This window comes from Methanomassiliicoccales archaeon (genome assembly GCA_014361295.1).
In the GTDB taxonomy this organism is placed as follows: domain Archaea; phylum Thermoplasmatota; class Thermoplasmata; order Methanomassiliicoccales; family JACIVX01; genus JACIVX01.
This window is the reverse complement of sequence record JACIVX010000001.1, coordinates 1325186-1382856: the sequence shown is the minus strand read 5'-3', so window position 1 is coordinate 1382856 and position 57671 is coordinate 1325186. Positions and strand designations below refer to the sequence as shown.

General features: G+C 45.5%; 56 protein-coding genes and 3 tRNA genes (2 of these 59 running past the window's edge). 29 read left to right on the top strand and 30 right to left on the bottom strand.

Annotated elements, in window-relative coordinates; all coding sequences use genetic code 11:
- A protein-coding gene (locus H5T41_06840) for a RimK-like ATPgrasp N-terminal domain-containing protein (protein MBC7108484.1) crosses the window boundary here: on the bottom strand, positions 1–13 show its beginning. It extends 593 nt beyond the left edge of the window; 13 of the gene's 606 nt are visible here — the first part of the coding sequence; it begins with the start codon at positions 11–13; its stop codon lies off the left edge, out of view.
- 362 nt (positions 14–375) lie between these two features.
- Between H5T41_06840 and H5T41_06835 the strand changes: the two genes are divergently transcribed.
- Positions 376–615 (top strand): PRC-barrel domain-containing protein, encoded by a 240-nt coding sequence (locus H5T41_06835; GenBank protein ID MBC7108483.1) that lies wholly within the window; start codon positions 376–378, stop codon positions 613–615.
- Between the two features lie 26 nt (positions 616–641).
- Here H5T41_06835 and H5T41_06830 read toward each other — a convergent pair whose 3' ends face one another.
- The 5 genes from H5T41_06830 to H5T41_06810 form a co-directional block, all read right to left on the bottom strand.
- Positions 642–2858, bottom strand: a complete 2217-nt coding sequence (locus tag H5T41_06830) for a tetratricopeptide repeat protein (protein ID MBC7108482.1) — start codon at positions 2856–2858, stop codon at positions 642–644.
- Positions 2855–3661 carry a hypothetical protein gene (locus H5T41_06825; GenBank protein MBC7108481.1) on the bottom strand — a complete coding sequence of 269 codons (807 nt, stop codon included), beginning with the start codon at positions 3659–3661 and terminating at the stop codon, positions 2855–2857. The genes H5T41_06830 and H5T41_06825 overlap by 4 nt, the downstream gene beginning before the upstream one ends.
- Positions 3662–3724: 63 nt before the next feature.
- Positions 3725–5320, bottom strand: coding sequence for a tRNA uridine(34) 5-carboxymethylaminomethyl modification radical SAM/GNAT enzyme Elp3 (locus tag H5T41_06820; protein MBC7108480.1), 1596 nt, complete (start codon positions 5318–5320; stop codon positions 3725–3727).
- Between the two features lie 13 nt (positions 5321–5333).
- Positions 5334–5618 (bottom strand): hypothetical protein, encoded by a 285-nt coding sequence (locus tag H5T41_06815; protein MBC7108479.1) that lies wholly within the window; start codon positions 5616–5618, stop codon positions 5334–5336.
- A complete protein-coding gene (locus H5T41_06810) occupies positions 5619–6071 on the bottom strand; it encodes a helix-turn-helix transcriptional regulator (GenBank protein MBC7108478.1) in 453 nt (150 codons plus the stop codon).
- Positions 6072–6415: 344 nt separating this feature from the next.
- Between H5T41_06810 and H5T41_06805 the strand changes: the two genes are divergently transcribed.
- The 3 genes from H5T41_06805 to H5T41_06795 are packed head-to-tail and all read left to right on the top strand — an operon-like array spanning position 6416 to position 9132.
- The gene (locus H5T41_06805) at positions 6416–7501 is read left to right on the top strand and encodes an ABC transporter substrate-binding protein (protein MBC7108477.1); all 1086 of its coding nucleotides are present in this window, start codon (positions 6416–6418) and stop codon (positions 7499–7501) included.
- Between the two features lie 45 nt (positions 7502–7546).
- Positions 7547–8368: an ABC transporter permease gene (locus H5T41_06800; GenBank protein ID MBC7108476.1), complete on the top strand. Its 822-nt coding sequence runs from the start codon at positions 7547–7549 to the stop codon at positions 8366–8368.
- Positions 8365–9132, top strand: a complete 768-nt coding sequence (locus H5T41_06795; protein MBC7108475.1) for an ABC transporter ATP-binding protein — start codon at positions 8365–8367, stop codon at positions 9130–9132. Before H5T41_06800 ends, H5T41_06795 begins: the two co-directional genes overlap by 4 nt.
- Position 9133: 1 nt before the next feature.
- Here H5T41_06795 and H5T41_06790 read toward each other — a convergent pair whose 3' ends face one another.
- The 4 genes from H5T41_06790 to trxA all read right to left on the bottom strand — a co-directional run bounded on the left by H5T41_06790 (position 9134) and on the right by trxA (position 11228).
- Positions 9134–9655: a transcriptional regulator gene (locus tag H5T41_06790; protein ID MBC7108474.1), complete on the bottom strand. Its 522-nt coding sequence runs from the start codon at positions 9653–9655 to the stop codon at positions 9134–9136.
- Between the two features lie 9 nt (positions 9656–9664).
- The gene (locus H5T41_06785) at positions 9665–10564 is read right to left on the bottom strand and encodes an FAD-dependent oxidoreductase (protein ID MBC7108473.1); all 900 of its coding nucleotides are present in this window, start codon (positions 10562–10564) and stop codon (positions 9665–9667) included.
- 87 nt (positions 10565–10651) lie between these two features.
- Positions 10652–10816: a histidine kinase gene (locus H5T41_06780; protein ID MBC7108472.1), complete on the bottom strand. Its 165-nt coding sequence runs from the start codon at positions 10814–10816 to the stop codon at positions 10652–10654.
- Positions 10817–10826: 10 nt separating this feature from the next.
- On the bottom strand, positions 10827–11228 hold the full coding sequence (gene trxA / locus H5T41_06775) for a thioredoxin (GenBank protein ID MBC7108471.1): 402 nt from the start codon (positions 11226–11228) through the stop codon (positions 10827–10829).
- Positions 11229–11506: 278 nt separating this feature from the next.
- On the opposite strand from trxA, the gene H5T41_06770 reads away from it, so the two are divergent.
- Together H5T41_06770 and H5T41_06765 are read left to right on the top strand one after the other, a co-directional pair.
- Positions 11507–11770 carry a PRC-barrel domain-containing protein gene (locus H5T41_06770; GenBank protein ID MBC7108470.1) on the top strand — a complete coding sequence of 88 codons (264 nt, stop codon included), beginning with the start codon at positions 11507–11509 and terminating at the stop codon, positions 11768–11770.
- Positions 11771–11825: 55 nt separating this feature from the next.
- Positions 11826–12335: a gamma carbonic anhydrase family protein gene (locus H5T41_06765; protein MBC7108469.1), complete on the top strand. Its 510-nt coding sequence runs from the start codon at positions 11826–11828 to the stop codon at positions 12333–12335.
- On the opposite strand, the gene H5T41_06760 is transcribed toward H5T41_06765, so the two are convergent.
- From H5T41_06760 to H5T41_06745, 4 genes are all read right to left on the bottom strand, one after another.
- Positions 12286–12882 (bottom strand): HDIG domain-containing protein, encoded by a 597-nt coding sequence (locus tag H5T41_06760; GenBank protein ID MBC7108468.1) that lies wholly within the window; start codon positions 12880–12882, stop codon positions 12286–12288. The two genes, H5T41_06765 and H5T41_06760, sit on opposite strands and share 50 nt — an antisense overlap.
- Positions 12863–13381, bottom strand: a complete 519-nt coding sequence (locus tag H5T41_06755; GenBank protein ID MBC7108467.1) for a tRNA (cytidine(56)-2'-O)-methyltransferase — start codon at positions 13379–13381, stop codon at positions 12863–12865. Before H5T41_06755 ends, H5T41_06760 begins: the two co-directional genes overlap by 20 nt.
- 17 nt (positions 13382–13398) lie before the next feature.
- Positions 13399–13896 (bottom strand): ArsR family transcriptional regulator, encoded by a 498-nt coding sequence (locus H5T41_06750; protein MBC7108466.1) that lies wholly within the window; start codon positions 13894–13896, stop codon positions 13399–13401.
- Between the two features lie 296 nt (positions 13897–14192).
- Positions 14193–14759, bottom strand: a complete 567-nt coding sequence (locus H5T41_06745; protein MBC7108465.1) for a hypothetical protein — start codon at positions 14757–14759, stop codon at positions 14193–14195.
- Positions 14760–15163: 404 nt separating this feature from the next.
- Here H5T41_06745 and H5T41_06740 point away from each other — a divergent pair, with 404 nt between their 5' ends.
- Both H5T41_06740 and H5T41_06735 read left to right on the top strand, forming a co-directional pair.
- Positions 15164–19303, top strand: a complete 4140-nt coding sequence (locus tag H5T41_06740) for a VCBS repeat-containing protein (protein MBC7108464.1) — start codon at positions 15164–15166, stop codon at positions 19301–19303.
- A 10-nt stretch (positions 19304–19313) separates the two neighbouring features.
- Positions 19314–20585, top strand: a complete 1272-nt coding sequence (locus H5T41_06735; GenBank protein MBC7108463.1) for an NAD(P)/FAD-dependent oxidoreductase — start codon at positions 19314–19316, stop codon at positions 20583–20585.
- On the opposite strand, the gene H5T41_06730 is transcribed toward H5T41_06735, so the two are convergent.
- Positions 20563–22251, bottom strand: a complete 1689-nt coding sequence (locus H5T41_06730; GenBank protein MBC7108462.1) for a UbiA family prenyltransferase — start codon at positions 22249–22251, stop codon at positions 20563–20565. The genes H5T41_06735 and H5T41_06730 overlap by 23 nt on opposite strands.
- Before the next feature lie 324 nt (positions 22252–22575).
- Here H5T41_06730 and H5T41_06725 point away from each other — a divergent pair, with 324 nt between their 5' ends.
- Together H5T41_06725 and H5T41_06720 are read left to right on the top strand one after the other, a co-directional pair.
- Positions 22576–22884, top strand: a complete 309-nt coding sequence (locus H5T41_06725) for a hypothetical protein (protein MBC7108461.1) — start codon at positions 22576–22578, stop codon at positions 22882–22884.
- A gap of 159 nt (positions 22885–23043) precedes the next feature.
- Positions 23044–23136: transfer RNA gene (locus H5T41_06720), tRNA-Asn, on the top strand.
- Between the two features lie 126 nt (positions 23137–23262).
- Here H5T41_06720 and H5T41_06715 read toward each other — a convergent pair.
- Together H5T41_06715 and H5T41_06710 are read right to left on the bottom strand one after the other, a co-directional pair.
- A complete protein-coding gene (locus tag H5T41_06715) occupies positions 23263–24012 on the bottom strand; it encodes a DUF2284 domain-containing protein (GenBank protein MBC7108460.1) in 750 nt (249 codons plus the stop codon).
- The gene (locus H5T41_06710) at positions 23915–24481 is read right to left on the bottom strand and encodes a molybdopterin-dependent oxidoreductase (GenBank protein ID MBC7108459.1); all 567 of its coding nucleotides are present in this window, start codon (positions 24479–24481) and stop codon (positions 23915–23917) included. The genes H5T41_06715 and H5T41_06710 overlap by 98 nt, the downstream gene beginning before the upstream one ends.
- A gap of 147 nt (positions 24482–24628) precedes the next feature.
- Here H5T41_06710 and H5T41_06705 point away from each other — a divergent pair.
- A tRNA-Ile gene (locus H5T41_06705) sits at positions 24629–24717 on the top strand.
- A 352-nt stretch (positions 24718–25069) separates the two neighbouring features.
- A complete protein-coding gene (locus H5T41_06700) occupies positions 25070–25897 on the top strand; it encodes a DUF1638 domain-containing protein (protein ID MBC7108458.1) in 828 nt (275 codons plus the stop codon).
- A gap of 541 nt (positions 25898–26438) precedes the next feature.
- On the opposite strand, the gene H5T41_06695 is transcribed toward H5T41_06700, so the two are convergent.
- Positions 26439–27059, bottom strand: coding sequence for a LysE family transporter (locus H5T41_06695; GenBank protein MBC7108457.1), 621 nt, complete (start codon positions 27057–27059; stop codon positions 26439–26441).
- Between the two features lie 512 nt (positions 27060–27571).
- Between H5T41_06695 and H5T41_06690 the strand changes: the two genes are divergently transcribed.
- From H5T41_06690 to H5T41_06675, 4 genes are all read left to right on the top strand, one after another.
- Positions 27572–27838 carry a SemiSWEET transporter gene (locus H5T41_06690; protein MBC7108456.1) on the top strand — a complete coding sequence of 89 codons (267 nt, stop codon included), beginning with the start codon at positions 27572–27574 and terminating at the stop codon, positions 27836–27838.
- A 220-nt stretch (positions 27839–28058) separates the two neighbouring features.
- Positions 28059–28805 (top strand): DUF72 domain-containing protein, encoded by a 747-nt coding sequence (locus H5T41_06685; protein ID MBC7108455.1) that lies wholly within the window; start codon positions 28059–28061, stop codon positions 28803–28805.
- 67 nt (positions 28806–28872) lie between these two features.
- The gene (locus H5T41_06680) at positions 28873–29595 is read left to right on the top strand and encodes an ABC transporter ATP-binding protein (protein ID MBC7108454.1); all 723 of its coding nucleotides are present in this window, start codon (positions 28873–28875) and stop codon (positions 29593–29595) included.
- Positions 29592–30893 (top strand): ABC transporter permease, encoded by a 1302-nt coding sequence (locus H5T41_06675; protein MBC7108453.1) that lies wholly within the window; start codon positions 29592–29594, stop codon positions 30891–30893. Before H5T41_06680 ends, H5T41_06675 begins: the two co-directional genes overlap by 4 nt.
- A gap of 17 nt (positions 30894–30910) precedes the next feature.
- Here H5T41_06675 and xth read toward each other — a convergent pair whose 3' ends face one another.
- Positions 30911–31684: an exodeoxyribonuclease III gene (gene xth / locus H5T41_06670; GenBank protein ID MBC7108452.1), complete on the bottom strand. Its 774-nt coding sequence runs from the start codon at positions 31682–31684 to the stop codon at positions 30911–30913.
- A gap of 88 nt (positions 31685–31772) precedes the next feature.
- On the opposite strand from xth, the gene H5T41_06665 reads away from it, so the two are divergent.
- The 3 genes from H5T41_06665 to H5T41_06655 are packed head-to-tail and all read left to right on the top strand — an operon-like array spanning position 31773 to position 32586.
- A complete protein-coding gene (locus H5T41_06665) occupies positions 31773–32030 on the top strand; it encodes a DUF3795 domain-containing protein (GenBank protein ID MBC7108451.1) in 258 nt (85 codons plus the stop codon).
- A gap of 47 nt (positions 32031–32077) precedes the next feature.
- Complete coding sequence (locus H5T41_06660) at positions 32078–32266, top strand: pyridoxamine 5'-phosphate oxidase family protein (GenBank protein ID MBC7108450.1); 189 nt, start codon at positions 32078–32080, stop codon at positions 32264–32266.
- Positions 32263–32586, top strand: a complete 324-nt coding sequence (locus H5T41_06655) for a pyridoxamine 5'-phosphate oxidase family protein (protein MBC7108449.1) — start codon at positions 32263–32265, stop codon at positions 32584–32586. Before H5T41_06660 ends, H5T41_06655 begins: the two co-directional genes overlap by 4 nt.
- Before the next feature lie 73 nt (positions 32587–32659).
- Here the strand turns inward: H5T41_06655 and H5T41_06650 are convergent, their stop codons facing one another.
- Positions 32660–34528 (bottom strand): aldehyde ferredoxin oxidoreductase family protein, encoded by a 1869-nt coding sequence (locus tag H5T41_06650; protein ID MBC7108448.1) that lies wholly within the window; start codon positions 34526–34528, stop codon positions 32660–32662.
- 406 nt (positions 34529–34934) lie between these two features.
- Between H5T41_06650 and H5T41_06645 the strand changes: the two genes are divergently transcribed.
- Together H5T41_06645 and H5T41_06640 are read left to right on the top strand one after the other, a co-directional pair.
- Positions 34935–35447 (top strand): ferritin family protein, encoded by a 513-nt coding sequence (locus H5T41_06645; GenBank protein MBC7108447.1) that lies wholly within the window; start codon positions 34935–34937, stop codon positions 35445–35447.
- Positions 35448–35674: 227 nt separating this feature from the next.
- A complete protein-coding gene (locus H5T41_06640) occupies positions 35675–36847 on the top strand; it encodes a (Fe-S)-binding protein (GenBank protein ID MBC7108446.1) in 1173 nt (390 codons plus the stop codon).
- A gap of 124 nt (positions 36848–36971) precedes the next feature.
- Here the strand turns inward: H5T41_06640 and H5T41_06635 are convergent, their stop codons facing one another.
- Positions 36972–37634, bottom strand: coding sequence for a hypothetical protein (locus H5T41_06635; GenBank protein MBC7108445.1), 663 nt, complete (start codon positions 37632–37634; stop codon positions 36972–36974).
- Between the two features lie 150 nt (positions 37635–37784).
- Here H5T41_06635 and H5T41_06630 point away from each other — a divergent pair, with 150 nt between their 5' ends.
- The gene (locus H5T41_06630) at positions 37785–40526 is read left to right on the top strand and encodes a DEAD/DEAH box helicase (protein MBC7108444.1); all 2742 of its coding nucleotides are present in this window, start codon (positions 37785–37787) and stop codon (positions 40524–40526) included.
- Here the strand turns inward: H5T41_06630 and H5T41_06625 are convergent.
- The 3 genes from H5T41_06625 to H5T41_06615 are packed head-to-tail and all read right to left on the bottom strand — an operon-like array spanning position 40523 to position 42122.
- The gene (locus tag H5T41_06625) at positions 40523–41194 is read right to left on the bottom strand and encodes a fumarylacetoacetate hydrolase family protein (protein MBC7108443.1); all 672 of its coding nucleotides are present in this window, start codon (positions 41192–41194) and stop codon (positions 40523–40525) included. The two genes, H5T41_06630 and H5T41_06625, sit on opposite strands and share 4 nt — an antisense overlap.
- A complete protein-coding gene (locus H5T41_06620) occupies positions 41184–41417 on the bottom strand; it encodes a hypothetical protein (protein ID MBC7108442.1) in 234 nt (77 codons plus the stop codon). The genes H5T41_06625 and H5T41_06620 overlap by 11 nt, the downstream gene beginning before the upstream one ends.
- A 60-nt stretch (positions 41418–41477) precedes the next feature.
- Positions 41478–42122, bottom strand: a complete 645-nt coding sequence (locus tag H5T41_06615; protein MBC7108441.1) for an RlmE family RNA methyltransferase — start codon at positions 42120–42122, stop codon at positions 41478–41480.
- Between the two features lie 119 nt (positions 42123–42241).
- Between H5T41_06615 and H5T41_06610 the strand changes: the two genes are divergently transcribed.
- A complete protein-coding gene (locus H5T41_06610) occupies positions 42242–43267 on the top strand; it encodes a phosphoribosylformylglycinamidine cyclo-ligase (protein MBC7108440.1) in 1026 nt (341 codons plus the stop codon).
- Positions 43268–43331: 64 nt separating this feature from the next.
- Here the strand turns inward: H5T41_06610 and H5T41_06605 are convergent, their stop codons facing one another.
- The 3 genes from H5T41_06605 to H5T41_06595 form a co-directional block, all read right to left on the bottom strand.
- Positions 43332–43898 carry a DUF531 family protein gene (locus H5T41_06605; GenBank protein MBC7108439.1) on the bottom strand — a complete coding sequence of 189 codons (567 nt, stop codon included), beginning with the start codon at positions 43896–43898 and terminating at the stop codon, positions 43332–43334.
- 68 nt (positions 43899–43966) lie between these two features.
- A complete protein-coding gene (locus H5T41_06600) occupies positions 43967–45028 on the bottom strand; it encodes a deoxyhypusine synthase family protein (protein ID MBC7108438.1) in 1062 nt (353 codons plus the stop codon).
- A 49-nt stretch (positions 45029–45077) separates the two neighbouring features.
- A complete protein-coding gene (locus tag H5T41_06595; protein ID MBC7108437.1) occupies positions 45078–45248 on the bottom strand; it encodes a hypothetical protein in 171 nt (56 codons plus the stop codon).
- A gap of 419 nt (positions 45249–45667) precedes the next feature.
- Here H5T41_06595 and H5T41_06590 point away from each other — a divergent pair, with 419 nt between their 5' ends.
- A complete protein-coding gene (locus H5T41_06590) occupies positions 45668–47608 on the top strand; it encodes a recombinase RecA (protein ID MBC7108436.1) in 1941 nt (646 codons plus the stop codon).
- Positions 47609–47640: 32 nt separating this feature from the next.
- On the opposite strand, the gene H5T41_06585 is transcribed toward H5T41_06590, so the two are convergent.
- Together H5T41_06585 and H5T41_06580 are read right to left on the bottom strand one after the other, a co-directional pair.
- Entirely contained in the window at positions 47641–48072 is a 432-nt protein-coding gene (locus H5T41_06585) for a hypothetical protein (GenBank protein ID MBC7108435.1), read from the bottom strand.
- A gap of 98 nt (positions 48073–48170) precedes the next feature.
- Positions 48171–48264 (bottom strand) — tRNA-Phe (locus tag H5T41_06580).
- Between the two features lie 359 nt (positions 48265–48623).
- Here H5T41_06580 and H5T41_06575 point away from each other — a divergent pair.
- The 5 genes from H5T41_06575 to H5T41_06555 are packed head-to-tail and all read left to right on the top strand — an operon-like array spanning position 48624 to position 55023.
- Entirely contained in the window at positions 48624–49559 is a 936-nt protein-coding gene (locus H5T41_06575; GenBank protein ID MBC7108434.1) for a hypothetical protein, read from the top strand.
- Positions 49560–49618: 59 nt separating this feature from the next.
- Positions 49619–51361 carry a type II/IV secretion system ATPase subunit gene (locus H5T41_06570; GenBank protein MBC7108433.1) on the top strand — a complete coding sequence of 581 codons (1743 nt, stop codon included), beginning with the start codon at positions 49619–49621 and terminating at the stop codon, positions 51359–51361.
- 22 nt (positions 51362–51383) lie between these two features.
- Entirely contained in the window at positions 51384–52382 is a 999-nt protein-coding gene (locus tag H5T41_06565) for a type II secretion system F family protein (protein MBC7108432.1), read from the top strand.
- Between the two features lie 12 nt (positions 52383–52394).
- On the top strand, positions 52395–53309 hold the full coding sequence (locus H5T41_06560) for a type II secretion system F family protein (GenBank protein ID MBC7108431.1): 915 nt from the start codon (positions 52395–52397) through the stop codon (positions 53307–53309).
- 52 nt (positions 53310–53361) lie between these two features.
- Positions 53362–55023: a type II/IV secretion system ATPase subunit gene (locus H5T41_06555; protein ID MBC7108430.1), complete on the top strand. Its 1662-nt coding sequence runs from the start codon at positions 53362–53364 to the stop codon at positions 55021–55023.
- A gap of 88 nt (positions 55024–55111) precedes the next feature.
- Here the strand turns inward: H5T41_06555 and H5T41_06550 are convergent, their stop codons facing one another.
- Positions 55112–57671, bottom strand: partial view of a hypothetical protein gene (locus H5T41_06550; protein ID MBC7108429.1) — the end only. 3662 nt of this gene lie beyond the right edge of the window; the window shows 2560 of its 6222 coding nt (coding positions 3663–6222); the start codon falls outside the window, past its right edge; the stop codon is at positions 55112–55114.

Genomic DNA, 57671 nt, shown 5'->3' with positions numbered 1-57671 from the left:
GGCTTAAACCCATGGGTAACGACCCGTTTCGTGAGACTTATTTGATCTCCTTCGGGAGAAGCTTAAGAAGAAGCTCAGCTAATAAATCTTTCCGTTCTATCGTCCAGCATTCACTCATCCGTATCGTTTATGTCGAATGTAAGCTACCAGTTAAGATTATTTCATGGTTCGACGACTAGGGTATTGAGGGATACCCACAACGAGAGAACCTCGAACACCACCACAAAATGATTTGAATTTTTTTAAAAAAGCGATACCACCACATGTCACATCCAGATATGCTGAGTTACCCAGATACCATGAGATAAAGCTAAATATGGACAATATCATTCATATTACCAGCTATCAAAAAAATCATTATAGAAGGTGCTTGTAATGAGAAAGTTCATCACGGAATTGAAGGGTAAAACCGTAATGACAAACGACGGACAGATCTTGGGGATGATTGATAACTTTGTCATCGAGACGACGACAGGGGAAATTCAACATGTACTTGTAGTGCCGGCGGAAGAGATTGAAACACGATTGTACAAGACTGATGCACAAGGCAGACTCATCCTACCCTTCAGCGAAATGCGGGCTGTGCGCGATGTCGTCGTGATGAACATTAGCTGAAATGGTTTTTGACGAACTTGAGAACTTTATCTTTTGCCCTCTTTGACAAGACCTAGCACACGATCGCGATTCACAATCGCATCGTGAAATTTTGGATTCTTTTCAAGCGCCGCGTTGTAAAACTCAAGAGCCCTAATAAACTCCTTTTTCCTCTCCGCCACAATTCCGAGGCAATTGAGCACGTCGGGACTCTGCTCAAGACGCAACGCGGAAATAAAAGAATCGTTTGCCCCTTCGAGATCGTCGATTGCGAGCTGGCACATCCCTTTGTTAAGAAGGAATGAAGGGCGCTTCTCGAGCAACAGCGCTTCTTCAAAGCATTTTAACGCTTGCTTATAATCCGCTTGCAGATAATTAACACATCCAAGGTTGTTCCACGCATCGGCATACGCCGGAGCGAGCGATATCGCATCTCTGAACGCCTTTGCAGATCGCTCGAAATCTCCCAGAAGGCGATAGCATACGCCAAGATTATTCATCAACTCAGGCGTGATCTCCCCCTTAGCTATGATCTTCTCGATTTCCTCGGCGGCCTCCCTGTATTTTCCAGAGGCAATCAGCAGAAGAATGCGCAGCTCACGCATAATCCATGTTTCATCTTTCACAAGAGAGAAATCAAGGCGCTCGAGGCGATTCATTTCAAATAAGAGAAGCGATCGCCTGGCATCAGATTCAACGGAGTCGCGAAGACCGTCTAGGATTTTTAGACACTCCTCTTTTCTCCCAAGGCGATAGATAATTGCCTCGAGATCAAGAAGATTGAAAATATCTCCTGGAATCTCTCTGACGCTCTCTTTGATAGAGACGAGCGCTTCCTCGAGTCGCCCGAGATCGAGAAGCAACTCGCCGCGCAGTCGATGCGCCTCTGGCGTCAAAGGTTCGATCTTGAGACATTTTTCGATCTCGACCAGTGCCTGCTCTGGCTTTCCCATCGCTCGAAGCAGGATCGCTGCGTTCAAAAACTCTCTAGCTATGCCCATCTCTCTTTTCTTTTCAGGTGGAACAATCGTATCCGCCGCCGCTAGCGCCTCATCACGCTCGCTAACCGCTTCAGAAAGATTTGGATTCAGATCAAGGGCAACGCCGAACGACTTGGCGGCATCTTCGAAAAGACCTGCCGCCTTCTGCGCCCTCCCAAGATTTAGCCAAAACTCCGCCTTACCACCCTCGACCCTAACGACTTCCTGCCAGGCATCGACAGCTTCGCTGACCATGCCGAGTTCTAATAGAAGAGATGCGCGATTGATCAACGCCTCGAGATTCTTCGGATCATTCTTGATCGCGAGCTCGAAGGACTGAAGCGCGTCATTCAATCGACCAAGGGCTTTGAGAGCGAGGCCGCGATTGTTGAGGGCTTGAGCATGCCCCGGGTATGATTTGAGCATCGTTTCATATACACTGAGAGCTTCGTCAAACATGCCGAGCTGGTAGAGTGCGGCGCCTTTGTTAAGAAGTGCTGAATGCATCCGAGGTGACAATTTCAACGCGTTATCGTATGCATTTAATTCGCCCTTAAAATCACCAAACCTGCTGAGGATAACTCCAAGCAGATACCACGAATATGCGTCATCTGGCTTCAGCTCTACCGCTTTCCTGCAGGCCTCTAATGCCTTTTCATTCCTTCCCACTTCTACCAGAACGATCGCTTTCTTTTGCCAGGCAACGAAATGATCTGGCTTTAATCGCAGTGCGTCTTCTAAGTATACGAGCGCTTTCTCGTAATTCTTCTGCCTAATTGCCTCTTCCGCCGCACCGAACGCCATGTCAAATCTCCCGATACTCGGAAGATACCTCACGCCTTCCCGCTCGAGTATGCGACGGTCAATTTCTTTGAGTAATTTCTCCCCAATTCCAAATTTTTTTAACAATAAGAGAAAACGCGGCCGATCTGCGTATGCGATCTCATTAGCGGCTGCAAATTGCTGCGCATCTTCATCAAAATCACCCAAAACGATCAGAGCAGGGCGTCTTCCCTCAAGCTCTGCCTTTTCCTTGATCTTCTTGAGTCCTTCCGTAGACGCATCGCTAGCACGTTTGGAAACCATGACAAGATATTTTCCTTCCTTGCCTTCGCCTTCGACAAACACAGTATTGTCAGAAGAAATCGCTCCAGTAATCCTGAGTTCCATAAGGGTGAGTAATTCGACGACGATATCCTTGAATTCCTCATCATTTAATGTCCTCAGCGCATCGGAGATTCTCGCGTCAAGCCGTTCCTCGAGGATTTCTTCCATTTCTTTCATTTCAATCCGCCCAAGAGCAAACGGAGTTTCTCAACTCTCTTTTCATGAAACTCCTTCGGCAATTCTCCGATGACTTTGATCGCTTCCGCATCCCTACCCAAATCTAAGAAAATGTTGGCCTTCCATATCAGGATATGATTCTTCTCATCGACAAAATCCTCAGAATCGAGGAATTGATCGAGCCTTTTGATCGCATCATCGCTTGATCCGATAAAATGAAGAATGATCGCTTTATTCACCTCAGTTATTTTTTTGAGAGAGGAAGAAAGCGCACCGCGCTCATAGCGTTTCATTGCATTTTCCGCCATCGATTTCGCATAAGGGATCGAAACCGATGGTTCAATTGGCAGTTTCATCATCTCTCTGGCTGTAAGTGCCTCAATATTGCCCAATCGGATCGAAGCACGTGCCCATGATTCACCGGAAAAAGCCAAATCTGAAGTCACATCAACGATCTGACGCAAGATACCTCTTCGCGGCAAACGTTCGTCACCACTTAATCTGAGATCAATACCGAGCATCGAGAGATATCGATCAATGAGAATTGGCAACTGATCTTTATGATTTGACATCAGAAGCTCTCTCAACCTTGTGATCATCTCGAGGCCTTTGCCGAAGGTAATGTCAGAATTGGAGAAAGGGCCGATCCTCATCGATACGCTGCAAAAATGATTTAACCTTATATCCGCGGTCGGATCGAGAAGCGACGGCAAAAGAGAAAAGGGGTCCTTCAGTCGTTCAGAACATGCTCTGCATAATAATACATTCTCGCCCGTTTTCTCGCCGCAGCTGATACACCCCAATAAAACACCAAATTAAGTATCAGCACTATGAAATAAAAATATTGGTTTTTGAGTCGCAAGTGATCAGAGCTTTTTTGCCATATATACGCCATCCCGCACGTATCCGAGTGAGGAATAGTATCGCCTGACGCCGACACCACTTGTAACCTTGATTTCCTCGCAACCTCTTTCGCGCGCGATTCGCTCCGCCTCGGCCATCAGCTGTCTGCCAAAACCCCGATGTTGCCAGGATTCTCCGCTTTGACCGACGGGCAACATCTGGCCGAAAACCTTTAATTCTCTCAGAGACGCGAACTTGTTCAATGGCGAATCATTGAGTCTTAGCCTTGCATAGCCGACAACTGCGTTCCGATCTGGAATTTCATAGGAAATGAAATACTCGTCACCGCCTGAAGCCCGGTATTTGATGATCTCGAGTTCTGCATGCAATTGTTCGTTAAGCTCAACGCCGAGTAATCCTACTTCTCTGCATCTGATGCACCGACAACTCGCTCCATCTTTCTTCATTTTCTCTCTGACAAGTTCCCTCAAGTGCCCCTTGTCGACCCCTGCCTCGATCAGCGGCACAGGTATATCTCTCTGAATCCTCTGGATGCGGACATATGGTGGCACAATTTTTTTCATTTCAGCAATGACTTCCACCGCTTCTTCGGTGGAATAGGGCCTGTATTTTCCATCTTTCCATAGATCGTAAAGCGGTGTCCCCTTAACCACAAGCGTCGGATAGATCTTCAGCATATCAGGCCGAAATCTTTCATCCTCGAACATCATCGAAAAACTCGCGATGTCCTTTTCTCTTGTCGAGCCAGGCAGACCAGGCATGATATGGTAACAGACCTTGAGCCCCAGTTCCTTTGCGATGCGTGTTGCTTTCACGACCTCCGAAACACCGTGTCCTCTTTTCACCGCGCTTAGGATCTCGTCATCAAGTATCTGTACGCCAAACTCAACCCTCGTGGCACCAAGATACATCGAGAATTCCGCTTTCTCTCGATCAAATGAATCTGGCCTTGTCTCGACGGTCATTCCGATACATCGATGATCAGCCGTTTCATTGATCTCATGCGCTTCCTCGAGCGACTCACTGCTTTTCGAATTCAAGGCATCAAAACATCCTTTCACAAATGACATTTGGTATTCCCTAGGGCGCGTTGTAAATGTCCCGCCCATGATAATTAGATCGATCTTGTCGGTTGGATGGCCGATAGCCTCGAGCTGTGCGATTCTGCTTCTCACCTGTCGAAATGCATCAAAATCGTTGGCAGAGGCTCTCCTTGCCGCTGGTTCCTTTCCCGTGTAGGATTGCGGGGATCCGTATTCGACCCCGCCAGGGCAGTAGATACATTTACCATGCGGACACGGCGCGGGTGAAGTCATTACAGCGACGACCGCCACGCCGCTCAGAGTTCTCATAGGCTTCCTTCGCAATAACCTCAAAACCAATGGATATTCGTCCTCGTCCGCAACTGCCAGAGTTTCCGAGTTAGGCGGTATTTCGCTGAGGTTGAATTGCCTTGCAAGCACAATCTTCGCGGTCTGGAGACTCTTTCTATCCTTGATTACACCCTCGACGATCTGCCTGATCAGGGCTTCATGGTAACTCGACCGATTTTGATCTACCTGATTAATTCCTGAATCATCCCGCCTATAAGGATTCATCATTTGACCGCATTTACCTGAAGTAAACCTCTCTCTCCTCGCTTTCCTTTTTCTCTTCCTCTCTTTTCAACTGCAACAGATCAATCGAAAGAACCGCAATGCAGGGAATCAATCTGATTCTCCCCGCTTCTTCTCCATGAGAATCATCCAGTTCAATACTGATGGCCGTATCATGTCCGAATGCAACGTACCCTTTGAATTCACCAGTTGTCAATAACGGCTGCCCTTCGCCGCCCCTGCTGATCACCCTGCACTTCGAACCCTTTGTGAGATTTGGTTCGATCTCTTTGCCCGACATCTACCTCGCCTCCTCGATCAATTTCTGGAGATGATCGACCGTCTTGCGGTAATTTTCCATCGCCATTTGTACATTTGCCTCGGTGAAGCTCCATGCCTTTCGCAGATCGCCATATCGAATGCGGTATCCCTTCTTTGTCTGCCCATCGCGCACAGTCTCAACTTCTTCAATCAAATCCATCGATTTTAATTTATTGAGATGTCTGTAGACTGTGGGTTTTGTCGTTTTGAGATAAATTGCCAGCTCTTCAACAAGCCAAACACGTTTCATATTTTTCATGAAACACTCTACAAAGAGCTTATAGGGAATTCCTTCTGTTGAATTTCCCCTTTTCTTCTTGGGATCGAAATTCATTGGCAGATAACCTATCTGCTTGAGGAATTCTGTGGCAACTTCATCGACATCATTAATCGGCGTTAGTGGTGTGTTGCTTACGACGTTGAGCTGGAACATAATATCGGATAACTCGAGATTATTAAAGCTTATTAATTTTTTTCTTTCGGCAATGTGATTCTTTTTTTAAAAGACATCAAAAAAATCCAAAAATGCGCCGTTGATAAATGAAATGGATTTGAAATGTAGATAAACATCGCGATCTTAATCTCAATTAAGAATCAGTAACCAGCCGGTCCAAGAGTGAAGCCTCAGCACTACAGCCGTTGTTGGTCCTTCGAGATCAGCCTGTCGAATACCATTATGTAGAATTGTGAAGAAAAAAATGTACAAATAGGCCAATTTTTATCCTTCTAGGGAGAAACCATTTATAGACCCGTTAAAGTATTGAAATCGGTGAACTTATGAAGCGATCGGCAATCTATGCAGTTATTATTGCGATTATTGCAATTCTCGCCGTTGTATCCGCGGCTGTTTTGTACAAGCCAGCCGCGGAGGAAAAAGTCGTATATTGGAGTGCCATCGCACCAGCGAACCAGCGTGCTGCGCTGCAGACCAACACCGTCCAAGGAGCTGTCAGCTGGGAACCTTATGTTTCTGATTCCTTAGTTGACGGTACCGCCACCGTTATCGCCTGGTCTAACGACATATGGCCGCATCATCCCTGCTGCGTCATCGCCGTGAAGAAGAGTTTTGCTGATTCGGAAGTTGCGAAGAATAACGATCTCGTTGCAAGAGTTATCAGGGCGCACATCGATGCGACGAACTGGATCATCGAAACGATTGAAAATGGCGGTGATAATTACACGAAACTTTTGGAGATCGGTGCACAGTTCAGTGACAGAAATACAACGGTCGTCGAGTCGGCGATTGAACACATCGAATTCAACTATGAGATTACAGAACAAGTGAAGAAATGGTTTGAAAACTATACTTCAATGTTCGCCGATCTAGGGCAAATTACTTCCCTCGGCGGATACCCGAATGTGACGGCTTTTGTCAATTCGATCGTCAACACGAGTTATTTGGAAAAAGCGATGGCCGTTGAGCCGAGCGACACGATTCTCGGCACCGTGAAACTGGGATACCTGATGGGCGATCTCCATCAGTTCGCGAGAGCTGTGGCAATGAACGAAACGCTCTGGGGCGGGAAGACGTTGTTTGAAAAGTATGGTGTCGAGATTCAATCGCCTCTGCCTTATGCAAACGGTGCGTTCCTGATGGACGGTTTCGCTCGAGATGAAATCGACATGGGATATCTCGGAAGCCCGCCAGCACTCCTGAAACGCATCAATGCGAACATCCAGATCGAAATCGTTTCACTGGTCAACAGCGGTGGTTCGGCGATCATCGCCAAAGCTGGGATCGCGAGCTTCGACGAACTCGACGGTCAGACGATCGCGACACCGGGACCTGGCTCGATACAGCATCTGTTGTTGATGTTCTACGCAAACGAGCACGGCTACAAGCTCAAACTCAAGGGGACGTAGCGTCCCTACAAACCTTTTTCTTTTTTGATTCAATAAGGGATGCAGATGAGCTCACCCTGGGAAAGGCTGAAAAAGAAATGGAGGAAGATCTCTGAGACCGGGACTTTTCGGATTTTATGGATCACACCCCTTTCCCTGGCTGGATTCCTGATTGTGTGGTGGCTTTTTTCAATAATTATCAACCGTGCATACTTGCCTGGACCCTATGAAGTCTTCCAGGCGTTTGTCGATTCATTTCGTACGCCAGCTCCATCCCTTGGCATCACGATGGGCGATAACATCGCATCAAGCCTCCAGCGGTTTCTCCTCGGTTTTGTCCTCGCATTTTGTGTTGCAGTCCCACTGGGTTTGATGATGGGATTCTTCAGGACAGCAGAAACTGTCGCAAAGCCAGTGATCGAGGTTTTCAGACCTATACCCCCGATTGCATGGGTGCCGGTATTTCTCCTCATCTTCAAGCTCTTTTGGGGTCCGGTTATGGTCATCTTCATTGGCGTCTTCTTCCCTCTTCTCTCGAACGTCATCTTTGGCGTGAAATCGGTCGATCCAACACTTATAGATGCGGCGCGTACGCTTGGTGCCGATCGGATAAGACTATTTACAAAAGTGATTTTTCCATCAACCGTTCCTTTTCTCATGACCGGCATCACGATCGGTTTAGGTATTGGCTGGATGTGTATCGTGGCTGCGGAAATGATCGGCGCTGTAGGAGGTGGAGTTGGTTATTATATCTACTTCATGGAGCAGCTTGGTAAATACGAATACATGTATGCTGGAATGGTCGTTATCGCAATTCTCGGGATTTTGACGGTGGGTATCAGCAGGTATATTGAGCAGTATTTGTCGCGATTGATGGGGATGAAATGACGCTGACCATCGAGAAACTTGAAAAAAGATTTCCCAAGGATGATGAGGAACTCGTTGCGATCACCGATTTCACCCTCGAGGTTAAGGATCACGAATTTGTCTGCGTTCTCGGCCCTTCCGGCTGCGGTAAGACGACGCTCCTACGCATCGTGGCCGGACTCGAAACAAAGACGTCTGGCTCTGTGAAACTTGATGGCGTCGAGATTGCTGGACCAGGTTCCGATCGCGGTATGGTGTTTCAAGAGTTCGCTCTGTTTCCGTGGCGAACGGTCAGGAAAAACATTGAGTTTGGACTTGAAATCAAGAAAGTGCCGAAAGAAGAGCGAAAAGCGATTTCCGATAAATACATCGAACTCGTCGGCTTGAAAGGTTTCGAGGATTCGCATCCATACGAACTCTCCGGTGGTATGAAACAGCGGGTGGGGATCGCGCGCGCACTTGCCAATGATCCAAAAATTCTTCTGATGGATGAACCGTTTGGGGCGCTTGATGCGCAGACACGAAACATGATGCAGAAAGAGCTCCTGCGCATATGGTCTGAGACAAAGAAAACCGTGCTTTTCGTGACGCATTCGGTCGATGAGGCGGTCTATTTGGCTGATCGCATCGTCGTCATGACGGCACGTCCGGGAACGATTAAAGAGATCTTCGATATCACGATGCCTCGTCCTAGAGACAGAGCGAGCGTCGAATTTGCATCGCTCAGAAAACACATTCTGGCAGAACTAGAAAGAGAGGTTGTCAGGCCAGCACCATCGACCTGACTCAATAAACCTTTTTCGCCGCTATCTCAATTGCCCTCAACACAGAGTCGTGCGGAATCACAACTGTCACGGGCACTGAGAGGATCTTTTCGACCGTTGGAGCGACGATGGGCGCGCAGACAACGGCGAGGGCGCCGTCTTTCTCGGCCCTTACAGCAGAGATGATCGCTTCCTCCATCGTCGCTGCAGGATATTCTTTAACCCTGATGTTTTTATCGCCGATTTTAATCGTACGTTCCTCAATTTTTTCAAGAACTGGCCTACTTGCGATGACAGCGATGAAATTGCCTGTCGGATGTTTCTCAAGTTTGCGAACTGCCAGAATAATACTCCTCACAGTTCGCAGATTTGGCTCTCTCCTCTCCTGCATGATCTTGTAAATTGTGCTCATCGAGAGTCCCGTCTTCGCGCAGAACTCAGGGACGCTCATCTGGAGGTCTTCTTCAAGCACCTTCTTCAAAGCCTCTCTAAATCCGCCTTCACCGCGAAGTATCCCCGCGATCAATTCGTTTTCAAGGGCCATATCGAAACGTTAACCCTCCTGGTTCTTGACGAACTCCGCTGCCTTAAGACCTGCAATGCAGCCTTGTCCGACTGCCTTTGCCAGCTGCCATGGTTGGCCAGTCACGTCGCCACAAGCGAAAACGCCGTCGACCTCCGTTTTACAATCATTATCGACGGAAATCAGTCCACTTGGCTCTGGTATGATTCCGATTTCGAGCGCAAGTTCGATCGACCCCATTGCACCGAGCTCGATGAAAACGCCGTCAAGATCGAGCTTCCGACCGTCATTCAGTTCGAGACCAGTGACAACCTCGTCACCGTAGATTCTAACGGGCATTGCAGGCGAGATGATCTCGATCGTCGTCGATTTGATCTTATCGAGCAACGGTTTCGCAACTTTCATTTCTTTTGATATCCAGAAGACCTTGCTAGCGTAATCTTTTAAAAGAAGCGCCGATGATGCGGCAACGCTCTCATCACCTATGACCGCAACCCTCTTGCCCTTGAAGAAATTGCAGTCGCACGATGCGCAGTAACTGACACCCCGACCAAGGAATTCCTTTTCGCCCTTGATACCAAGTTTCACTCTCGAAATGCCAGGTGCCAGAATGAGCGCCTTGGCGATGATTTTTCTTTCATGGTCGGTCTCGATCAAAAAGCGCCTTTCATCCTTACTCAGCTTGATCACATCTTCCTCCAGAATTTGTGCGCCAAATTTTTTTGCCTGATTTACCCCCATTTTCAAGATTTCTTCGCCTTCCGCCGATTCGATCCCGAGGTAATTCTCAACTCTTGACTTCACCAGCGCGCTTCTCTCTGGATGGCCAATGATCACAACCTTCACTTTGCTCCTCGCGGCATGAATAGCAGCCTGCAGTCCAGCGGGTCCGCATCCTACGATCCCAACATCCGTTTCCAAATCCTTCATCAAATGAAAATGATGTTGCGCCGTTATAACAGTTGTTCCATGCAATACGAGAATTTGATCAAACCCAAAAAGTCTGGAGGATCGGCCCTATTTTTTCTCTAGCTTCTTTTTCAGGATGGCTATTTCATCGCGCAATTCATCAATTCTTATCTCGAGAGACGGCTTGGGGGAATGGGCGGGCCGATTTGCCTCCAGTTCAGCAAGTTCCTCTTCAAGTTTCTCGAGCCTTATTCGATGCTCCTCATCCTTCATTTCTACGCCACTACATGAATTTCTGGATTCTTTTCATAATCTGGTCTTTTGGAATAGCGCCAACGATTCTGTCGACGAGCTTCCCATTCTTGAAAACGAGGAGCGTTGGGATGGCCTGTATTCGATACTGCAAGGCGGTCCTTTGATTTTCATCGGTGTTCAGTTTTCCGAACGCAACACGCCCTTGAAGCTCTCTGGCCAAGCTATCTATGATAGGCGCAATCATCCGGCATGGGCCGCACCATGGAGCCCAGCAATCCACCACAACCACGTCGTATTTTTTTGTAAAGCTATCAAATTCAGTGTCGCTGATCTCGACAGGTTCTGGAGGCCATTGAGAGGCTGTGTGCTTTTCCGCCGCTTCCATTAATTCCTTAAGTTTTCTCCTTCGAATCTCTTCCAGTTCGTCCATAATGTGATCACCTATCGGTTGTGTTCGATTTAGACAAAACCGATAATATTATGTCGTTTATTAAAGTTTCTGCCTAACGGTTCGAGGATTTGAATGATCAATCCTCATAAGCTGAAGAAAGTAGGGATAATTGTAGTTGGCTGAGCCCAAAGATTGTATCGATTGCAGTTTTCTCCCTTATTGACTTCAACAATCGATTAATGGGGATTTGTCTAACTCATATATCAGAATCCGAAGGCTTTTTAAGAAGCAACAGACATATGGAAAAGGGATAGCTGATGTTGGAGGAAGCTTCGGAACTCATCGGGTTGCAGGTCTACACCCCGAACGGAATCTTCGTCGGGAATGTCAATAACCTTGTCATCGAGCTGGAAAAGAAATGCATTGATGGCCTTTTCATTAGCGAGACGAATCCGCTACTCGTCGAAGATTCGAAAGCTATTAACATTCCTTACCGATGGATCCAGGCCGTCGGCGATGTGATCATCCTCAAGTATTTCCCAAAGAGGGTGACAACCAAGAAACCGCCTGTGAAATTATAGAGAGTAAAAAGACAGAAGGAGAAGTTTTTTCTTTTCTACTTCATTCGGGGCGTTCATGGCAATCAATATCAAAGGAAAAGTCTTCATTGATCCTACGGCGGTCATTATCGGCAACGTCACCATCGAAGAGGGTGTCAGTATCTGGCCATATGCTGTTTTAAGAGGAGATCTTAATGCGATAACAGTTGGCGAGGGTTCGAATATCCAAGAACACGTGACGATTCACGGCGATGAAGATTCACCGAATATCATAGGGAAAGATGTGTCGATTGGTCATGGTGCTGTCATTCACGGCGCGACGATCGGTGATTACTGTATCATCGGTATGCACTCGACGATTCTGAACGGCGCGATCATCGGCGATGAGTGCATTATCGGTGCTGGTGCTTTGATCACTGCAGGGACAAAAATACCGCCGAAATCGATCGTGGTCGGCGTCCCAGGAAAAATCGTCAAACAAGATGATCCAGGCATAAGAGAACGTGCCGCCAGAAATGCAGAAGAATATCACAAACTCAGGGATTCGTACCTTGCGGGGAAGTATACTCGGTACACGACCCGCTGAGCTTCATGCGTCTCCTCAGAGGAAAAAGCAATTCGTCGATATCCTTGCCGCACATTCGAGAGAGTTCTTCGTGCATCAGTCGCATTCTTTTCGCGGCGTCGAGGAAACCGCGCCTCTCGAAATCCGCAGAAGCGTCCCAAACCGTCCTCACACCTTTCTCATCAACGAGATTATCAGCGTGCGTGACGATCTTTTCCTCGAGCGTTTCTGGCATGTAGATACCCGGCGGAAAACCGAGAAGCTCCGCTTCTTTCTCGGTCAACCCCGCGCCGAGATGTCTCTGAATGATTCTCACGATTTCAATAGGCAAATTCTTTTCCATGGCGATTTTCATACCCTCGATTACATGGTCAACGCCATGCGTTCGCGTTCTTCCAATATCATGAAGGAGCGCACCGGCAATCACAAGTTTGATGTTAGCGCCGCAACACTCTGCAATTCTCTTAGCCACCTCTTTGACCACACAACAATGTTCGACGACATTGGAATCCGCTCCCTCTTCGATCAGAATTCGAAGACATTCTTCTTCAGTCGGAATCGCTAACAACTTTCTTCCCTCTCTCGCACGGGATGATTTTCATTCGCCCCTTGAAGTCCTTTCTGAGTCCTTCACCTTTAAGAAATCTGTCAAGAAATACTGCTAAGGCTGCTACTTCGGAATGTGGCTGATTTCCTACCGCGACGTTGAAGGTTGCGAGCTCATACATTTCCGCGGGGACCTTTTCAGCACCGACGACAATGAGCAACTTTTCCGACTTTATTTTGGGGAGCGCATCGTCGATGTGAATTCCGTACATCGTCAGATGGACGACATCCCCCTCAAATTTCTTTATAAATTCTTTCCAGTTGCTGACCCCCGTCCTTATTTCAAAGTCTCCTCCGAATCGCTCATTAACGCCTCGGATTCCTCCTTCTAATCTTTCATCCTTTGTTGTGACGATGATTCCCTTCGCACCGAAAGCTCGCGCTGTCAGAGCTACATGGGTTGTCATCCTTTTATCTCTCTCGGGGCGATGACCGAGTCTCAACACCCAAATCTCTGTCATCCAAAAACTTCCAAAATTCAGTCTTTGATGCGTTCAATCCTATGGCCACGGTAATCGAGTTTGACCGAGCGCTTGACAAGACTTTTCAACATCGTCGACGTGATACCAAGGGCTTCGGCAACGTCACCAGCGAATTTACCCTCTGACCCCACAAGGTCCAGAATTTTTCTCTCGATTTCTTGAAATTCTTCTTCAGACATCATGGCGGCTGCTAGGACATCGCTGATTTCGTACACTGGCCAAGATGCGTTGATATGGAATGAAGTATAATAGGTATGGTAGGCTTTGTCTGGATGAGATCCAGCGATTGATTGCCACTTCGTTTCAACGAGCTTCATTTTCTCAAAGAATTTCAGCGCCTCTTTACCTTCTGGACCGAATTTTTCTTCAATCTCCTTCGAAGTGCGCCACTCAAGCGTCACTTCTTTGAGTACTTCCCTTTTCACCTTGGTATCAACCGCCCTCAACATCGGTACGAGATCAGAGGGGTCGTTGATAACCTTGATCCTGTTCATACGGTACCTTATTGAATTGTGAAAATATAAAAGGATAGCATGCATAAGAAAGGCCAGAAGCCAAGAAATAATGTGAGGCTGGCATCGCTGCATCCTGCAAATGTATTATAAACCTCTTTGGAGTTTCCGGAAAGGGATGAAAGTGGTCTATCAGTGTCTCGTTTGCGATAAGGTGCACGATAGGATTGAGGACGCTCAGAATTGCCACAATGGCCCTATTCAAATCATTCAGAGGGGAATAACGAGATACCCAAAGAAATCGTTTTTCGGGCGGTGATAATCCTCATATTTCATATTTATTTGACAAGAGCGAATGTCATAGCGATTCCGATCAGTGGTACAATGATCATAAGAAAATCATCGTCGACGAATCTTGATTTAATTCTTTCAATACCAACAGCAAGGAATGTTGCAACAACCGCCGCGATGAAAACCGAGGGGGTCATCCCGATCAAATAAATCATTGAAGAAAAAGCAATTGCAAAATAGACAATGAGGGGGGCCAGTGGATAGAAATAACTTTTTCTCTTTCTTAGCTCTCCAATGAGCGGATCAACCCAGCCCATTCCCATGAGAACTGGCGCCGAGTATTCGAGAGGGAAGAAAAGAAAGGCAAGGGCCATGCCAACAGCTGCCCAAACTGCCGCACATATCTGGTATTGCTCATATTCTCTTAAACCGATGATGCGTGGTTTAAAGATTAAGCGTAGAGCCTCAGCAACGAGGATGATTGAAAGAAGAAGGAGCAACGCAGATTCTCTTTCAAGACCTCCAACCCAAAGAGGGTCAGGTAAAAAATAGTAAACGAGAAAAGCCGGTGTAAACATGTGAACTACTCGCCTCAACACGCTTCCTCGATCCATTTTTCAAAACCTCCGACTTAACGAGATCAACAGTTCCCAGTTTTTATTAAGGTAGTCGTTCAATGGTTTGGTAACGTACATATTACGGCCGTATGATTTTATTCATTAGCAAACGAAAATTGAAAAGACAACTAAAATCCACAAATGATGAATATGGTGATAGAAAGATCTACAAAAGTCATCGATGATCATTGATGACTTGCCTACTGCTCGAAACTATGTAAGGAAAAACTCGTTTGGTTCAACTGTTCCCTCTTGAAATCGTGAGGTTTGGTAGTAAACATATGACGTATGATAATTACCACACAATATTTATATACAATCAATCTATAAAATATATGAGAGTTGTGTCATCAGGTATCAAGAGAGAACCTTTTTATTAATCAAAAGGTTGGTATAGTATCATGATGAGTAAGCGCATTTCAAGGATTCGGGAGCGGAGTGGGGTTTCCGAGATCGTTGGCAACATTATGATACTTGCTATAACGGTGACTTTGTTTTCTGGGGTATTTTGGTATGTTGGCACGATGCCGCCACCTGCAAAAGAGGTTAATGCCGATTTTTTGACAGAAACTCGGATCTCATCAGACGGCACGTGCTGGATCAATATAACTCATCGCGGGGGACAACCTCTCGCGGAGTTTAAAACAAAGATCTACTTATCTGTGAACGATGACATTAAAACTCTTAATATATCCGATAGCCTGAACAACATTGGAACATACTGGGAGACAGGTGAGACATGGTCGTATAAATTAACAGGTATCACTTCGTCAACACGACTTAGTATTATGATAATTGACTATGTCGAAAACTCAGTCGTATGGAGTTCAGTTCTCGCAGGCGAAACCGAGAAATTCCCACCGATTATCGGTGAGAGAGGTACGACTCCGAGTCCATCATATCACACTGACCCTATCAGATTTTACGCTTTTGTTACTGACCCTGATGGGGACCTCGATAGAAGTAGTGTCATTTTGAATGCGACTTCGATTGGTCTGCCGGCATCCATTCCCCTTGAAGATTCTGATAACGATGGAATTTTCCTTTCCCAAGAGTTCACTGCAGATATCAGTTGGAACGGGAAGATTGTCTTTGTTAGCGCATCCGACCTCTCTGGACATTCCGCAATTGCCAGGATTACATTGAATGTCCAACTTAAGCCGTCTGGGGGAACGACGACTTATGGCCCATATTATAATTACAGTCATTATTTCGTAAATGGGACGTATCCGCCTGATGCGAGTGGTGGTGAAAGCGGTTCAGAAACGGGTCGAGTCGGAACCACTTTTTACTATATAAGAAGGGCATCAGACTATTCAATCACTCGGAACTTCAATCCAAACGAGAGAGTCCTGGTTGAATTGTATAGCGATGCGCTGGCAAATCTAGCATTGCAGAACAGCTTCTTCCTGTATCACCCGATCACGGGCGAGCCGATGACTCCTCAATCTTCTTTGGAGGCATTTGAATACGGAGGGATCTATGGTACATTCCATCGATATGTGTATTATTTCGATGCACCGTCATCTGCCTATATTTATCCAATTCAGTTTATATTAAAAGACAATCGAGGAACGGTTATTAACATCGCGGATTCAATTCAGGTCTCGTCAGTAAATTATCCGAAAATATTGACTTACAAACTGGTTGGCAACTCTTTGATTCAAACATCAGATTTCAATCACACTGACACCATGTATGTGAGAGTTGTAACAAAGGACGTCGATCTTCTATCTAGTACTGTTTACATGAGCGATATTGAGATCAGCGATTACTCTGGCAGATATATCATTAAGAAAATACCGCCCTCTTATACATCGCCACCTACTTATTCTGCTCCTCTGAGCAGCATATTCAAAACAGCCGGCACAAACCCGACACCATCGTATGAGGGGTCAAATAACGGAATTTACACTTTCTATGTCGGGCTAAAAGACGCTTATCAGGGTTGGTGGCTACCTAAGAAAAATGCATATAATCTTAAGATCCTGCAATTTTCAGATACTGGTAGCGGCTCCACAACCGGTGAGGTTTATTACAGTCTGTGCATCCAGATAAACGTCACAGCTCCGTTAACAACGATGGATATTCTCGCCAGCGTGGGTTCTGGTTCATTTACATGGAGCGATTCTGGGGCTTACTGGGAAGATAACAAGATTGCCTGGTATAAAGGTGGAGAACAATGGGATGAAACGATAATAGACAACAGCCCTAACAAAGGACCAATCGGCATGGCGCTAGCTGACATCAATGGGGACGGACGCCTCGATGTTGTTGTTGGGTGTCAGGACCCCGATTATGCCAATATCGTATGGTACGAGAATTTAGATCCAGATGGAAAGAGTTGGTCCTCCGCGAGACCTGTAACGATGCCGTTTGACGCATATTCGGGCACTCAGACCGCCTACAACAGCGATCTTGGAAATGCCAACGAAGATGCAACGGTTTGGAGCACAAGACTAGGAAGATTTGCAACTGGTTATTCTTCAATTTACGAATTATGTGGTGCAATTGCAGTGGGCGACTTTGATAGTGATGGTGATGGCGATATTGTTGCTAGCTTCATTCATGTCGTTGTCTATACAACCGCATTAGGATCAAGCGATGCAGATTATACGAATACATGGGGAATGTATTTCAATCGCGGTATCTACGTTTTCTGGAATGACGGTACCTGGAGAAAAACGGCTTTATACAGCACATTGGATTGGATAAGTTCCAATGCTGCTAATAAGAATACAAATCCTGCCGCGATGGACATTGCGACTGGCGATTTCAATAGAGATGGTTACGATGATATTGTCGCAGTATACGAAACCGGCGACACAAAAGTTTGGCTAAATCAATGGGGTAGATCATCGGGTGATGCTCAACAGCGCCAGAATGCCGCGTTCGGTTCTGCTTCATCATTGAGAAGCTTACCTTCAGTAGCTGGGAAGAATCCGTGGGATCACGTACAATATATCCCACGTGTGAGGGTTGCAGATGTGAATTTAGATCAGTATCCAGACATCATCAGAACAAGCACAGCTGATAAAAGTGTAACAATTTTTTACACACAGGCTTCCACATCAGAGATTATTGATCGATATCCTGTCGTCGAGTATCAACTCGATCCAAACGGAAGCGCGTCAAGGAGTGGCAGCAAGTCTGATTTAACCGCAAGCGACGATATTTACGAATCTTTGACAGAAGTTTATGATAATTATCCGCCGTACACCTCGTTGCCGACGTCCAAAGGAGTCTACGATACAACGCATGAGATACTCCAAAATTTGACAGCTGATGACGGTGTCTATTATAATGTCGACGCAGGAGAACAGCTGTTCATATCACAGTTTAATCTTGATACCAGTTACCAAAACTGCATCCCCTCAAGGGTTGTCCTAAAGGTCAAATATTCTGTTGACACTAATTACAATGCCAATGATTATGTGATGTGGGGATATGCAGGAGGGCAGTTCCAGAATACGACAATAAAGCCCATGGCAGGACAATCGAACACTGTCAGCGAATTCGATCTTCTAGCAAATGGGGTCAACACTTGGAACAAGATTAACAGTCTCAACATTCGCTTCAAGAATAACGACACAGGTGGGAATTCTGTCAGATTCGATTATATGTGGATTGAAGTGACATTTGTCAAGACACGCTGGTTGGGCTGGCAATGGGAAATACAGAACGAGAATAGAGAATATCATAACCTTACGATTGAGATCAGAAAGGGCCTCGAGAGTTCCGAAGAGTTCATGCTTCAATATTCACCAGACAACAGCACATTCTTTAACTTGACTAAGATCACAGTGACTGCAGATACAGAATTGAATTTTGACTTGCCCTACACACCCAATGCCTACTATTACATAAGAATCATCGACATGAACCGGCTCGTCTCCGACTCTGTGAATGATACAATCTACGTTGATCGGCTTCTCATCAGACATTATGCAAGAGCCGTGTATTGGGATGCGCAACATACATACAAAATACCATGGACAGCCCCTGATTACATCACGGCAATCGCGGTTGGCGATCTTGGACGTCAGCTAGCCGATTATGAACCAGATGGATGGCCAGATATCGCTGTCGCTACAGCAAGAGTTGGTGGCGGCGACGATCGAAATACACTTTTTATCCTCACACAAACAACAGGCGGCAGCTTTGATCCCAGACCGGTCTATACGACAACCCTAGCTATCATGTGCCCAGATAATGGGGTTTACGACGTAAAGGATATCGAACTCGGTGATACAGATGGAGATTATGATCTAGACATTGTATTGGTCGTTGGGGCAGCACCTGGTCGTACGCCGGGAACAGGTCCGACACTGTGGCATTACGAAAACAATCAATTGTTTGCTACAGTCGGTGGCGCGTGGCAATATGGAGAGAGTTATTTGAACGTTCTCGCCAGCAAGGGTGAATCTGCCATCAATGTCGAAGTTGGAAACATTGACCTCACAGTGCTATTGCCATTTCTGAGCATAATGGGAGTCATCATCGCTGAGGCGTTTGTAGAGAGGTTCAGAAAGAGTCGGTAGTCTTACATGCGTGAATTCAATTCGCGAAGAGGTGGCTTCACTGAGTCTCCACTATGACGTTATCATCAGTGGTGCCGGTCCTTCAGGAGCTTATTCAGCGATCCAATGCGCAAGAAAAGGATTGAGAACGCTGCTGCTCGAAAAAGAGAAGATGCCTCGAGACAAATGTTGTGGGGGCGGCATATTAGAAAGGGCCTTGAAGTACCTTGATGTAAGAATTCCAGATTCCATTATCGAAAAGGAGATCTACGGTGTAAGATTATTTGGAGACTCCTCACACAATGAAATTCGGTCGAAAAGCAGGATTGCATTAACCGTCGTAAGGAGACGATTTGATGCTTTTCTTGCTGAAACGGCAGAAAAAGAGGGTGCAGACTTCATTGAGGAAGAGGTAACAGATGTTACAGAATACCCTGATCATATTGAAGTCAGTACAAACAATTCGATGTATGAAGGCAAATGCTTGATTCTCGCGGAAGGCGCCCACAGTCGTTCTGCCAACAAATTACTAGGGCCGTACAAAAGAAATATCTTCGCATCTGGGATGTCAAAATACATCTGGCTATCTGCAGATCCTGGCAATATGATGGAATTCTATTTTTTTACTCTCAAGAGAGAAAGATCTTTTTTGGAGTTTAAACCACCAGCCTATGGCTATGGATGGCTATTCCCATGTTCAGGAAGTGCTAATATAGGTGCTGGCGGTGTTGGATTGAATAAGAAGGTGATTCAGAATATCATCAAAAAAATTGAGACAAAATGTGCTAATGAGGATTGTAACGTGACAAATTCTGACACCTTTCTTGCCGGGTCAATTCCACTTTCAGTGAGAAAGAAAATCCATACCAAGAGAGCGATTGCCGTCGGCGATGCAGCAGGTCTCACGAATCCAATAACAGGTGAAGGAATGACCTATTCTTTCATTTCCGCTTTAAGAGGGGGCGAGGCCGTTTGGAACTTCATTACACATGAAGAAGATTGGAGACACCTACGAGATTATGCAAAGGCGATCGAAAATGATATCTTAAGAGATATCAAGGCGGCCTCAATAATCGAGCCACTATTGCGCCGAGTGCTAGGGACGTTGGCTCTAGATTCATTTCTTGATAACTTCTGTAATATTGAAATACTCTCTGCGGATTGCGCAAAGATTGCGAGAGGAGCGGGGACATGGAAAGAATTATTATTGCATATCATTCCTATGATTCCTTCGCTCTATTTTTCATCAATTCAAAGGGGACTTAAGTCTCAATTTTACATCAAATGCCAACGAACAAATTGAGATACCTTAGTGCAGCATAGATTAACCCAATGAACGCGATGAACATTACCATGTCCGATCTTCTCAAGCGATTGAATGAGACAGCGGCGACGATTCCTAAGAATGGGAAGACCACCAAATCGATTATGTTCCTGAATATTGCAAGAGGAGTTAATGATGCAAAAAATATCAAGAAAGCCACAACGCGAACTCCTGTTTCAAACCCCAAGACCGTGTAGACCGTTTTCACACCGCCCCGTATATCCTCTTTATAACCCTCTATGTCAGTTATCATCGAGCCGATAAGAATGCCTAAGAACATAAAGAAACCAATAATCACTCCATCCGATGTCAAATTAGGGATCAGAATAGCTCCAGTGAGATGCGGGGCGTATATTCCTCCGGTCGTGTATTCTTCAACAACACTGAATGGTGTGACGAACCCATAAATGAAGGCTAGAAAAGCCCCGATCCCTATCAATGCTGACCTCAACATATGTTGTTTCAATCGGATCAAATTAGATGAGTAGGCAATTGAGATGAGAAAAACTATTGATAGGAGAAACAATTGAACAAATGATAATAAAAGTGCACAGAATAGTGAAATAGCCGCTAGAACGACCGATGTTTCTAGAGCGGTCTTTTCATCAATCAATCCAGACGCAAGAGCCCTACCCATGCGTGTTGGGACGTCTGTGAAACGATCACTTAGATCATTCCAAATGACACAAACTAACCACGCGAGTACCGCTGAAATTATCGATATGCCAACAAATGAAAGATTGACCCAGTACGGGGTTTCGAAAATATGAGTGACGTATACGATTGAGCCAGAAGATCTCCATCCGCTGACAACTCCCGCAGCAACGATGATCCCAAAAAACAAAGTCTGAAAAGGCCGCAGGCTCATGAAGAGTCTTGTAAAAATCGTTTTCTTCGCGATATAAACGATTCCTAAAGAGAGAATCAAACCAACAATCAGATACCAAGAAAATAAGAAAAGGTGGGTCTGTCTGTACTTAACAAGGTCAAAAGCGGGAAATTGAGGGATCCCACCAACTGTACCAACTGGAAGATACAGTCCTGGCGTCGAAAGAAAGAACATCGATAGAAACGCAAAGAAGAGTAGAAATGCGACCCGTAAGATTGTAACGAGGCGCCCCCTGATATCAAAGAACTTACTTCTTTGCGTCCAGATCGGGTATGAAAAAAGTACGAACAAGATTACTGCAACTTCTATTAATTGCCCATAGTGTAACCTATCTCCGCTAAAATGGAATAGTGCATTGGCAAAATCCGTTGGCGAAAAATACGCGTAATTCTCACGAACGCCGAAAACGAAATAATCCAAAAATGGCGGAAGAAGAATAATCCAATAAAAGCTTGCAAGAAAATTCACGGACTTTTCAAGCCCGCGACCAGAAAATGCCGTCAAAAGGAGCGTTAATCCTAAAAACACAACAACGTAAAAAGCAACATGATGTGCGATGCTGTAAATCCATGGATGTGGCGTGGTGACGAATTCTGGGTCAAGTAGAAGATATTCAGATAAATCTCTGACGACAGCAAGAAAGACTATGTAAGCAAATAATGCAATAATAGATATGCGCCTTCGTTCGAGATAATTAATAAATGAATCAATCTTTTGGCTTAGGGTTTTTTCAAAAGAGTTGTCTTCACTTTCCACGCGTGTTCAATGACTAATTCTTTATATAAGGCTTGCCAGTTTTCAGCCTGCCAGAGGATATCATTATACCCTATAAACACGAATGATTCTTTTTTACCGCATATACAATTTGTTGATGCTCTGTCCTCTTACCAAGTCCATTCTATTCTTTAATTATTTTCTAAAATGCTTATCGAGATCAAAATGGTAAACGAGCCTGACAAACAGTTGGATTAGAAAAAATGCTTAGCTCGGAAAGAAATTGATCGAGTCTATGATGAACATCCCAACAAAAGAGATAGAATAAAATATCAACACATGTTATCACGTCTCTTGGAGAAGAAAATGCGAGGAAGAAGCATTCTGACAAGCAAAATCGAAAGCGAGATCGATTTACTCCAGAGACACGTGACAATGCTCAAAGCAATCATGACACACGAACCGATCGGTATAATAAGATTGTCAGAATTATTGAACTGCCCCCAGCATAAAGTACGGTATTCGCTCAGGATTCTTGAACAGGAAGGACTCATAAAGCCCTCTCCTGAAGGAGCTGTCACGACGGATAAATTGCAACCATTCCTCGACAATCTCAAAAAAACACTAGATTCGATGAGCAACACCGTCAAAGAGCTTCGCGAATCGCTTGGCTAAACGATGAATTGTTGCCGATTTCAGACCTTATATCCATGAGCTAACGATTCCTCTCCAAGAGATTTCGCTGAAAATTCATCCTCGGTTGCAATAAGAATTAATCAAAGTAAGGAAAAAGGATTAATATGAGGCTGGCATTTTAGAGCGTCGCCCAATTATGCCGTCGTAGCTCAGCTGGTAGAGCGTGTGGCTGTTAATCCCCCCTAGGGAGTTGAAACCACAAGGTCAGCGGTTCGATCCCGCTCGACGGCGCTCCGCCTTCAATCATTTTTTTCAAGGAAACTGTGGACATGTCAACAATCCGTCATAATATTATTTGAAACCCTTTTAAAAAGGAAGAAAAAGATGTATACCAAACAATCGTTTTGCTTCCCCCCATCAATCTACAAGGAGCAAACCTAACCACACAGGCGTCGTCTTTGCGAAGAATTTTAGATCAATTCCGGCATTCTTTGCTGTTTGGATCACGTCAATACCAACTGCTTCCATCGAGGGTCTCGCTACGAAAGGGCGTCTGCAAGGTTTTCCAGAATGCTGTCCGACGCATTCTTCACAAAGCCTGCAGGTTCCAGCCGATAGACCCGTAGCGAACCTGTAACCCATTTCAAGACAATCCTTCTCGAGTTTGCAGAGAATCTCAATGAGTTGTCTATCACCTTTCGATAATAAATTTCGATAATTCTGATCTTCTCGGATCTCCGACAACGACTTTCCCTGACCAAGGATCTTCACGAAATCATTATTGATTGTTAATGGTACCTGCACAAGAATCGCATGACGATAGAGTGAAAGGATTTTTGCAAACTCTTCTGGGCTTATGACGTTGGGAGGACACATAAGGTTAACGCCATAACTCGCGCATAGTGGAATCATACATTTGAGACGGACTCTCGGATCGACAACGATCCTGTCAGCAGAAATGATTGTTGCCTTCGATGCACCATACTGTTTCGCCTTCTCACAGAGTATTGCGAGGTCTTCTTCCAAAGTACTCAAGGCTAATCGCCCCTCTAATCCACCAAATCCTTTTTCAGTGACTGCTGTATCGTTCTTCTTTCCAAGGGTCAGCGGCGTCGCTGTATCCTCTCCCTTCCCAATAACCGACTTTCTGCTCTGCCATAAAATCAATTCGCCTGATCCACTTTATCGATTTATACGCATACTTCCTTGGAATCACGAGTCTCAAAGGACCACCATGATTTAGGTCAAGCGGCCTATCTTCGAATTTATAGGCGAGGAGAGCATCGTCTTCCATCAGGTCTCGAAGAAACACGCTGGTCGTATATCCATCATCGGCGGTCATGTAGACGCTTTTCGCGTCGGGAAGCGGGTCAGCCATTTTCGCAATTGTTACGAATCTTACACCAGTCCATTGATTATCCAGTCTGCTCCAACCTGTCACACAATGAAAATCGCTCGTTACGCTGATAAATGGAAGGACGAGGAGCTCATCCCAAGTCAATCTCAATTTATTTCTCACCAATCCTTCCACAGTGAGATCCCATTTCGATAGATCAATGCGAGGTATCTCGCCATCACTTAATAGCGGGAATTCCCGAATCGGCTTCTGACCAGGAGGGATCCGGCGCCCTTCCATAAACATCTCCTTCAGCAGTATAAACATTTGAATAAGAAATATAATGAGTTATCGCCAAGGGTTAACAACTGAAGTTGCCATTTGATAGCTGACAAAGGACAACACCTTTATATGAATCCGCATTATAACCTGAATCCGTAAACCAAAGGGCCCGTAGCTTAGTCTGGCGGAGCGTCTGGCTCATAAGATCCTTCTGAGAGACCAGATGGTCGTCGGTTCAAATCCGACCGGGCCCATTTCACTCGTCCGACCACCGAATGAATACAAGAGACATCAAGTTGGCAGTCTCCTTCAATTATTTTTGTCATGAGAGAACTACGGACGAGGGTACTGCGAATTCATGTCTAATTGGGAATTTTACTTATTATCTGAGACTATCTATTATTTGAAGAGAGAGAAGCCCCTACCCTAACGAGCAAACTTCTTATCTGTGCAGGATTTACGGAACCCTCAAACCCAGTTTCATCTATAACATGAACATCGGCTTGCGGAACGGGAGCCTTCCTGATGCTTTGAAACTACATTTTTCGAGTTCGAATCGAATTTCAAACATTAATCATTAATACAGGCGCTGTGATTCATATCCCCGTGAATTCCGTATCCGGCTCTCTTGGCATTATCGGTTGCCCCATTCTTGAGGACGAAATCGTCCACGCCATCAAACGCGATAAGGATATCGCACGAGTCTTCGTCATCGAAAATGAGGATTCAAAGAACCTGTTGAGGAAGTTGAGAAGAGCACAAGTCGAGGCAAAGATTTGCCCGATCAAACAAGACGAACTTGATCACTTCCCAGAAGATGGCTTTAACGTTCTGATCCTCATGAAATCCATGGGACTACATGAAGACCCTCAGAGATTACGGAAGGAGGTTTTGGAATCTGTGAATCTCATTGCGCCGAAGTGCAGATCCATCCTTCTCTTTTATGGCCTCTGCGGCAATGCGTTCAAAGATATCTCTGAGATTGAGAAGGAGTGCGGACGAGACCTATTCATGCTCACGGATGATCAGGGTCGACCAGTGGATGATTGCATTGCAGCAGTACTTGGCGGTACGGATGGTTATTATCGTTTGTTAAAACGCTATCCTGGAGTCTTTTATCTCACGCCTGCATGGGCAGAACACTGGCGTGAGCTTATTTATAAAATGGAATTGACAAGAGGAATCGACAAGAACGATCTGAGTATGCTTAAATGGCTTTTCGAAATAGCTGGCTATAAGATGGCGCTGAAGCTGGACACGGGTCTCGGTGATCAAGAGACTTTTGAGCGGCACGTCGATGATTTCGTGCGCGAGTTCAATTTTCAGAAGGCTTCGCTTGAAAAGGAATTCATAACTCTGGACGCGATCGAGCACTCGTACGATAGGGCGAAGAACAATATGATTAAACGTAATGATCAGACCGGAGATCCCTGAGTAATTGCTAAAAGAGAACTGGCATTAAAAATCCCGGTTTCCATCAATATACCTCAACATTCTATTTGATTCGATTTCCATAGAGTAGACTTTTACTTGTTGATAAGGTGTTATTCACGAATTTGCTAGCTCTATATGCCATTAGTGAGATTCTTATACATCGAAGTTAGAATCTCTATGACTCATTGAGGTCTCATTAATTATGATAAGAGTGACGCGAAGATGCATTCTATTGTGAAAAAGTGAACGTACAAATCTGTCTTTTTGATCGAAAAAAAGGACTGTGCTCCGGAATATAAAAAGACCGAGATACGAAGAATCGGTCTACGAGTATCTATTTGCCTAGACGTAGAAGTGATAAGTGATCTCATATCCCTATCAAATTTGCAGAAACCCCATTGCGAAAAAAATCACTAGAAGTTGCTATTAACCATTGATTAGCATCTGTATTCTTTTTTGGATGACTTTTTGTCTTTATGATAACATCTCTCTTTCGATTATTTTGGAATGAATTTGCCAATTGCCAATCAATATTGAAAATTCAACCCAAACCATTAAAACTCACGATTAGAAAATAGATGCCCAGAATTAGGAGAAAGGCACCGAGGATCAATGTCAGCTGTCTCTGACGGGGATTGATGAATTCTTCATGCCGATGAATGATGAAAGAGACGAGTAAGTAATAAGCAAAATCTGATAGCCAGTGTCCGAATGTGACGAGAATGACGCCAGCAATACCCAATACCTCCAATCCTGTTATCAATAAGGCAAGGCCAGCGGTTGCCCACCAGGCTGGTTGTGATGGGTTGAATGCTGTGTAGAAAATCCCGCCGACAAAAGAAGAGTCGACCCGGGAGCTCTTCATCCTGATTTCTCCTCCCTTTCCAAGCATCATTATTGTTCCCATGATCGCAAGAACAACTCCACCAATAAGAAAAACAATCCACTTGTTGTTGATCAGAAGGTAGCCGAAACCAACGAGAATGAGAAGGATGATTCCTAATTCCCAGACAACATGGCCGAAGATGATTATATGCGCCGTTATTTTCTGTTTCTTACTCGTGTCAAGTACAGTAAATGCAAGAAGTGGACCTGGGATTATGGCCCCGCTGAGCCCGACAAGAAAACCGAGCGAGAGGAGACCGAGAACCTCAATCAACACGTTTCTTCACCATTCCAGCGATATGGCTAACAGTGCAAATTCTCACGAGATTCGTCATGTAACTAATGATTCGCCCGTTAATAAATTCGGGTTATTGAGTGGACGGTAAAGGAGTTTATTCAATTAATTAGAACTGGTACATGCGATATTGAGACAGTATTGCATTTTCTATGCAAAGGTAACCGAGGAGCGGAATGATGAGAATGGCATTAATTTTTGATTTCAACATCTTTCCTACATATTGAACAATTTTATTCTTAAGCATCTTTTCACGGCGTCGCTTTCTGAAAGTCTTCACGTTGCAAACTCATGAATCTAATTTCAATCAATTGCACGAAGCCTGAATACCGGTTTCTGGCAGAATTATGCCTTTTCTGTCTACAATTGATTGAGCTAATAACGAATTCATCACATCTCCTAGATAATGAGAAAGAGTCTAAAAGGGGATTTTTCATCACAAAAGAATTTGGGGGGGGGAGAAAGCATAATCTGTGGAATAGATATTCCCGATCATGGATAATTGGACACTTCTGGGCTTATTAGCTGGTTTCCTCACGACTATGGGATTCGTTCCTCAGATTGTTAAGGGATTTAGAACAAAAAAGATGGAGGATGTCTCGTCAGGCATGCTTTTGCTCCTTGGCATTGGCATGTTTCTTTGGATGGTTTACGGCATCCTGATAGACAGTTTGCCTGTCATTTTCTGGAATGCCATCGCGTTAAGTCTGAACGTCGTGCTGATAGCACTAAAGATGAAATATCAGCGCACTCAATTTTGAACATATTAATTAAGCTGTGAATGGGAATCTCTTCGACGATTTGAATATTCTCGCTCATGAGGAATTCACTTGGATAGCGCTGATGTGATGATTCCGTGTTATCTTGGACATGCACCTGTAACCTTGGGAGCTGAAAGACTGTATTCTTTTCAAAACGATTTTGAATTCTGGCCAATCACAACATTCGAATTTATAAGAACCATAGCGAATGATAATAGCGATGTCCACTAAGAAGTACTACCTCGGCTGTAGCGGTTGGAGCTACAGAGACTGGATCGGCAAGCTCTATTCGCAGAACTGCCCGCCAGAAAAAATGCTTGAGGAATATGCAAAATATTTCGACTCGGTCGAGATCAACATGTCATTTTATAGGCTTCCGTACGAGGGCATGGTCAAGGGCTGGAAGGCTAGAACGCCCGAGCATTTTATTTTTTGTCCTAAGATGAGTCGTAAGATCACCCATATCAAGCGTCTCGAAGGTGTCGAAGAGGACTTATCGGTTTTTATCGAGAGACTGGACTTGTTGGGCGAAAAACTCGGTCCCATTCTAATACAGCTACCACCTGCGATGAAACAGGACTTTGATAAGTTTGAGAGCTTCCTTGCCACACTTCCTAGTAATCATAAATACGCGATCGAGTTCAGAAATCAGAGCTGGATCACTTCGGAAACAAGATCTTTGATGGACAAATATAAGGTCGCAACGTGTCTCGTGGATTCCCCTAAAATGATCATTCAGGATGTGATCACTGCTGGCTTCGCATACGTGAGATGGCATGGTCGCAAGTCATGGTACCGTTATGAATACAGCGAGAACGAGATCAAGGAATGGGCTAAGATTCTGGAATCACTTGATGTTGAAGAGGTTTATGGATACTGGAACAACGATTACAATGCGTACGCCCCCAAAAATTGTCTCACACTGATGAGGAAGCTGGGATTAAGAAGTGATATGATCGATTTTTAGGCAGTCAATTTAATATCTAGATTAATTCGATCATGGAGTCGATTAGGGATTCGAGGAGGTATACCTATTGAAGGCAATCGAGGTGAGCAACCTCGTCAAGATGTACGGAAAATTCACTGCAGTTAAGGGAATATCATTTTCCGTCGACGTCGGCGAGATCTTCGGCCTGATTGGCCCGAACGGTGCGGGTAAAACAACGACGCTCAGGATCCTCGCAACACTGTTGCAGATTTCTTCGGGCCGTGTGAGGATATTCGATAAGGATCTCGAGCGAGATCAGGATGAAATAAGGAAGATCATCAGCTACCTTCCCGAGGATGCTGGCGCTTACAAGAATCTGACGGGAAGGGAGTATCTGAAATTCATTGCAGCTTTCTTCGATCCGTCGCTCGGAAAACGATATGAATCGATGGTGGAAAGAGGTATTAATATCGCAAATCTCGGTAAAAGAATTGACGATAAAGTGGAGACTTACAGCAAAGGGATGACACGTCGCCTTCTCGTCGGCCGCGCCCTCATGGTTGAGCCGAAAATTGCAATTCTCGATGAGCCTACCTCTGGTCTCGATGTGATCAATGCCAAGGAAATCAGAAACATCGTGAGGAAGGCTTCAGCCGAGGGGATGACAGTTCTCCTCTCATCGCACAACATGCTTGAAGTTGAATTCCTATGCGACCGCATCGCGCTCATCAACGATGGCAAGATCGTCGAAACTGGTTCTCCCAAGGAGCTGAAAGAGAGATACAGCGCTGAGAATATCGAAGATGTATTTGTCAAGGTGGTCTCATGAGAGGATTTCTGAACATCACAAAGAAGGAGATTAGAGAACTTCTAACACCAGCGACGATTGTGCCGATCATCGTTATGGCCGTTATTTTCGGATCGCTAGGAAACATGATAGGCAGCGTTGGTGAAGAAGCTTCAAAACCTCCAATCATCGGCGTCATCGATCTCGACAAGACGCCAGTTTCGGAGATCGCGGTATCATCGCTCACAAAGCTCGCTGAGGTTGTCTATAACGACTCCGATATAAATGAAGGGATTAGGACAGTTGAGGAAAAAGGTGGCACGGCGCTTATCATTTTCCCAGATAATTTCTCAGAGAACATTTTGAATAATAGGTCAGGCGAGATCCAAATCATTTGGATCATGAGGGGAAGTGGCGTTCTCGACAGTATTCCATCAGGCGTCGTTGAAGCGCTCATCCAGCAGATGAATTTTGCGATTGCAGAGCATCTCATTGGTAACGAATCGAAAGTGAGCCCGAAAACCATCCTTAACCCCACGGTCAAAAACGAGACGACGATGTTCAAGAACAGGCAATTGACGGGTGTATCCCCAACGACGATCATGGGCATTCTTTCACAACAGAGTTTCGTGATTCCTCTCGTAGTCGTTCTTGTCATTGTCATTTCTGGTGGAACGGTCATTTCTTCTATGGGAAGTGAAAAGGAAAACAAGACGCTTGAAACGCTCCTCACATTGCCTGTGAAAAGGAGTTCCATCGTCTTCGGAAAACTTGTCGGTGCTGCGATTGTTGGACTGATTATGGCGGTCATCTACATGATCGGCTTCGGATATTACATCTCTTCGATCCAGCAACAATCACCGGTAGATTTGGCGACTTATGGCTTCGAATTGAGTCTCTTCGATTACCTGTTAACAGGGATTACACTCTTTCTCAGTCTTTTTGCGGCACTCGCACTTTGCATGCTGCTGGGCATTTTCGCAAAGAATATGAAATCCGCACAGACACTTACCATGCCCATCACCTTCCTGGCAATCATTCCGATGTTCATTCTCATTTTTGGCGACTTCGATACGCTACCTTTTGTTGTTCAGATCATACTGTTTGCAATTCCTTTTTCACATCCCATGTTGGCTATGCAGAATCTGATGCTAGACAACTATACCTTTGTCGCCGCAGGCATCGTTTACCAGGCGTTGTTCGGACTGCTCACAGTCTACATTGCTGTCTGGTTGTTTAAAAAAGATATCCTGATCACTGGAAAATCGAGAGGAGAGGGTAAAAAACTGAGTATCAACCCAATATGGCGTTGGGTCCAGTTAAAGCGTTCAAAGGAATAGCAATAGATCGCTTATGATCAGATAAGCTCGATGCCGACAGGGCAGTGATCACTGCCCTGCACTTCTTTCAAGATGAAAGCTGTCTTCAAGCGATCTAACATGTTCCTGCTGATGAAGAAATAATCGATGCGCCATCCAACGTTTCTTTCTCTCGCCTTTGTCTTCATATCCCACCAAGAATACTGGCCAGGTGATTGGTTAAAGACTCGAAAAGTATCGAGAAAACCACTTTCAATTAAACGGTCGATCCATGCCCTCTCTTCCGGAAGAAATCCTGAAACCTTCTCGTTTTCTTTCGGTCTTGCCAGATCGATTTCCTTGTGCGCGGTGTTAACATCCCCGCAGATGATAATCTTCTCATCTTTTTCCAAAAACTTTTTCACATAATGCAAGAAATGATCATAGAATGCGAGTTTGTACCTTAGACGTTCCATCGATGCCTTCCCATTTGGAAAATAGACATTAAAAAGAAGGAAGTCTTCATATCGAGCAATCTGGATTCTTCCCTCTTTATCAAATTTCTCGATGCCGATGCCATTCTCAATTGAAATTGGTTCCCTCTTAGAAAAAAGTCCTACCCCGCTGTATCCCTTCTTCTCCTGCGATGACGAGAGGTAAATGTGATATCCCCTTACCCTACTCAGTGCCCGCGGCATTTGCCGATCCGAAATCTTCGTCTCCTGAATGCAAATTATATCTGGATTATCAGATCTAAGCCACTCAATGAATCCTTTTTGGAGGACTGCTCTGAGACCGTTGACATTCCAGGATAAAATCCTCAAATCCCTCACCTTCTCGATTTATTTTCGGAATCTCAGCAGAAATCAAGGAGTCTCATCGGATAAGAATATTCATCTATTATGCAAGAAATCATGAGCCATGGAAGAAAAAATAAAGGGTACGAGAATCGGTGTCTGCGGTATTGCTTGCGAAATTTGCCCATTGATGAAGATGGAAAAATGTCCGAACGGTAAGAAGGGTTGCATACCAAAGGAAAATCGCTTCTGCGGTATAGCAACATGTGCAAATCGAAAAAAAGTAGATTACTGCTTTGTGTGCCAAGAATTTCCGTGTGAGACGACGAAAAGTGGTCCGATTCACTACGATTACTGCATCTTCATTTCTGGAAAGGCATGATTATTAAATCGACATTGAAACTCCAGTCGCTAAAGGTGTGAAATATCATGGTTATGAGAAGGAGCGCTCAAGAGATCAATGATCTTGGATTGATCGAGTCGGTTATCAACGAGGCGAAGGTCTGCAGAATTGCGTTGTGCAATGATGGTGAGCCGTACGTCGTCCCCTTGAGTTTTGGCTATAGCAATGGCCATATTTATCTCCATTCGGCTGAAGGGGGAAGAAGGTTGAAATGATGCGCAAGAACAACAGGGTCTGTTTTGAAATCGATGTCGATATTGAACTCGTTGAAAGCAATAGACCCTGTGGATTTGAGATGAGTTACCTCAGCATCATCGGTTTTGGGACAGCGTCATTTATTACAGATGTTGAAAAAAAGAAAGAGGCTCTCCAGATCATCATGGAACACTACACAGGTCAAAAAGAATACGAGTTTGATCAGAAAGTTCTCGAAAAGACTCTCATTATTGCCATTAGTATCGAAAGGATGACTGGTAAAAGAAGTGACAATGAGACAGGGTTTATGATATCTGGCCGTATCCTCTTATTACAATAACTGCAACCTCAACTTTGTAATTGCATGCATAATCGATATTTTATGAATAAAATTTAAAAAAAAAGGAAAGGGCTTATGCCCAGATCCACTTCTTGCCATCTGGAACTTTCTTGAGGTCTGGGATTGCGAAGTCCAATCCAAATTTCCTGAGCGTCTCTTCCGTCGGGATTCCGTTAACCCAGCCCCTCACCTCGTAATACTCTTTCAGCATCTTTTCGAGCGGGGGCACTTTGCCAGCGGCGCCGCCTTCTTTGAGAGGTTCGAACATCCTCGGCGGCAGCGTGTCGTTCCTCTTCGGGTCATATCCATGCTTCAAGGCAAACATCCTGCAGAGCTGGTTAATTCTCCCGCCGACCTCCTGGAAGAGTTGCTTTGTCGTGTAGTTCCAGCCAGTAATCGCGTTGAGTATGTCCGCCTTCATCTGATGCGTATAACCAGCGAAGTCATAGAAGAGACAGTAGCTCAATGCATTATCGACCTGGCAGATGTCCTGCCACGCAACAGCAGCTTTCCCTTTCAACTTGTCATCGAACCTGTCCATCGGTGGAAGATCGTACTCAGGCACAGGAATACCAAGCTCTGACCCCTCGGGGAATCCAGTTACATGGCACGGACCTCTCGGCCCCGTCGCGTAGTTAACAGCCATCGAGAAGAACGCTCTCGGGTCGTGCGCTGGGATTACTGCGTTGTCCTTTTCAACGGCGATTTGTGGACAGCCGAGTTTCTTCGCAGCTACCTTCAAACCTTCGCCAAGAAGTTTCGCCATCGGGTTCGACCTCATCGCGATCATCTTGGCAAGCTTGCACATTGCGACTCCGTCACCCCATTTGAGTTCGAATCCCAGATCCTCTTTCTTGATGTACCCCTTCTCGTAGGCTTCCATCGCAAAGCCCACGACACCACCGAATTCAATCGTGTCCATGCTGTACATGTTGCAGAGGTGACCAGCGTAGTTAATCGCCTTCAGGTTGTCCACGAGGCAGTTGCTACCCATCATCCCCAGCGTCTCATACTCTGGACCGTAGCCGTCCATATCACAAGGTGTCCCTTCTTTGATCGTGACACGTCTGTGGCAACCCATGACGCAGTTTGAGCATGCATCTGGCCTTGGCTTGAGCACCTGGTTGAATTCACCACCAGCGGATCCAATCTTCCTCGCACCCTCGGGCCACGATCCGAGTGAGAAGTTCTTCATCGGGAGAAGGCTGAGCTGTTCCCTCGGGATAACCGCCATTGCCTGCCCTTCTTCTCGGTTCTGCTTTGCAAATGGGTTGTCTTTGACGGCGGCTGCGACTTCCTTCTTCAGCGCCTTTAATTTCTCGGGATCCTTTGCGGTGTTTTTCTTGCTTCCCTTGAGCACAATCGCTTTCACTTTCTTAGATCCCAAAACAGCGCCTCCACCCATCCGACCAGCATTTCCATGACCATCGTAGGTGACGAGTGCAGCATATCTGACGAGGTTCTCCGCCGCAGGACCGATCGGGATTACGACAGCATTCTTGTCACCGACTTCCTTCCACAGCGCCTCCTGCGTGTCGTGCACATCCTTGCCCCAGAGCTTCGAGGCATCGTGAATTTCGACTTTGTCGTCCATCACTGAGATCCACACTGGTTTCTTTGCCGCACCCTTAATTACCAACGCATCATATCCGCATTTCTTGAGCTCTTCGGCCACATATCCGCCTCCCGTCGACTGACCCCAGAAGCCAGTCAAAGGAGACTTGAACGAGATCGTGAATCTCCCAGAGCCGAGGATCCCGTGACCCTGGATAGGACCTACCGCAAGGACGAAGACATTATCGGGGCCCAAAGGATCGGCGCCGGCTGGAATCTCATCATAACAGATCTTGATTCCGAAGCCAACTCCTCCGAGCCACTTTTTCGCAAATTCCTCGTCGAACTCCTGCGTGGAGACTTTATTGGTGTTCAGGTCTATTCTCAAAATTTTTCCCCAATAGCCATACATAGACTCGTTTCCTCCTCATCTTTGATTTTTTCAGGACGATCACGCGAACCGTCCCAATCTCCTCCTGCCTCCTCATTTCTAGCAAGTCTGGTGAGGAAAGATACGCCTTGCTAGGGAGGCTTTCACGCTGCCCATAAAACCCCTTCAAGCGCTATAAGAATTTCGTTATGTCGGAATTTGCATTTCGAATCGCGAAATCCGATCTTGCACTTTCAATGAGTCATCTTTTTTTGAGATCTCTAAAAAGTTATAAATAATAATGAGCAACGATTGTTTCCTCGTAAGGTAAAATTATGACGATTTGTGAGAACCCGGTAAAGATTGGAAAAACCGCAATTACTTTGGTAAATTCTGATTAATCGATACGGAGGGAGAAAAAGGGGTGGACGAAGCAAGAGACAAGATTTCAATACTAGCAGCGGCAATTGAGATCGAGAGATTTGGATACGAGTATTACATGCAATTATCGAGATGTGTTAAAGATGAAAAGGGGTCTGCACTCTTTAGAGGTTTGGCAAGAGATGAAGAGATGCATAGATCGATGATCGAAAGTGAAATCTTTCGTATTCAACCAAGCGCGAAACTCTCAGAATTAAAACCTTCGAAGAGATATGCCAGCCTCATTCCTCGAAAGATTTTCACAGAAAACTTGGAAGAAGATTGCCGTTCAATTGAGGGCGAGATCAAAATCATCGAAGTTGGTGTTTCTATCGAGGATAATTCGATCAGAGTATATACCGATGCGGCCAATATTGCATCTGATTCAAATGTCAAAGCACTCCTCGAACGGCTGGCCAAATGGGAGGAAGGTCACAAAAAACTTCTTGAAGAGAATATCCACATGTTAAAACTCGAAGGCACCTGGTACGGATACGTCCCTATTCTTGAGGGTTGAACACCCTGATGTAAGAAAGATTCTCAGAATCCCCTTCGCATTTTCTGAGCAAAAAGATGCTGACTTTTAAATGAAAATTAATTGAGTAACCGCCACTATTAATCAATTGTTTCGAATCGGTGCGCTGCATTTGGAGAAAAAATAAATATTCAGTAATCATCCATAGCCCGGATTCGCCTTCAACTAAAGGCAGCTCCATGATCTGACAAATTGATTGAGGTGCGCAAATGGTTAAACTACCAGATATTAAGAGAGATTTGCTTGCTTGCCTGCAATGCGGCTACTGCATCCGCGTTTGTGAAACCTGGAAGCAGACACCGTGGGAATCGGTCACGCCTCGAGGTAAGATTTTTTACCTCAATCAATTGATGAAAAGATCACCAGTTGACAAACTTCTCGGCAGAAAAGTCGACATTGACGATGAATTTGTCCAGGCATTATACATGTGTACAGGATGTGCTGCATGCTGGACCGTCTGCCACGTTCAGATCGAATTTGCGGAATTTTGGGAAAAGGTAAGAGAATGGGTTGTGGAGCAGGGCGCTGGCCCGCTACCCGCACACAAGAAATTCCACGAAAGGATAGAGAAAGTGAAAAATCCGTATGGAGAGCCTGTAGAGAAAAGAGACGCTTGGTTTCCAGCAGAAGTGCCGCGAGAGAAAACTCCGGAGGTCATCTTTTTCGCTGGATGCACCGCATCCTATCGAGTTCAGAATATCGCGAGGGCTGGCGTCATCGTCCTCCATCGTGCCGGCGTCAAGCTCGACGTTTTGGGAGCGGATGAATGGTGCTGCACATCACCTGCGCTGAGAACTGGTATGACCGACCTGACGCCGAGATTCGCAGAACATACAATCACGACGACTGAGAGGAGAGGCGCAAAAGCGATGGTAACGACATGCGCCGGTTGTTATAAGACAACGCTGAAGGACTATGGACGATTTTATTCGAATCCGACTTTCGAGGTCTATCATTTCTCGCAATACGTTCAAAAACTCATCAAGGAAAAGAAACTCAAATTCACCAAGGAGATCAAAGCGAAAGTGACGTATCACGATCCCTGTCACCTAGGTAGACATTCTGGTGTTTTCGAACCTCCTCGGGAAGTGCTCAAGGCTATTCCAGGCATCGAACTCGTTGAGATGGCGCACAACAGGATGAGTTCGATGTGTTGCGGTGCCGGTGGCGGATATAAATCGGCGTTCAACGATTATGCAGTCAATATCGCTGCCGAGAGGGTTAAAGAGGCCTTGGATGTTGGAGCTGAGATGATCATTTCCTCATGCCCCTTCTGTGTCTTAAACCTAGAACAGGGCGCGAAGAAAATCAATGCCAATATTCCAGTGAAAGATATATCTGAACTCCTACTTGAAGCAACAGAGCCGACTAAGGCATCGTAGGATTGCGGTGAATTAAAAAATAAGTGCAGACCATCTCGTTGTAGAATAGCTCGAATCAATTAATTTGATAACAGCTAGTAGATCATTGAGTAAGCTATAAAACTCGGTTTGATGCGAACTATCATCAACTGTATTTCCCACAACTGTAACAAAACCAGGCATCATATTCCGGCATGTATGTGAGGACGTGACCGCAATTGGGACATCGTTTTACGATATCGATCTTCGATGGGAGATTTCTTGATTCAACTGGACGAGGCTTTTTTGAGGAGATATCGATCCACTGAGCGATCACACCAGAGATCGTAGTGATGAAGAAAATGATCGCGACGATGATCCATTGGAATCCAAGAATATCGAGTCCCCAGGCAACCAACGTGGCACCGACGAGCGCCGTAAAGAGAGCGACAATCCGATCATAGGTTAAGAAAACGATCACGAAAACCGCTGTGGCGATGATGAGGGAGATGATAAGACTAACTCCCAAAGCGTGAGCGAGCAGAAATACTGCAGCACCAACAATGAGCGACATCGCAGTGGCAACGAGATAATAAAAAACGAGAGCGAGGAAAATTGCTCCAAGCGTTCCGAGTATATACGCGACAATAATCCCACTAAACATCGAGCCAAGAGTAAACCCAATGACAAAGCCGAGGACCACACCGACAACCGCAAGAATGCTTTTGTAAATCCTGTGACCTACAAATGCGAGTACAACACCGAAAACCAAAAGCAGTGCGACAATAACTAATTCGAATTCTCTCGGACTTACGAGCAATGGATTCATCGCGTTCCTTCCTCAAAATCTATTTGCCTTTGCCAATGAGTGCTATGGGTTAATCTGACTTTTCAATGTTTCTGTAAGCCTCCTCGATTAAAAAATAACGAATCGATATATTGAAATATTACAATCTATTCGTTGCTGGCGCTTTCGGTTATGGTATTCGAACTTCTTGATGAAAGAATTCAAAAGATTCTCGAGAAAAAAAGTATCCGAGAACCGACGGACCCCCAGAAAGATGCAATACCCCATATTCTGGAGGGGAAGCACGTGCTCCTCGTCGCCCCGACTGGAATTGGGAAGACGGAGGCAGCGATGCTTCCGATTTTCCACAAAATCCTTCGAGCGGAGGGCGAGGGGATCATGTGCCTCTACATCACGCCGTTGAGAGCTCTCAACAGAGATATGCTACGCCGCTTTAGCGAGTTCGGAACAGATCTTGGCATCAGCGTTGCTGTAAGACATGGAGACACGGCGCAATCGGAAAGAGAAACGCAGGCAAGAATCGCACCAAAAGTGCTGATCACAACTCCAGAAACTCTCCAAATTCTCTTCACTGGGAAGAAGCTGAGAAGGCATCTTGAGAACGTTCAATGGGTCATTATTGATGAGATCCACGAGCTCGCTTCTGATGAGAGAGGCGCGCAATTAGCAGTCGCGCTTGAACGACTGGTTGATCTTGCTGGCGAATTCCAGAGAATCGGACTTTCTGCGACTGTGGGCACCGCATCAGAGGTTGCGAAGTTTCTCGGAGGCGTAGGTCGGGAGGTTACCATCATCCAAACCGATGTGATCAAGACGCTCGACATTCGCGTACAGGGGCCTGAGATTACCGAAGAGGACAAGGAACTGGCAGGCATCCTGCAAAGTGATCCTCAGCTTGTTGCATGCATGAGGAGGGGACGGGAGCTGATCGAATCCCATCGTTCGACGCTCTTCTTTGTGAATACAAGAGATACAGCCGAAGCGCTTGCGGCAAGATATCACATTTGGGACGAAAACTTTCCGATCGGTGTTCATCATGGATCTCTCTCCAAAGAGATCAGGGAGGAGATGGAAGAGGCGTTCAGAAGTGAAAAGATCAAAGCGCTGATCTGCACCTCTTCACTCGAGCTGGGCATCGACATCGGAAGCGCGGACTTTGCAATTCAGTACAATTCGCCGAGACAGGTCACGCGACTCGTCCAAAGAGTCGGGAGGTCAGGGCACGGAGTTGGAAAGGTATCAAAGGGTATCATCATCGCCTCGACACCAGATGAAATCGCGGAAAGCCTTGTCATCGCAAGAAGGGCGCTAAACGGTGAATTGGAAGCGTCGATTGTACGGGAAAAGCCTCTGACCGTCCTTGCGAACCAAATCATTTCGATGGCAATGAGCGGAGACATCAAAATCGATGATGCGTACAGGATATTCACAAAAACATATCCCTTCAGAAATTTGACAAGAGACGAATTTATGAATGTGCTCAACCAGCTCGGCCAAATCGGGTTACTTAGGATCAGCATTGATTCTTTTAAACGATCAGGTAGAGGAATGCGGTATTTCTACGAAAACGTCTCCATGATTCCTGACGAAAAGACATATCGTGTGAGGGATATCGGCAGCAGAAAGGTTGTGGGTTCGCTTGATGAGAGTTTCGTCGTTTCATTCGCCGAACCTTACGCCACATTCATCACCCGAGGGAGGACCTGGCGTATCATCGAAATGAGGGAGGATGAGCTGCTTGTGGAGCAGGTCAGAGAGATCGGATCAATTCCATCCTGGGTGGGGGAGGAAATACCAGTTCCCTTCGAAGTTGCCCAAGAAGTCGGAGCCCTGAGATCAAAACAGGATTTCGAAAGATACCCAGGTGATGAAGAGGCTTTCAGAAAATTGAAAGAGTATCTCGATAAACAAAATGAGCGATATCCGATGCCTACGGACAATTTTCTGACGCTCGATGTCGGCAAGAGAACCGTTGTTCTCAATGCCTGTTTTGGCTCGAGAGTCAACGAGACAATCGCAATTCTGTTATCACTCCTTCTCAGCGCGCGGCTTGGAGAGAGCGTTTCTGTACGAACCGATCCGTATAGAATCCTCATCGAATTACCGCGAGATATTGCTCCCTCGATGATCTTGGAAACAATCAAATCGATTAAAGCTGAGAATGCACAGGAGCTCATCAAGAAAGCGATCAGGAATTCATCGTTCATACGCTGGCGATTCATCTACGTTGCAAAGAAATTCGGTGTCATTGAGAAAGGTGCAGATTATAGATCAATCAATCTTTCTCGACTGATAGAGATTTTTGAAAATACCCCGCTGTATCAAGAAGCGATTAACAAGATCCTATGGGAGGACCTTGATCTTGAAAGGACTATTGAGGTCCTCAGAAAAATTGAAAGAGGAGAGATCAGAATCGAGATATGTGGGATTTCCCCAATCGGGATGAGTGGACTTGAACATTCTAGAGATCTCATCATGCCGCAACGCGCCGATCATTCGATTCTTGTAGCGCTTAAGAATAGGCTCGAAGATGAAGTAGCTTATCTCACTTGTCTTAACTGTCACAACCAATGGCGCTCAACCCCTCGCAACCTGCCAAAGCACATCGCTTGCCCAAAATGCCAGGGGGTCATGGTTGCAGCTTTACATTCATACAATAAAGATCAGGCAAAATTACTGAAAAAGAAGCAACTGACGGAAGAAGAAAAAAAGGAAATCCATAAGATTTACAAGAACGCAAGTCTCGTTAAAGAATACGGAAAAAAAGCAGTTCTTGTGCTTTCTGCACGAGGAGTTGGACCTGATACCGCAGCAAGGATTCTTTCGGGTTTCTATGAAAATGAAGATGAATTTCTGAGAGGGATCCTCAGCGCCGAGATTCAATATGCGAGAACAAAACGATTCTGGGATTAGATTCTGACGACTGGATTGCGAAGGTAAAGACAATTTCCTATTGTGATTTCGACAACATCACCAGGGCTCATCGGTCCCACGCCTCCGGGTGTACCAGTGGCAATGATGTCTCCGGGCTCGAGGGTCATAAACTTCGAAATGAAAGAGATGAGATAATCGATTTTGTGGATCATCATTGATGTATTGCTGCTTTGGCGAATCTGGCCGTTCAGTTTGAGAGTGATATCCATTTGATCGATGTTACCAGCATCCTTCAACAAAACTGGTTTGGAAATTGGGGCAAATGTATCAAAGCTCTTACTGATCGCCCATGGCAAACCCTTCCTCTTCGCTTCCATCTGTATGTCCCTTGCTGTTACATCGTTGAACGCGGCCACAGCGAGAATATAATTCCTTGACTCATCGAATGGTATATTCTTCCCCTTTTTCCCGATAATAACAGCGAGTTCTGCTTCGTAATCAACCCGACCGATTGAATCAGGAATGAGAATAGGGCAACCATTTTCAGTAAGTGCGCTCGGTGCTTTCAAGAAGATCACTGGTTCCTCGGGTTCTTCAGCCCTCATTTCCTTGACATGCTCTAGATAATTGCGGGCAACACAGATGATCTTCTGACACCTTACTCGTTCCACTTTTCCTTCAACCTCGAGCGAAAAATCAGAGCTCATCGCTGACCGTCTCTAACTTGAAAAGAACACCCATTCCCTTGAGAGTGGCGTGAACCTTGTCAGCAAGGTAAATCGCATCTTCCACCGTCGCTTTGCTGTCCCATCGATAGACGCAGTCGTAGGCGCCAGTCGTTGTCTCAAATCCGAGATTGTGCAGCGCATTCAGTACTTCGGACGGTCTCGAACCGTTGGAGCTGAAAATTATGGTCATATATGTGATCATTCGATCTACTCTCCGTTCTTTAATGGAACTCGATCATAAAAACTTTGCAGTCAAAACGACCTACTGGTTGATCGAATTGTCCACATCTTCTTCTTTCTTATCATTGCGAACAAAACCACGCGCTATGATATAGATTTCCGAGCTTGTGGGACGCGAGGCTTTCGGACTATGCAACCTTACATCCAAAAAGTTCTCCCTCATCTGCCTCAGATAATCTTTCAACAGATCCCCCTGGAAGATCTTGACAACCATACTTCCGCCATCTTTCAGACTCTTTTTCGCAAACTCGAGGGCATGCTCACAGAGCTCGACAGACCTTGCATGGTCGGTTGAATAGTTTCCACTGATATTCGGCGACATGTCGGAAAGCACAACATCCGCGCGACCTCCGATCACCGAAAGCACCTTCTCCACAGTCTTTTCCGACCTGATATCCCCGCGAATGGTCATGACGCCTTCAATCGGCAAGATTGGTTGCAGATCAACACCGACGACGAGACCCTTAGATCCTACCGATTCCTTTGCAACCTGAAGCCATCCGCCAGGTGCGGCGCCCAAATCAACAACGGTTGCCCCGCGTCTCAAAATTCCAAATCGCTGGTCGATCTGTTTTAGCTTGAAAGCGGCCCTGCTCCTGTAGTTCATTTCCTTCGCTTTCCGGTAATAAAAATCCCTGCGGCGCTCCACGACCCAGCGTCTCGACATCTCGATTCAATTATTTTCGCCGCCCAAATAAATGTTTGGTTTTTACGCATGAGGATGTGCGCATGAGAAGAATAAAAAAGGTTAATTCAATCGATGGGGATTACTAGATGGCGTGCGCGATGAATCCAGAAGGATGGACTTACAAAATGGCAGGCGTCGACATACATAAAAAATCGATGGCGATCGGTTCGCTTGTTGAAGAGCTCAAGTATAAACGAAGGGGATTTGGTATGGCGCTGCCGATCAAAGGTCAATTCACCGGTTTAATCGATTTTGGTGACGTCGCCCTCACTCTTTGCACCGATGGCGTGGGGACAAAACTCCTCGTCGCCAAAAGAATGAACAAATGGGATACTGTCGGGATCGATTGCATCGCGATGAATGTGAACGACACGATCTGCGTTGGCGCGGAGCCGCTCGCGATCGTCGATTACATTGCCATGGATCGACCTGATGAGAAAATCACCAAGGAAATTGGAAAAGGTCTCGAGAGCGGTGCCAAATTGGCTAATGTTGATATTGTGGGAGGAGAGATAGCGATAATGCCCGAAATCGTTAAGGAAATTGATCTCTCAGCGAGCTGCCTTGGATTTGTTGATAAGCGGAAAATCATCAATGGAAGCGAAGTAACGCCGGGCGACTTGATCATCGGATTGCCGAGTTCGGGAATTCATTCAAACGGACTGACATTGGCAAGAAAGGTGTTCGAAGAGAATAGAATTGACTACGACGAGGTCATATCACCGCTCGATAAAACTGTCGGCGAAGAACTTCTCACACCAACTGAGATTTATGTGAAAAAGGTCATGAAATTGATCAAATCATGCAAAGTACACGGCATGGTCAACATTACCGGCGGAGGTCTCCGTAATTTTGTCAGAATCAAAGGTGATGTGAAATTCGAAATTGATGATCCTCTTCCTCCGAACCCAATTTTCGAGATCATCGCTGATCTGGGAAGAATCGATAATCATGAGATGTACCAGACGTTCAACATGGGAATGGGATTCGCCGTGATCTGCCCAGAGGAGGAGGAAAAAAATGCATTGAAAACACTTGGAAAAGGTGCAAAGGTTGTCGGCAGAGTCACGAAAGGAAAAGGCGTCGCCATTCCGTCACTGAAGATTTCTTATAAAAAATACTAAAAAAAATAGTGACGCAGTTGATTAAAGAGTAAAAAGTGCAAGAACAAAGGAGGGTATTATTGGATCAAAGTGACTCTTGCGACTGCTCAGATTTCCTTTTCAATGTATGAGCGATGACCGCGACAACAGCACCAAGTGCCGTACACGTTTCAAGGGAGTGGCCTCCAAAAGTCACATCAAAATGATGATTTGTCGAATCAATGAGCTCCTTTGGTGTTCCTTTTGGCCCTGCCCCGAAAAGTAAACAAACGCTCCTGCCGCTCATAAGCATCGCGCAGATATCGTCAGCAGTTCTCTTTCGCTCTATGTCGGGACTGCTCGTCGTCAATATGATTTCGCCAAGCTGTGGCGGAAATCCTTTTCGAACGTATGGAAACATTTGAAAGCGTCCTCTCGATGCCAGTTCCTTGAGATAACGGCCTTCCTCACCAATCGTTGTCGTTGTCGCAACCCACTCCGCGACTTCAGACGGCTTCGAGAGCTCCGAAGGAAAAGGAAATCCAAAGGTCGCGAGGTTCATATCGAACGCAAATGCCAATGGACCCGCGCGGGCGAGGAGGCGACGATGGGCTTCCCTGAAATGATGGGGATCGTAAGAATTCCAAAGACCAATTGTAGGACGTCCAATCATGCTCGCATCTTCGTCGTCTAAATCATAAAAGAATTCAATTAAAAGAGTCAAAAAGGATTCATCGGAAATCATTCGATTGCCAACGGAACCTTTTTGATCTCTTTCAGTGTGTCATTTTCCCAGATAAACTGCAAGCGCTTTCTCCCCTTCCATACGCCTTTTTGCAGGATATAACCAACCATGAGACTCATGCCGATAGACGCCTCGACGTATGCAACGGCCTTTGTCGCATGTTTGCTGATCTTTCCCCAAGACTGAGCTTCTTCGAAAGTACAACCAGAGAGGCCACCCCAGTATGGGACATCGGTCGTGATTTGTATCGCATAATAATGACCGCCTTTATCATGGCCCAACGCATACGCGATAACCTCTGTTTGTTGTATGAAATTTTTCGGTACTCCGCCCCCAATATAAATGACGCCTGTCCTATCAGAATGAATCATGATCTGCGTCAGTTCATAATCGTCCCGGATCGGATCGATTTTCATGAAGGGTTTGTTCTCCTGTCTTCTTTTCGCATACATTTCAGTCAAACCGATACCGATAGATGAGTCGTTGAGCGCTGGAACGAAAATGGGCACACCGTACTTTCGTGCATTATAAAGAATCGAGTTCTCATCTTCCGAATAATCTCCGAGAATATCGAGGAATTCTCTGCTGGAATACGACCTCGGTTCGAGTCCGCCGGCAATTTCACCGATATATGCATCAGTTTCTTCGAATTTCTTTTCGTCGACAAGGGTATCGTATATCCTGTCAAGGAAAAGTTCTCTCAACTTAACATCATCGATATAAGGGGAACACTTGTAGTGCGCGTACCCTCTTGATTGATAGAAATCCTGATAAGGTATAGCCCCTGTTGATACGATCACGTCGACAATACCATACTTGATCATGTCAGCGATGACTTTTCTTAATCCGGCTGCAATGAGTGGCCCAGCCAGACCTAGTACAATTGTCGGTCTGCTCGGATCTTTCAACGCATTCTCGTACACAGCAGCGCAGTTGGCCAGCGCTCTGCTTTGCACCGAGCTGTCCTTATAAGCTTCTACGAGATCCTTTACCGTTTTGATCTTGTCGAAGTCTATCGCCTTGACTTTCTCCTTCAAGAGGTCTTTGCGGCTCACCATATCCGTTTCCTCCATTCTCGTAATGCTGCCCGATTAGAACTCAGGCAATTTATTGGTCTTTTTCAGCTTTCTTCGGGCGGCTGCAGATGGCGTACTCGTCGCCATCAAAAAAAACATCCAACTCTGGATGTTCAGCCTGGATTTCCTCGATTTTTTTTAGAACTTCACGCAATGTCAAGTTGCTGTTCTTATCGATCCTGACGTGAATCCGCTTTTCCATTTCAAAGCTCCTGGTCGAGGCCCGAATTTATCAAGATATTTCTGTCAGTATATATTTTTTTGTTCAGAAGCAATCAGATTTGGAATATGGATGGAGACCAGAAGTGATTAGCAAAAAAAAATCACCGAGTTTCAATTAAAACATAAGAAACCAGAACTGAATGAAAAATCTTCTAGACACTGAGCTGTTGTGTACAACAGCGCGTCATGAAATCTCAAAGATTTCAATACCATCTGATTTCTACAGACTATCGTTTGTAAACGCAATCCATATTTGCACACTTTTATGTCAAGACAAGATAATAATACAATGATACCTGTTGCCAAATTCATTTTTTGATGATGATGCCAAAATATTAAAATAATAATTAAGCGAGTAAAGTGAAATCAGTTAAGTTCTGAAAGAAAGCAGGTGTATAATTGCAGGAAAAGAAGATGAAAGAAGATCAAAAGCGCGATTATGCACAACTCGACTTTACCGGTTTTAATGGTATTAACAATAGTACCGATGGTAACGCTTCTATAGAGAAAATTGAGGAAATTAAGAAGTGGCTCACAGATGAATTTGATTTGATTTCTTGGCTCGATGAATCGCCACAAGCATCTGCCGAGACCACTCCCATCTCAGAAAAGGCGGAAGATCGGGGGGAATCGGTTGAAGAGATTATTGCTTCTTATGAAGCCGAGATCGCGAGATTGAAAGACGAGATCTGCGAAGTAAAAGAGGGGCAAGTAACGATAGTTGGCGGGGATAGTGAAGAAATTAAGCGGAAAGTTGAGGAGTTAACCGAAGAGAATGCGAAGCTGACAAAAGAATTGAAAGAAGCTGGGGAACAGCTGACATTCCTCAAAAAGCGACTTGAGGAAACCTTGGCAGGTCTGCCTATCGATCACGCTGAAATTATCAGGAAAGAACTCGAATTGAAAGAGAGGGAAAAGGCACTCGATGAAAGAGAGAGACACTTAACAGAAAAAGAGGCGATGCTAAAAAGTCAGGAGACCGGGACAGCGGAGGAGGAAGCGAGACTTGAAGATCGTTTTCACGCGGAACTTCAGGAGAAGGAAAATGATTATCGACGAAGAGAGCAGGAATTAAAGACAAGAATAGAACAACTCGAAGAAGAGCTCAAACAAAAATCCATCGAGATCAAGCTGCTGAAAGATGAACTCGAAATTGCGAAGATGAGTGCTCCTGAGGCGAAAAAGGAAATCGAAAAAAGCATCAAGGAAATACAGCAAAGAGAGAAGACACTTTTGTTAAAGGATGAAGAAATCAAAAGGTTAAGGGAAGAACTGCAAGAGAAAAATGAAGAGCTCCAAAAAATCAAGTCAATGATCTCCTATAAGGAAGAAGAGCTGATTAGAAGGGAGGAAGACATCCTCTACAGAGAAAAATTATTAGCGGAAGAAAGGAGAAGATTCGAAGAGGCGAAGAAGAGTACGACTAGCATCGAAGAACATGAAATGGTTAAACGATTAGAGGATCTGAAAGCAGAAATTCAGAGAAAGGAGGAGGAGCTCAGAGCCAAAGAAAAATACCTCAATGCGAAGATGGAAGAGTTGCGTTTAAGGGAACAAGGCATCATAGAGGATGAAATTGCGGCGAGGGAGGAGCAACGTGCACTTGAGATGCAACAGGCCAAAGTCAAGACCGGAAATCCGCGCCTTGATGATCTTCTCCTCGGTGGCATTCCATTCGGATCGAATGTACTGATTCACGGACCGCCGTTCATTGGAAAAGAAGTGATGGTCAATCAGTTTATCGCGGAGGGATTGAAAAAGGGCATACCGGCGATATGGGTTATCACAGACAAGACGCCAAGCGATATCAGGGAAGAGATGAAGTTTGTTTTGTCTGGCTACGAAGAATACGAACGTCTTGGACTCGTAAAGTATGTTGATTCGTATTCAAGAAGCATGGGTGATACGACCGTAGATCCGTATACGGTCTACATCGAAGAGCCAACGGATCATGATAAGATCATGGATGCAGTCGAAAAGATCACAAAGGAGTATAAGGAAAAACATGAATACTACCGCCTTGCCTTCAGAACAATATCAACCCTCATTGCGTACTCAGACATTAACTCGGCGTTTCGATTTCTCAGCCCCTTCTGCGGTCGCAGGAAGAGAGACAAGGCCGTATCACTCTATGTCGTCGAGAAGGGCATGCACAGTGAGCAGGAAATTCAAATGCTTGGATCGATCATGGACGGGATGATCGACTTTAAAGTCGATCAGCTGAGGACGTATTTCGCCGTTATTGGCATCTGCGAAGTGCAGTCGAGGGCCTATATTCGTTACACAGCGAGCAAGCACGGCCTCACCATTGGTTCATTCGCACTCGAACACATCCGCTAAAGAATGTGCATTGGATGTAAGTTTCCAAGAGATCACGCAACTTCGACACTCTCACCAGGACCGCGAGATCCTTTTCTTTGAATGTTGATCTTTGGGAGTGGAATTGGAGGGGGCAAACGAACATCCCTTGCCACGAGAAGCGCGATGGGGATGCAGTTCGAAACGATGACGTTATGAACAATATTAGCAATCTCATCCGGCATCGAACCAGTTCTCGTCCATTCATCAACAAGATTGCCCGCGTCCCCTGAGAGAAAGACCTGCCCTTCGATCCTGATGTAACCAATACCAGCGTAATTTGTCGTGAAACGGAATTCGACCGATGCAGTATCATCATCGGAAGCCTTCGATATTCGTGTAACGCTGCTGTTTTGATCGATCCTTATATTTACAAATCGTTCCCCCACCTTGGAAAACCTCTTTGCCTCGATACCATTCGCCTCAAAGCCTTTGACTTGCATCATTTTAGTCCTTCCCAAATCTCTTCTAGTCGATTGTCAAACTCGATTAATAGATGTTTCGTCGCTTTATTATTTTAGATTTGCAAATAAAAGCAAAAAAGTGCCGCGGGCCGGATTTGAACCAGCGACTTCAAGATTTCTGATCTCCAGATGGGCAACTTCAGTCTTGCACTCTCCCAGCTGAGTTACCGCGGCGTTGTTTTATCACCAAAAGGAGAGGGCTGTAATAAATTTTGCCCAACCTTTGATTTGATCTATCGATCGGGGATGAACAATAAAATAGACGCAATTTTCAGGCGAGAACAAAAGTTCCGACAGATAGCTCATCGGCCCGTTCGAATAGTTAATTACTGCGAGAAGGTATTCTTCCAGCCAATCCACGCACGAGACCAAAGAGGATTACATCAGATTCTCTCATACAGCCATTTTAATTTCAGACTCTCGGATCCCAATCGGGTTCGAGGAGCTCATTCTCAAAACAAGCCAGCATTCACGACATGTTTAAATAGTAATATGCAGCTTTTTTCAAATCGAATCTGGCGCTTGGTGAGGATATGTGTAAGTCCCGCAAGGGAGCTGATTGTCTCAAACTTAGGAGATCACGATTTTTGAAGCGCGACAGGGAAGCTGTGGCATCAACTGTCGGCACGATCATGGCGCTGCTCGTTTTCCTAACATTTCTTTCACTTTTCACGAATTCCTACATCCCAGTTTGGATGCAGGCGAATGAAAGGTCTCATATGAATATCGTTCTCAATCAATTTGGTGATCTTAAGGGCAGAATCGATAATATGATCGTGAGCGCAAAGATCACAGGCGAAACCGAGTTCATGATGTATTCTCCGATCACCCTCGGAGCAGAAGGAATTCCGATTTTCGCATCTCCGACTGCTGGACAACTGATTTATGCACCGATTGGTAGTTCGAACACCGGTTTTTCGATGAGATTCAACTACACGCTTTCTGGAGAAAGAGTTGAGTTTAACGAAAGCGGTGGAGGACTCATTCAGCTTTGGGCGCCGAACCGATACTATGTGCAGCAATGGGTAGCGTATGAGAATGGCGCAATCATCGTCAAACAGCCAGACGGTCAGGTTGTAAGAGCTTTTCCCGGTATTCTTTTGCAGAAGATAGACAACAGAGTCAATATTGTGATCACTCAGATTGATATGATGGGGTCGAACGTCACAATAGGAGGAACTGGAGCAATCGGAGTCAATATCAATCTCATCTATTTCGAATCCCAGAGCTTCACCGTTGGCTACGGTAATGATTATGGTGTCAATATCACGATGGTGACCCAATACGGAAAAGCATGGGAGCAGTATCTTAAGGAACTCTGCTCGAAATCAGGCCTTACTGATGATGTTGACTACAGTCTGAATAAAGTTAACATCGGGGAAGACCTGTATTACATAAAATTTCAGGTAAAGAATGCCAGGTCGCTGACGTATGATCGTGCATATTTGCAAATTTCGATCCAGGTGTGAGATGAAGTGGTGGCATAATGCAGGAAGCTAAAATCGAAAAATCAAACGCACCGGATTCGATGGTCGAAGATGAAATCTCGGAGCAAACCTTCGTATCAGAAATCCATGGACAAGTCAAGATAAGGGAAAAGATCAGAGACTCTTATTTGAAATTCCTTAGGACTGTTGCCCCTAAGAGAGCCTCTCGCGTCCGACTGCCCGCAGGTGAAATTGCTCAACGGATTGAGTGGTCAAGAGGAAGGGGGTCGATCATCACTGAGATTCCTCCGATTGATGACCCAAATATCGAAACCGTCGAAATCTATCCTGTTGTTGAACCATATTGCTACATCAGAGTCACTTTCGATAAAAGGACGAGCGAATATCTTCTTGAGGCAATCGAGCCGAAGCTAAACGAAAAGGAAGTGAAATTGCTCAAACTCATCAAAGACACACTCGGAAGGACACTAAGTTACGAATGGGACAAATTCACCGACCTTGATAAGAAGGAATACCTCATGGAAAGTGTTGAATCATACATTAAGAGCAGGGGCGTCAAAATTGATCCGATCGCCAGGAAAAAGATTGGTTATTATATTACAAGAGATTTCGTTGGTTACGGACCGATTGATCCTTTCATAAGAGACGAAAATGTCGAAGATATCTCTTGTGACGGCGTCGGTATCCCGATCTTCTTATTCCATAGAAAATACGAAAGTATTAAAACGACACTTAAATTTGATAACGAAGAATTCCTAAACTCATATGTCGTTGGGCTGGGCCAGAGATGCGGAAAACAAATATCGGTTTCTACTCCTATACTCGATGGTACGACGCCCGAAGGACACCGTGTCCAGGCAACTTATTCAAATGAAGTTACGACAAGAGGTTCGACCTTTACAATTCGCAGATTTAAGGAAAAGCCCTTCACGCCTGTTGAACTTATCAAATATGGGACTGCGAGTCCTGAAATGGTAGCATATTTCTGGCTTGGCGTTGAAAATGGAGAATCTGCGATTATCGCTGGCGGTACCGCTAGTGGTAAGACATCGACACTCAATGCAATCGCACTTTTCATTCCTCCAGGCGCAAAGATCGTCACGATGGAAGATACGAGAGAGATCAATTTGCCTCATGAAAACTGGGTTCCCGGAACGACAAGAAGTGGTGTTGGGGAGCGGGGACCAGATGGCAAAGCACCTGGCGAGATCGATATGTACGATCTTGTGAGAGCTTCACTCAGACAGCGACCCAACTACATTATTGTTGGTGAGGTGAGAGGCAAGGAGACATACATCATGTTCCAGGCCATGGCAACTGGACACACTACATACTCGACAATGCATGCCGATTCTGTGAAATCAATGGTCAACAGACTTGAAAATCCCCCGATCAACTGCCCAAGAATCCTACTAACAGCGCTCAGGAATGTCATCATTCAAACGCATGCCAGGGTGGGAACGGACCTCGTGAGAAGAATCAAACAGGTCATCGAGATCGTTGGATTCGAGCCAGAAACAAACGAGCTCATCACCAATACCGTCTATGAATGGGATCAGGCAACAGACAAATTCGTTTTCAAAGGACATAGCTTTCTCTTTGATAAAATCATGGAAATGAAGAACCTCACGCATGAAGAGATGGTCGAGGAGTTCAATCGCAGGGTCGATATCATCAAATACATGGTCATGAAAGATATCACAGATCACCGAAAAATCTGGTCGCTGATCAATGCATATTATAAAGATCCAGAAGCAACTATCAAAAGGGTGAGAAGGGAATTGGTCGAGGGAGGTGCGGACGCTGGCGCCCGAAGTCTCTGATATCTTCGCACGACTCGAATCGATGAGGAAGTTCTACTTCAAAACCAAAAGAGCGGAAGAGGAGGAGGAAATTAAAGGGCCCCATATGGTGAAACTACCTAAGGGCGCTATTCCTGAGTACGTCAAGCTTACTAAATACCAGCAATTTTGCTGGCGTACCTTGGGTGCATTTGTCAGGTTGAAAGCAAAACCGAATCCGAAACTCGAGCAGGCTCTTCTCCAGGCGCATATGAAGATGCGACCAGAGGAATACACAGCGTATGTCTGGATGACAACGATCCTTGTAGGCATCGCATCTGCCGCGATATCAATTCTATTTGGTGGATTAATACTCAGTTTCCTACACGTTGATGCTGCGCTTGTTCTCCTCGTGTCCGTCTTAATGATCGTGATTCCTCCACTTCTGACTTATGTGATGCTCATCTCTCAGCCAGCGTCCGTTGCAAAAAGGAGAGCAAGGGATATCGATAAAAGAATCGGGCCAGCTATGAGTTTCATATCTGCAATGGCGTCGGCCGATGTCAATGTCGATGTAATTTTCAAAGAATTATCGAGACAGCCGATATACGGCGAGATCAGGAATGAGGCAGAATGGATCACGAGGGACACCGAACTGCTCGGAATGGATATACTTACAGCAATCAGCAATGCAGCGCAGCGGACACCATCGAGAAAGTTTCAGGAATTTTTACAGGGCGTTGTCACGACTTCGACTTCCGGTGGTCAGCTGAAGCCATACTTCCTGCAGAAAGCCGAGCAGTTCGAAAAGGAAGCAAAGCTTGAAATGAGATCAATGCTGGAAAATCTCGGCCTAATGGCGGAGTCGTTCGTAACGGTTGTCGTTGCCTTTCCGCTTTTCCTTGTCGTTATCATGGCGATCATGGCAATTGTCCCAGGCGGAGGTGGTGGATCCGAATCAACGCTTATGCTGCTTTACATAGTCGTCGGTCTCATGATTCCGCTTTCCCAGTTTGGATTCATTTTTTACATATGGAATATGACGAAGGAGGCAAGTATTTGAGGAGGGGGCCCAATGATTGATAAGAAGAAGGCGAAAGACGTCATCGATATTAAGCAGCTGACCGTGAAAAAGAGGGACCTCTCCAAGACGATCCTCGTCATCGGTGCTGTTTTCATGGTGATTTTCTTCTTCATCGGTTTCCTCGATGCGATCGGTGGACTCAAGACGGGATTAGAATGGATTGATTTCGTAGCAATCGGATTGATGGCGATCACTGGTCCATACGGATTCTATACAACCTACAAACACAAACAGATCAAGGACATCGAATCAAGACTTCCAGACTTTCTCAGAGATGTTGCAGAAGCTGGCCGCTTCGGAATGACACTCGCAGAAGCTGTAAAGGCAGCGTCTGGTGGTCGATATGGAAAGCTCACGCCCGAGATCAAAAGAATGGCAGCACAGATCGAATGGGGAGTGCCTGCAGCAGATGCGATGAGATTGTTTGCTGAAAGGGTCAATACACCACTGGTTAACAGAATGATGTCTATCATCATCAAAGCAAATGACGCCGGTGGGAGCGTTGCTGATGTCCTCACAATGGTTGCTCACGATGCCAGAGAGACTATGTTAAACGAAAACGAGCGGAAAATTGCGATGTCGACATACATGGTTGTAACATATATCGCCTTTGCAGTCTTCATCGCAACGATCTTTATCCTCAATTCAACATTTCTTCCGAAAATGGCGGAAGCCGGCCGACAGGTTGCCGAGGGAGCTGAGCAAGCGGGCATTACCAACATGCCAGCAACGATCAAGGCAGATGTGATACCGCAGATCCAGCTCATTTTTGTCATCGCAGTTGTCATCCATGCCTTCGGCGATGGAATTCTCGCGGGAGTGCTACAAGACGGTAGAATTACGAATGGAATGAGGCACAGCTTCATTATGCTGCTGATAGGCCTGATTGGAACAAGATTGATTTAGGAGGTAGAAAATGACTGATGTGGCCGATGTGGAGATGCTACCGCCCGAGATGATGACCACAGAAATTGAGGAGGGTAAAGAAAGAAAGCGAATTGGACGAATTTCGAGTAAATATCTTTCATTTCTTCTCAGGATTAAGGACAGACCTCTCAAGGTTCGAATTCCAGTTAGTGTTTCAAAAGGACCTCTTGACGTCATCACTGAAATTCCGAAGATTACGGACATCAATGTTGACGAAGTTGAATTAACGAAAATCCTCGACCCATATTCTTTTGTGAGAATAAAATATGACAACACTGCTGGTGAATATCTCTATGAAGTCATCGAACCAAGTCTTTCTGAAGATGAGAAGAATCTCCTTGACGTTCTCAAGAATTCGCTCATATTGACACTCAATCTTACAGATGTGGAGACAGCTAAAGAGAAGGAAGAAATCTTGAGACTTGCAACAGATTCCCTCTTAAAGAATTTCGGAATCTCCCTTCACCCAGTTTCTCGCGAAAGGATCCATTATTATTTGAGAAGGGACTTCATCGGATACGGCGTCATCGATGTCATAATGACAGACCCTAATGTTGAAGACTGTTCGTGCGATGGCGTCGGCATTCCATTGTACATTTTCCACAGGAAATATGGATCAATCAAGTCGAATATCAGATTCGATAATGAGGTGGAACTTGACTCGTTCGTTGTCTGGCTCGCTCAGAAATGTGGAAAGCATATTTCTGTCGCCGATCCTATTCTTGACGCGACAATTCCAGACGGTTCAAGACTCAATGCTACACTGGGAAAACATGTGACGAAACGAGGTTCGTCATTTACGATCAGACGATTCAAGGAAAATCCGTTCACGCCCATCGATCTTCTCAAATTCAAGACGATGAGCACAGACATGATGGCATATCTCTGGATTGCGACAGAATATGGTAGCTCAATGCTCGTCTGCGGCGGTACTGCAAGTGGTAAAACGACAACACTGAACGCGATCCTTCTCTTCATTCCTCCACAGATGAAAATCGTGAGCATCGAGGATACAAGGGAACTCAATTTGCCGCATGAGAACTGGATTCCCGCGCTTACGAGAGAAGGATTCGGGGGGAAGGGAAGCACCAACAAAGCTGGGACAATTGACATGTTTGAGTTACTGACTGCGGCGCTGAGACAGAGACCGCAGTATCTCATGGTGGGCGAAGTGAGAGGAAAGGAAGCTTATGTGGTTTTCCAGGCAATGGCAACTGGTAAGACTGCTTACTCAACTTTCCACGCTGAGGACGTCCAGGCGATGGTTCACAGGATGGAAAATGATCCGATCAATCTACCGCGCGCGCTGCTGACCGCACTCGATATTGTGTTGCTCCAGGCACAGGTGAAAGTCGGTACGAAAATGACAAGGCGTGTTAAATCGCTCACGGAGATCGTCGGTATGGATCCTGAAACGGGCGAACTCATCACCAACACGGTTCACAGTTGGAACCCCGCCGATGATACTTTCAGTTTCAGCGGTCACTCTTACGTGTTCGAAAAAGTGCGAACAATTCGAAACTGGTCTCCACGTGAAATGGAACGAGAGGTCAAGCGGAGAGTTGACATTCTCGAATACATGAAGAAGACGAATGTTGATAACTATAAGACCGTCGCGAAAATCGTCTCAGCGTATTATAGAGATCCTGAACGAGTCATTAAAGAGGTCAGAGAGAAACTTGCAGAAGGATAAAATCAATTTATTCATTGTAGATAGAAATGAATGGTTTACTGAAAATGAACAGCCGAAAATAAAATAGAGAGAGTGGAAAGAACCTAGATCACTGAGATTCTTTCGGCTCTTCCTTTTCTTCAGGTGATTGTGTCTGCTCGCCAGCTGATTCTTCTGGTTTCGCTTCCTCTGGTTTTTCTGCTCCCTCCTTGGGCACTGCTTTCTTCTCGACAGGTCGCCTGACAATCCGACGGAGTGTTCTCGGTTTTTCGTCAGGAGTCGCGGGCGCTTCCTCTTTCACTTCTTTCTTCGCTTCAAAAACTGTACCGCACTTATGGCAAACGGTCGAACCTCTAGCGTTAAGGGTGCCACAAACGGGACAAGCGAGCGCTCCGAGCTTCCGGCGCTCCTCTTCCTGAGAGAGCCACTTCTCGAACGAGATATATGTCGGCTGCTTCTTCCACCATTGTTTGAACTTCTCTTCAGAATATTTCTTACCGAGTACACTTCTCGCCTGCTCTCTGTAGATTTCAATTGACTTTTCATACTGTTCCCGCATCTTCTTGATGTATTCGTCCTCTTCCTCGGGAATAGGCTCCGTGACGAACTTTGCGCCGCACTCAGGACATTCAGCCGAATTTGCTGGTATCCATGCTCCGCATTCGCTGCATTTGACCGTCCCAGGTTCAAACTCGACACCGCACTTCGGGCAACGACGTGATGATTCTGGGATTAATGCTCCGCACTCACCGCACTCAACCATCTTCCCGAGTCCATATTTATAAAGATAAATCGAGAAGGCGATGATGATTGCAACAACGATCGCAATAATCAGCGCGTACACCCACCATTCAATGCCTGTTTCAGTGAGGCCCTTTTCAATCGTGACGTCTTCATAATTGCTCGTCTGCTCTCCTGAGATGATCGTCGTTACCTTGACCCTGCAGTTACCAACAACGCCGAGCGGCACATAAAGAACTGCATCGAAGTAACCATCTGAACTCGTCTTTACCGTGTAAGGACCGCTAACAGCGATGTTATTAGCGTCAACAAGCGACAAGGCCACTGTGATGCCGGATAGGGCATTCCCTGTGATTTCGTTTGTTACTCGACCGCCAATAACGATGTTCTCTCCTGCTTTGTATTTGTAAACATTACCGAGATCGATCAAGATAACAGGATTCGGTTGAACGATCTCTAGAGAAATATTGACCTCGTTGTTATTACGATTACTCTCGTCGACCAATCCTGAAGGGTCGATCTGCGCCACAATCAAGTAAGTGCTAACGGTCAAATTAACCGACCATGTGAGATTTGCGATAACGGTCGCGCCGATCGCGAAATCTTTCGTTAAGGATCCGAGGTAGGTTGATACGGAATCTTCGTCGATGGCATAGAAGGCAACATTCACTCCAAGTGCTGCTGCATACCCAGTATTGCGCATTCTTACACCCAGAACCACGGTTTCCCCGACGTAAGTCTTATTCACAAGACTTCCTTTAAGTGTCACCTCTAGGTTGCTCACAAAGTTCAGATCTGGGCGGGTATCACGTACGGTTAATTGCTGACTTGCCATGTTGTTGTCGTACCGTATCTCAGGAATAGACTCGTCCGCGTTCACCAACGCCGTAATCGTTCTCGTCTGTGTGTTCAATCCAGCATCAATCTCAACATCCCACTCACCGGAAACAACAACCGTTTGTCCAGGGCCGATTGTGCCAGTCACGGTTTCACCAATTAATACGCCGCTGCCAACGGATCCGAGCCAGAACTGCACAACGACTCCAGATGCGCTAGTCTCTCCGATGTTCATTATACTGAGATCCATTCTAATGTGTGTCCCAGCATTCACGGGGCTGGCTGGTGTGAAAACTAGAGATGTTGGCGTAAGATCCGCGTAGTTTTTCACAACGACATTTAGCGACACTGTATTATCTGTTTTCGTATTTTCTTCAATTTCTCCAGACTCGTCAATGATTGCAGTTACTGTCCAAGAGCCCGGTCTGTTGGGTATCCAAGAAAGCGTTGCAATTTCTGAACTACCGGGCATGATGCGAGTTATGATACTGTATCCGATCTTCGTGGACCCGATACCAGTCTTTGTCGCATAGAAGGTCACATTGACTTCTTCTGCCTCAACATCACCACTGTTGTGAACGACCACTGTGATAGTCGATGTGCTGTTAGTTACGGGAGAAGAGGGTGATAAAGCTAGATCTCCCGAAGACACGTACAACTGAGCAATGCCGCGAACAATTACTATGGTGTAATTGACATTATTGTCTTCGTTCAATTCAGGTAATAGATTATCTGGATCAACAACGACGGAAAGATTATGTTCTCCGAGCGGAAGACTGGCAATCCATGTTGCGTTGACACTTATCGTTTCGCCTGGATTGATGACTGTGATTACCGAATCCTTAATCACTGATATATTGTCATAAAATCTGATTACGACATTTTTTGCTGGCACGACGCCTCTATTCGTGATAGTCGCAACCAACACGACTTTCTGTCCGCGTGCAGGTGATGTATCCGAAACCCAGAATAGTGGATCGAGATCGGGTAACGCACTTGGTATCGAAATGACGACTGACTTATCATTGCGAGCCAGAGGTGTGGAATACGGTGTTAAGGAAACCCCCACTGGACCTTCTGTCTCATAAGGC

Excerpts from the sequence above, each read along its gene's own strand:
- H5T41_06750 (MBC7108466.1), bottom strand. The coding sequence starts at position 13,896 with ATGAACAGGATCAAGGTTATCAACGACCCCTCTGATCTCGTACCGATG.
- H5T41_06685 (MBC7108455.1), top strand. The coding sequence starts at position 28,059 with ATGTCCACTAAGAAGTACTACCTCGGCTGTAGCGGTTGGAGCTACAGA.
- H5T41_06610 (MBC7108440.1), top strand. The coding sequence starts at position 42,242 with ATGAATCCAGAAGGATGGACTTACAAAATGGCAGGCGTCGACATACAT.
- H5T41_06725 (MBC7108461.1), top strand. The coding sequence starts at position 22,576 with ATGCGAGGAAGAAGCATTCTGACAAGCAAAATCGAAAGCGAGATCGAT.
- H5T41_06630 (MBC7108444.1), top strand. The coding sequence starts at position 37,785 with ATGGTATTCGAACTTCTTGATGAAAGAATTCAAAAGATTCTCGAGAAA.
- H5T41_06625 (MBC7108443.1), bottom strand. The coding sequence starts at position 41,194 with ATGAGCTCTGATTTTTCGCTCGAGGTTGAAGGAAAAGTGGAACGAGTA.
- H5T41_06785 (MBC7108473.1), bottom strand. The coding sequence starts at position 10,564 with ATGAAGGATTTGGAAACGGATGTTGGGATCGTAGGATGCGGACCCGCT.
- H5T41_06745 (MBC7108465.1), bottom strand. The coding sequence starts at position 14,759 with ATGGATCGAGGAAGCGTGTTGAGGCGAGTAGTTCACATGTTTACACCG.
- H5T41_06615 (MBC7108441.1), bottom strand. The coding sequence starts at position 42,122 with ATGTCGAGACGCTGGGTCGTGGAGCGCCGCAGGGATTTTTATTACCGG.
- H5T41_06830 (MBC7108482.1), bottom strand. The coding sequence starts at position 2,858 with ATGAAAGAAATGGAAGAAATCCTCGAGGAACGGCTTGACGCGAGAATC.
- H5T41_06560 (MBC7108431.1), top strand. The coding sequence starts at position 52,395 with ATGATTGATAAGAAGAAGGCGAAAGACGTCATCGATATTAAGCAGCTG.
- H5T41_06620 (MBC7108442.1), bottom strand. The coding sequence starts at position 41,417 with ATGATCACATATATGACCATAATTTTCAGCTCCAACGGTTCGAGACCG.
- H5T41_06675 (MBC7108453.1), top strand. The coding sequence starts at position 29,592 with ATGAGAGGATTTCTGAACATCACAAAGAAGGAGATTAGAGAACTTCTA.
- H5T41_06570 (MBC7108433.1), top strand. The coding sequence starts at position 49,619 with ATGGTCGAAGATGAAATCTCGGAGCAAACCTTCGTATCAGAAATCCAT.
- H5T41_06810 (MBC7108478.1), bottom strand. The coding sequence starts at position 6,071 with ATGTTCCAGCTCAACGTCGTAAGCAACACACCACTAACGCCGATTAAT.
- H5T41_06640 (MBC7108446.1), top strand. The coding sequence starts at position 35,675 with ATGGTTAAACTACCAGATATTAAGAGAGATTTGCTTGCTTGCCTGCAA.
- H5T41_06710 (MBC7108459.1), bottom strand. The coding sequence starts at position 24,481 with ATGGAAGGGCGCCGGATCCCTCCTGGTCAGAAGCCGATTCGGGAATTC.
- H5T41_06600 (MBC7108438.1), bottom strand. The coding sequence starts at position 45,028 with ATGGTGAGCCGCAAAGACCTCTTGAAGGAGAAAGTCAAGGCGATAGAC.
- H5T41_06660 (MBC7108450.1), top strand. The coding sequence starts at position 32,078 with ATGGTTATGAGAAGGAGCGCTCAAGAGATCAATGATCTTGGATTGATC.
- H5T41_06575 (MBC7108434.1), top strand. The coding sequence starts at position 48,624 with ATGTGTAAGTCCCGCAAGGGAGCTGATTGTCTCAAACTTAGGAGATCA.
- H5T41_06585 (MBC7108435.1), bottom strand. The coding sequence starts at position 48,072 with ATGATGCAAGTCAAAGGCTTTGAGGCGAATGGTATCGAGGCAAAGAGG.
- H5T41_06665 (MBC7108451.1), top strand. The coding sequence starts at position 31,773 with ATGGAAGAAAAAATAAAGGGTACGAGAATCGGTGTCTGCGGTATTGCT.
- H5T41_06780 (MBC7108472.1), bottom strand. The coding sequence starts at position 10,816 with ATGAAGGATGAGGAGCATCGAATAAGGCTCGAGAAACTTGAAGAGGAA.
- H5T41_06800 (MBC7108476.1), top strand. The coding sequence starts at position 7,547 with ATGAGCTCACCCTGGGAAAGGCTGAAAAAGAAATGGAGGAAGATCTCT.
- H5T41_06755 (MBC7108467.1), bottom strand. The coding sequence starts at position 13,381 with ATGACAGAGATTTGGGTGTTGAGACTCGGTCATCGCCCCGAGAGAGAT.
- H5T41_06655 (MBC7108449.1), top strand. The coding sequence starts at position 32,263 with ATGATGCGCAAGAACAACAGGGTCTGTTTTGAAATCGATGTCGATATT.
- H5T41_06690 (MBC7108456.1), top strand. The coding sequence starts at position 27,572 with ATGGATAATTGGACACTTCTGGGCTTATTAGCTGGTTTCCTCACGACT.
- H5T41_06795 (MBC7108475.1), top strand. The coding sequence starts at position 8,365 with ATGACGCTGACCATCGAGAAACTTGAAAAAAGATTTCCCAAGGATGAT.
- H5T41_06595 (MBC7108437.1), bottom strand. The coding sequence starts at position 45,248 with ATGGAAAAGCGGATTCACGTCAGGATCGATAAGAACAGCAACTTGACA.
- H5T41_06555 (MBC7108430.1), top strand. The coding sequence starts at position 53,362 with ATGACCACAGAAATTGAGGAGGGTAAAGAAAGAAAGCGAATTGGACGA.
- H5T41_06635 (MBC7108445.1), bottom strand. The coding sequence starts at position 37,634 with ATGAATCCATTGCTCGTAAGTCCGAGAGAATTCGAATTAGTTATTGTC.
- trxA (MBC7108471.1), bottom strand. The coding sequence starts at position 11,228 with ATGGACGAACTGGAAGAGATTCGAAGGAGAAAACTTAAGGAATTAATG.
- H5T41_06765 (MBC7108469.1), top strand. The coding sequence starts at position 11,826 with ATGGCAATCAATATCAAAGGAAAAGTCTTCATTGATCCTACGGCGGTC.
- H5T41_06565 (MBC7108432.1), top strand. The coding sequence starts at position 51,384 with ATGAGGAAGTTCTACTTCAAAACCAAAAGAGCGGAAGAGGAGGAGGAA.
- H5T41_06740 (MBC7108464.1), top strand. The coding sequence starts at position 15,164 with ATGATGAGTAAGCGCATTTCAAGGATTCGGGAGCGGAGTGGGGTTTCC.
- H5T41_06805 (MBC7108477.1), top strand. The coding sequence starts at position 6,416 with ATGAAGCGATCGGCAATCTATGCAGTTATTATTGCGATTATTGCAATT.
- H5T41_06815 (MBC7108479.1), bottom strand. The coding sequence starts at position 5,618 with ATGTCGGGCAAAGAGATCGAACCAAATCTCACAAAGGGTTCGAAGTGC.
- H5T41_06835 (MBC7108483.1), top strand. The coding sequence starts at position 376 with ATGAGAAAGTTCATCACGGAATTGAAGGGTAAAACCGTAATGACAAAC.
- H5T41_06790 (MBC7108474.1), bottom strand. The coding sequence starts at position 9,655 with ATGGCCCTTGAAAACGAATTGATCGCGGGGATACTTCGCGGTGAAGGC.
- H5T41_06605 (MBC7108439.1), bottom strand. The coding sequence starts at position 43,898 with ATGATTGGACGTCCTACAATTGGTCTTTGGAATTCTTACGATCCCCAT.
- H5T41_06770 (MBC7108470.1), top strand. The coding sequence starts at position 11,507 with ATGTTGGAGGAAGCTTCGGAACTCATCGGGTTGCAGGTCTACACCCCG.
- H5T41_06820 (MBC7108480.1), bottom strand. The coding sequence starts at position 5,320 with ATGAATCCTTATAGGCGGGATGATTCAGGAATTAATCAGGTAGATCAA.